Raw genomic sequence first — 45,736 nt, 5'->3', positions numbered from 1 at the left:
CCCCGTACAGCTTCGACGTGTCGGTGTGGGAGTTCTTCTGGCCGCTGATCACCGGCGCGACCCTGGTGGTCGCCCGTCCCGACGGTCATCGCGACCCGGCCTACCTCAGCCAGTTGATCCAGCAGGAACAGGTCACGACGTTGCACTTCGTACCGTCGATGCTGCGTGCCTTTGTCGAAGAACCGAGCCTGGTCAACTGCCACAGCCTGCGCCAGGTGTTCGCCAGTGGCGAAGCCCTGCCGGTGGACCTGGTGCGACGCTTCATGGGCCGACATCCGGCGGCGCTGGTCAACCTGTATGGCCCGACCGAAGCGGCCATCGACGTCTCGGTCTGGCGTTGCTCGGCGGACGATGTGATCGTGCCGATCGGCAAACCCATCGCCAACCTGCGCTTGTACATCCTCGACGAGGCCCTGCAACCGCTGCCGATTGGCAGCATCGGCGAGCTGTACATCGGCGGCGTCGGTGTCGCCCGGGGTTACCTGAAACGCCCGGACCTGACCGAGCAACGCTTCCTCGCCAGCCCGTTCGTGGCCGGTGATCGCCTGTACCGCACCGGCGACCGTTGCCGCTTCCTGGCCGATGGCAACATCGAATACCTGGGGCGTCTCGACCATCAGGTGAAGCTGCGCGGTCAACGCATCGAACTAGGGGAAATCGACTCTGCCCTGCTGAACCTGCCAGCCATCACCGGTGCCTGCACCCTGGTCATCGACAACCGCCTGGTGGCGTTCTACAGCAGTAGCACCGCGCAACCGGACCTCGACACCCAGCTCGCGGCCGAGCTGCCGGCCTACATGGTGCCGGCCGTGTGGGTGCAGATCCCGGCCCTGCCCCTGAGCACCAACGGCAAGATCGACCGCAAGGCCCTCGCCGCCCTGCCCCTGCCGAACCCCCAGAAGGACTACGCGGCACCGCGCAACGACCTGGAACGCCTGCTTTGCCAGTTGTTCGGCGAGCTGCTCGGCGAGACCTTGACCGGCGACCGTGAAGTCGGCACTTCGGACAGTTTCTTCGCCTTGGGCGGTGACTCGATCCTCGGCCTGAAACTGATCTCGCGCTTGCGTGAACAGGGCTATTCGCTCACCCCACGGGACTTGTTCCGTTCGCCGACCCCGGCGGCCCTGGCCCATGTGACCACCGCGCTGCTGACCCAGGCCGAACAAGGTGACGTGACCGGGCCGATGCCGCTGATGCCGTTGCACCAGTGGTTCTTCGACCAGCAGCAGGTCCAGGTCGCGCACTGGAACCAATCGGTGCTGGCCGACAGCGACCGTCGCCTGGAGCCGGCCATCGTGCAAGCCACGCTGGATCGGCTGGTGGCCCACCACGACGCCCTGCGCTTGCGTTTCACCGACGTCGACGGCCAATGGCAGGCGCACATCGCGCCAGTGGCTCCGGCCCAACTGACCCGCTGCGAGCACCCGGACCAATTGCTCCACGTCGCGCAAAGCCTGGACCTGCAAGACGGCCCGCTGTTTGCCGCGGCTCTGCTGGAGGGCACGCCGCAGCGCCTGTACCTGGTGGCCCATCACCTGGTGGTCGATGCGGTGTCCTGGACGCCGCTGCTGGAAGACTTCCAACACCTGTACCCGGCACTGGAGCGTGGCGAAAACCTGACGTTGCCAGCGAAAACCACCGCCTATCGTCAATGGGCCGAGCACCTGCAAGCCCATGCCGCCAAGGTCGCTGCCGAGCATCGCTACTGGAGTGCCCAGGTCGGCGCAAACCAGCCACCCATGGCCACGGTCGCCGAGCGCCAGACCCTATCGGCCCGCTGGGACGCCAGCCGCACGCACCAATGGCTGACCGAGTCCCAGACGGCTTATCGCACGCAACCGGAAGAACTGCTGATCGCCGCCCTCGCCGCGACCCTGGCCGAGGCCGAACAGCGCAGCGACATCGTGGTGGACCTGGAGCGCCACGGACGTGACGCACCGTTTGCCGGGCTGGACGCCGGCCGCACCGTCGGCTGGTTCACCACCCTCTACCCGCTGCGGGTGAATGCCAGCGGAGCCCCTGGCGATCAGGTGCGCAACACCAAGCAAGCCTTGCGTGACGTACCTGGCCAGGGCCTCGGCTACGGCTTGCTGCGCCAGCGCGGCGAGTTGCCGGCCAGCCACGGTGATGTGCTGTTCAACTACCTAGGGCATGAGCAAACGCCAGAGGGCTGGTTGCGCGCCAGCAGCCTGACCCCGCCGCCGGACGTGGCCCCGGTGAACCGAGTGACCCACGCCCGTGAAGTGGTGGCCTGGCTGGAGGACGGTGTGTTGCGCATTGAATGGCACAGCGTCACGCCGAACGCCGACAGCCGTTTGCCCGCTCGCCTGCTGGAACGTTTGCAGGCGCTGGTCGAACACTGCCTCGACCCGCAGGCCGGTTCGCTGATGCCCGCGGACTTCCCGCTGGCCAAAGCGCTGAACCAGAAGTCCCTGGACAAACTGCTGGGCAAGCTCAAGACCAAACCCAATTCCCAAAGCTAGCGAGCGACGCGGCGCCCGCGCAGGCCTCAGACCGGCGCGGCGCCTGGATCGACTCACTTGAGTTTTCAAGACTTTGAAATGGACCAAGCAAGCATGAACAACATCGAAGACATCTACTCCCTTTCGCCGACCCAGCACGGCCTGTTGTTCCACAGCGTCTATGAACCGGATTCGCGGGTTTATTACCAGCAATTGAGCCTGGACATGAACGGCCCGCTGCAACTGAGCGCGTTTCGCGGTGCCTGGCAGGCGCTGATGCAGCGCCACGCGGTGCTGCGCAGTGCGTTTCTCTGGGAAGAACTGGACGATGCCTATCAAGTGGTGCAACAAGAAGTGGCGCTGCCCCTGACCGAACTGGACTGGCAAGACCGCCCCGAGCCACAGGCCGCGCTGGGACAGTTGGCATTGGAGCAGCGGGCGCAACCCCTGGAGCTCAATGACTCGCCGCTGATGCGCGTGTGCCTGGTGCGCCTGGCCCCCGAGCGCTGGCACCTGATCTGGACCTTCCATCACATCCTCATGGACGGCTGGAGCGTCGGCATTGCCGTCCAGGAGTGGCTGGCGCTGTACTACGAACAAGCCCATGGCCGCCCCGCCGACCTGGCGCCGACCCGCCCTTATCGGGACTACATTGCCTGGCTGGCGGAACAGGACATGGCCGCCACCGAAGGGTTCTGGCGCGAGCAGTTGCAGGACGTCAGCGAGCCGACCCCGCTGCCCACCTTCGCCGAACGCCAGGCAGCACCGACAGGAGCGCCGTTCGCCGAGCGGGAAAGTCTGCTGGCGGCCAGCGAAACCAAGCAACTGGCCCACTTCGCCCGCCAGAACGACCTGACCATCAATACGCTGATCCAGGGCGCCTGGGCGCTGCTGCTGGGCCAACACGCCGGGCGTGACGACGTGGTCTATGGCGTCACCGTCGCCGGGCGTCCGGAGAACCTGGCGGCGGTGGACAGCACCGTCGGGCTGTTCATCAATACATTGCCGTTGCGCGTGCAATGGGCTGACGAACCGACGCTGGTGACCTGGCTGCAACACTTGCAGCAAGCCAACAGCGATCTGCGTCACCACGCCTACCTGCCGCTGGGCAAGCTCAAGTCGATGACGCGCATCGCCGCCGAACAAGCGCTGTTCGACTCGATCCTGGTGTTCGAGAACTTCCCCGTCACCGACGCGCTCAATCAGGACACTGGCGGCTTGAGCTTCAGTGCCCCGAGCAGTGACCAGCAGGTCGACGGCATCACCCTGACCCAAGGCCGCAACCACTTCCCGCTGTCGCTGATCGTGGTGCCGGACAAACAACTGCACTATCTGATCAGCTACGACCGCAGTCGCTTCAGCGATGCCGAGGTCGCGGTGTTGTCGGCACAATTGCGCGCTATCCTGTTGGCGATGACGGCGCAAGCGCAGTGCCGGGTCAGCGCGCTTGAATGGCTGAGCCCTGAAGAACGCCAGCAAGTGCTCGTGCAAGGTCGCGGCGTGCAACTGCCGGTGCCCCCTGAGTGTTTGCACCAGCGCTTCGAACAACAGGTGGCCGCTCACCCAGAACACCTGGCGGTCCGCGACCGTCAGGTCGCCCTGACCTACCGCGAACTGGACCAGCAGGCCAACCGCCTCAGCCAGTACTTGCGCGCCCAGGGCATTGGCCACGACAGCGTCGTGGCACTGGCCCTGGAACGCAGCGCCGAATTCGTGATTGCCCTGCTGGCCACCCTCAAGGCCGGCGCCGCCTATCTGCCGCTGGACCTCAAGCAGCCCGCCGGGCGCCTGGCCGATGTGCTGGTTGACAGCCGCGCCGCGCTGCTGATCGGCGCGGCTGCCTCGCCCCTGCTCAAGGGCTTGGCCGAGCACACGCCGACGCTGTGGCTGACGGAACAAGCCGACGCCATCGCCTCCCAGCCAGACACGCCACCGACCGTGGCCCACAACCCGACCGACGCCGCCTACGTGATCTACACCTCGGGTTCCACTGGCACCCCCAAGGGTGTGGTGGTCGAGCACCAGTCCATCGTCGATTACCTGACGGCGGTGCACGCCGTACTCAACCCACCGCTGGCGGCCCGTTACGGTTTGCTGTCGAGCATCGCCGCCGACCTCGGCCACACTCAACTGTTCGGCGCCCTGTGCAGCGGCGCCAGCCTGTTGCTGGTGGATGAAGACAGCGGTTTCAGCCCCCTGGCGCTGGCCGAACTCTTCGAGCAACACCCGGTGGATGTGCTGAAGATCACCCCAAGCCACCTGGTCGGCCTGTTGCAGGCGCTTCCCGATGCCCGCCTGTTGCCCCGCGCCCTGCTGGTCTTCGGTGGCGACGTCCTCAGCCCGGCGCTGCTGGACCAAGTCAACCGCCTGGCGCCAGGGCTCCGGGTGTTCAACCACTATGGGCCGAGCGAAGCGACGGTCGGGGCGATTGCCACCGAGTTGCCTGCTGGCCTGCGCAGCATTGCCCTCGGCCGGCCGCTGCCGAACCGTCAACTGCAAGTAGTCGATGCCAACGGTCGCCTGGTGCCCACCGGGGTGTCCGGTGAGCTGCTGATCAACGGCGCCCTGGCCCGGGGTTACCTGCACCGCCCGGACCTGACCGCCGAACGCTTCCACCTCGACGCGGATCAGCAACGCTGGTACCGCACCGGCGACCGCGTACGTTGGCAAGTGGACGGCCAATTGGCATTCCTTGGTCGGGTCGACAGCCAGGTCAAGATCCGTGGTAATCGCCTGGAGCTGGGCGAAGTCGAGGTGCAGCTCAAGCGCCTGTCGCCGCTGATCGAACAGGCGCTGGTCCGCGCCGTGGAACTGGACGGCAGCCTGCGCCTGGTGGCCTACCTGGTCGCCAGCCAGTCGCTGTCCGCCACGAAACTGCGTAACGACCTCGCGGCGCGCGTGCCGGACTACATGGTGCCGGCGCACTTCATCACCCTCGACGAACTGCCCCTGACCCGTAACGGCAAGGTCGATGTCCAGCGCTTGGCGCTCCCGCAAAAACCCACGGACGACAGCGCCACCCACGTTGCCCCACGCAATGAAGTCGAAGCGCAACTGGCCGCCATCTGGCAAGACGTCCTGAAGCTTGAACGTGTCGGCGTGCATGACAACTTCTTCGCCTTGGGCGGCGACTCGATCATCAACTTGCAGATCATCGCCCGCGCCAACCAACAAGGACTGAAACTCACGCCCCGCCAGCTCTTCGAAAATCGCACCATTGCCGATATCGCCCGGGTGCTGGGCGCCGATGCCAGCCAGGGCGAGGCACAAGACATTGCCGATGGCTATGAACTGCCGCTGGCCGCCGGGCAGCTGGCCCGCTTGCAACAAGGGCCATTGCACGCGACATGGCGTTGCGTGGCGCTGACCCAGGCAATCGATAGCGAGCTGCTGAGCCAGGCCATCGCCGCTTTGCAGCAACACCACCAGGCCTTGCGCCTGGCGCTCAAGGCCCTGCCGGAGGGCGAGTGGCAGCAACGGGTGCTGGTCGCGGCCAAGGCCCCAGTCATCACCACCGAGACACTTGAAGCCTGCGCCCCGGCGCAACTGCAAGCCCTGGCCCAGGCCGGTGTCGATGCGCTGGACTTGGACGTCGGCCAAACCCTGCACGCCAGCTTGCTGGAGGTAAACGGCAAACATTCGCTGCTGCTGGCCACTCATCCACTGTGCCTGGACGAAGCCTCCTGGTCGCTGCTGCTGACCGACCTCAACCTGGCCTTGGCGCAACTGCGCTATCAGCGACCGGTGCGCCTGTCCTACACCGGCGGCGACTTCACCCAGTGGACGCGGCACCAACAGGATCACGCACAGGGTGATGCCCTGGACGACGCCTGGGAACATTGGCTGCAATACGCAGGCCTGGAACCGCTGCAACTGCCTGGCAACCAGCAGCCGGCCAGCGTGATCGAACAGCCCCTGACGGCGGCCACCTCAGGTGAACTCAAGCGCCTGGGCGAAGTGCTGCAACTGGACTGGAACAGCCTGTTGGCCGCTGCCGTGGCCGAACAGTGCCGTGAACTGTGCGGCAACGGCCTGATCGCGCTGAGCGTGCACGGCGCCCGACCGAGTGTCGAGCGCTTGCCGGTCGCGGCACCCATTGCCGTGGCCGACCTCGACCCGGCACGCATCGTGGGGCCGTTGGCACTGGCGGTGCCGTATTTCCTCCAGCCCGAAGGCGACAGCCTGCTGCAACGCTTGCAGGCACTGGCCGCGCAGATGCGTGCCTACCCGCAACACGGCGTCGACTATGGCGCCTTGCGCTACCTGTCGGACAATACCTACCTGCAAGAACCGCTGCGCGACCTGCCGGCAGCCTCGGTCGCCATTCGCTGGCTGGGCAACCTCGACAGCCATCGCGAAGCGCGCGGCATTCTGGCCCAGGTCGAAGCCGCAAGCCCGTCGGCAGCTTCGTCTTGCCCTCTGACCCTGGACGCCTGGTGGCAGGATGATTGCCTGCACCTGCGCAGCCAGGGCAGCCTCGCCGCCGACTGGGCACCGCGCCTAGCACAACGCTTGAGCGAACTCGCCGGACTGACCGCCACACCGGACCTGCGCCCCGCCAGCCAAGCATTCGCGCTGTGCCACAAGCAAGCGGCGACCCTGGCGGCCGAGCCGCTGGACTGGCTGAACATAGAAGACGTCTATCCGCTGTCGTCGATGCAACAGGGCATGCTCCTGCACACCTTGTTGCAGCCCCACAGCGGCATCTACCTGATGCAACAACGCTACAGCTGGGACGGGGTATTGCAACGCCCGGCGATGGAAGCCGCATGGCAGCTGTTCCTCGAGCGCCATCCGATGATGCGGACCGCCTTCTGGTGGCAGGACGACCATGAACCGTTGCAATGCGTGTACCGCCAAACCCACCGGGCATTCGACTGGCAGGACCTGCGCCACCTCGACGAAGAACAGCAGCGCCTGGCCATGGACCAGGCCCTCGAAGCGCAACGCCTGCAAGGTTTCGACATGGCCGGTGCGCCACTGACGCACCTGCGGGTGTTCCAGCTCGACGAGCGACGCTTCGCCGTGGTGCGCAGCTTCCACCACATCCTGACCGACGCCTGGTGCTTCGGCCTGCTCATGGAAGACCTGCTGGCGATCTACCAGGCCATCGTGCGCCAGGAGCCGGTGGCCCGTCCGCGCTTGCGCTCGTTCCGCGCCTACATGAACTGGCTGGAACGCCATGACATGGCCGCCGCACACGCGTTCTGGCAGGCCGAAATGGCCGGTTTCAGCGAGCCGACGCCACTGCATGTGGACAGCCCCGTGGCCGGCCCGGAACAGGCACCGGAACAGGTCGGCGACTTCGACCAGACCCTGAGCATCGCCCAGACCCAACGTCTGCAGCAGCTGTGCCAGCAATACCAACTGACCCCCAACACCTGGATCCAGGGCGCCTGGGCGCTATTGCTGTCGCGCTACAGCGGCAACCGAGACGTGCTGTTCGGCGTGACCGTCGCCGGCCGCCCGACTGACCTCGCCGGTGTAGAAGAAATGGTCGGGCTGTTCATCAACAGCTTGCCACTGCGCATCGATGTCGACCCAGAAGCGCCAGTGGCCGACTGGCTGCAAGCGCTGCTGTCCCACAACGCGCAATTGCGCGAACACGAAAGCGCGTCGCTGGTGGACATTCAGCGTTGCAGCCAAGTGCCGCGCGGCCAGCAGCTGTTCGACAGCCTGGTGGTGTTCGAGAACGCGCCACTGGACATCAACAGCGTGCAACTGGATGCCTTCAGCATCGACATCTACGAAGACCGGGTCCACACCAACTTCCCGATGACGGTGGTGTTGTACCCCGGCGACCGCCTGGGCATTCGTCTGTCCTACGACAGCATGCGTTTGAGCACTGACACCGTGCAGCGCATGCTCGGGCATCTGGTGCAGCTGCTTTCGGGCATGCTGGAGACACCGCAGGCACCCCTGGGCAGCCTGCACATGCTGCCCGAGGCGGAACGCCGGCAATTGCAGATCGACTGCAACCACAGCGGCGCCGAGTTCCCACTGGAGCGCGGCTATGCGTCGTTGTTCGCCGAACAAGTGCGCAGCCGCCCGCAGCATCTGGCCGCCGTATGCCAGGGACAATCGCTGACCTACGCCGAACTGGATCGCCGCGCCAACAGCATCGCCCATGCGCTGCAAGCTGCCGGTGCCGGCCCGGAAACCCTCGTGGCGCTGTTTGCTGAGCGGGGCCTGGCCTTGCTGACGATGATGATCGCCACGCTCAAGGTCGGCGCCGCGTTCCAGGCGTTGGATATCCAACAGCCTCACGCACGCCTGGCGGAGCTGCTGGACCTGGGCGAAGCGCCGCTGTTGCTGGTGTGCGAGCACGCGACCTCAGCACTGGACAACGCCCTGCCGCAGATGCGCCAGCAACCCACCTGCCTGATCGCCCAGGCACTCTGGCAAGGCCGCGAACAGCCGCCGGTCAGCTATGCGCACAACCCGGATCAACTGGCCTACGTGATCTTCACCTCCGGTTCCACCGGCACACCCAAAGGCGTGATGGTCGAACAACGCGGGATGCTCAACAACATGTTCGGCAAAGTCCCGAGCCTGGGCCTGGGTGAGCACGACCGTATTGCCCAGACGGCTTCGGCGGCGTTCGATATCAGCGTGTGGCAGTTCCTCGCCGCACCGCTGTTCGGCGCCACCGTGCACATTCTTCCCGACGCCCAGGCCCACGACCCGGTGGCCTTGCTCGATGCGGTTCAAGAACAGCAACTGACACTGCTGGAAACCGTGCCGGCGCTGATTCGCGGCATGCTCCAGGAAAGCCAGGCGCACCACAGCCTGGCGAGCCTGCGCTGGCTCCTGCCCACCGGCGAAGCATTGCCACCGGCCCTGGCACGGGACTGGTTCACACGCTTCCCGGCCACCCCCTTGATGAACGCCTACGGACCCGCCGAATGCTCGGACGACGTCGCCTTCTACCCCATCACCCAAGCCCCGGCCGACGACTGCCTGCACATGCCCATCGGCAAGCCAACCGCCAATAACCAGCTGTTCGTCCTCGACTCGGCGCTGCGCATGGTCCCCATCGGCGTACCCGGCGAGTTGTGCATTGGCGGTGTCGGCGTAGGTCGCGGCTACCTGCGCGACCCGCAACGCACCCGCGAAGCCTTTGTCCCGCACCCGTTCCAGGCCGATGCGCGTCTGTATCGCAGCGGTGACATCGGCCGGATGCGCGCCGACGGCGTGATCGAATACCTCGGCCGTCGCGACCAGCAAGTGAAAATTCGTGGCCACCGCATCGAATTGGGCGAGATCGAAAACCGCCTGATGCACCACCCTGCGGTGGACAGCGCGGCGGTGCTGGCGCTGCCCGACGCCCGCGGTGCGTTGCAACTGGTGGCCTGGTATGTGCTCGACGACGCGGCCAACCTGGGCGGCGAGCCCGCGCAACAGGTGTTGGGCGCTTACCTGGGTCAGCAACTGGCCAGCTACATGGTGCCGGCCCGTTGGCTGGCCCTTGCGCAATTGCCGCTGAGCGCCAATGGCAAGGTCGACCGTCGTGCCCTCGCCGCCCAGGGTGTACCCCAGGACGAGACAGCGCAGGCGCAATGCATCGCACCGCGTACGCCAACCGAGAAAGTACTCGCCGAACTCTGGCAGGAAATCCTCGGCCTGGACGACGTCGGTGTGCATGACGACTTCTTCGCCATCGGCGGTCACTCGCTGCTGGCCACCCAGGTGTTGTCGCGGATTCGTCGACGGTTAAACGTGAACCTGCCACTGCGCACGCTGTTCGAGCGTGGCACCCTCGAACAATTGGCCGAAGCGGTCGATCAGCAACGCGATGCCCAGAGCGAAGCCGACGGCGACAGCGAGATGGCCCTGGCGCCGCGCAACCAGCCGTTGCCGCTGTCCTACAGCCAGCAACGGTTATGGTTCCTGGATCGCTTCGAAGGCCCCAGCGCCGCCTACAACATGACCACCACCGTCAGGCTGCGTGGCGCGCTGGACATCGCGGCGCTGCAAGCGGCGTTGCAGGCAGTCTTCGAACGCCATGAATCCTTGCGCACGGCGTTCCACCTCCACGGCGACCAGCCTTGCCAGGTCATCAGCCCGGCTCCTGTGGTGGACTTGACGCCGACCGAGCTGAGTCAACTCGACAGCGACGAACAGGCGCAAACCCTGCAACGCCTGATCGATGAACAGGCCGCACGCCCGTTCGATCTGCAACAGGCACCGATGCTGCGCGCCAACCTGCTGCGCCTGGGCACCGATGATCATGTGCTGCAACTGGTACTGCATCACATCGCCACCGACGCCTGGTCCATGGGCATCCTGATGCAGGAGCTGATTGTCGGGTACCAGGCCCGCACCAGCGGCTCGACACCGGTGCTGCCGGTGTTGCCGATCCAGTTCGCCGACTATGCCTACTGGCAACGCAGCCAAGCGCAACAACGCCTGCTGGCACGGGCCATCGACTACTGGCGCCGCCAGCTCGACGGCGCGCCCACGCTGATCCCGCTGCCGCTTGACCAGCCACGCCCGGCGCGCCCCAACTACCAGGGTGCGGCGCTGGAGCAACGCTTCAGCGCGGCCCAGACGCAGGTGCTCAAGGCCTATGCGCAACAGCAACGGGCGACGCTGTTCATGGTCCTGCTCAATGCCTTCAACAGCCTGTTGCAGCGGGCCACCGGGGCCAACGATTTTATCGTCGGCACCGACCTGGCCAACCGCGAGCATCCGGCCCTGGAACATCTCATCGGCTTCTTCGTCAACGTGTTGCCGATCCGTGCCCGCCTGAGCGACGGCGAAACCTTTGACGTGCGCCTGCAACGCTTGCGCGAGGATTGCCTGTCGGCGTTCCAGCACCAGCAAGTGCCGTTCGACAAACTGGTCGAGGAGTTGCAGCCGCCGCGTACGCCGGGGGTCAACCCACTGGTCCAGGTGCTGTTCGTCATGCAGAACACCCCCAGCGGTAATGCCAGCCTGCCGGACCTTGAAGTGGAACACTTGGTATCGCCCCAGGAGAGCAGCAAGTTCGACCTCGCCGTGTTTGTCGAAGAGGACGAAAAACAAGGCCTCAACGTGCGCTGGGTATATCGCACCAGCGTGTTGCAGGCGCAGACCATCCAGCGCCTCGAACAAGGCTTCGAGAGCCTGCTGGAGCAGATCGTCTCGGTAGCAGACCGGGCGCTGGAGCAGTGGTCGTGGCGCCTTGAGGGCGGCAACGCCAGCGCGCCGTCCCAGGCGGATTCGTCGCTCGACGAGGCCTCGGCCCGCAGCGCACGCAAACAGTCGAAACTGAGCAAGCTCAAGCAGACTCGTGCAACCGCCGTGAGCCAGGTGGCCCACGAGCAGGTCCGTACCCGCACCCTCAACGCCGGGCAAGCCTTGCCGTTGGTGATCGAGCCGCTGCTCGGCGACCTGGACCCGGTGCACTGGGCGCTGCAAGCCCGGGAATGGATCAATGCTCAGCTTCTGACCCACGGTGGCCTGCTGTTCCGGGGTTTCAACCTGCCAGACGCTGGCGCTTTCGAACACTTCGCCCAGGCCATCGAACCCGACCTCTACGGGACCTACGGTGACCTGCCGAAAAACACCTCGGGCAAGAACATCTACCACTCCACGCCGTACCCGGAACAGCACATGATTCTCTTCCACAACGAGAGCTCCCATCTGCCGCAGTGGCCACGCAAGCAATGGTTCTATTGCGAAACGCCAGCACCGCGCGGCGGCTGCACGCCCATCGTCGATTGCCGGCAGGTGTTGGCGCGCTTGCCCGAGGACATCGTCGCTCGCTTCAAGGCCCTGGGGCTGCTGTATGTGCGGCACTTCACCGACAAGCTGGATGTGCGCTGGCAGGACTTTTTCAAGACCGAACAGCGCGAGCAAGTCGAGCGCCAATGCCTGGCGTCGGGCATGCGCTGGGAATGGCTGGGGGCCGACAACCTGCGGATCGCCCAGCATTGCCCGGCCATCGTCGAGCATCCCGAGACCTTGGAGCTGTCGTTCTTCAACCAGGTGCAACTGCACCACACCGCCTGCCTGGATCCGGAAGTGCGCAGCAACCTGATCAGCCTGTTCGGCCCCGGGCACCTGCCCCGCAACGTGTACTACGGCGACGGCAGCGTGATCGAAGACGCGGTGATGCAGCTGATCGGCGAGGCATACGAAGACTGCGCGGTACGTTTCAGTTGGCAAAAGGGTGACATGGTGATGCTGGATAATATGTTAGTGGCCCACGCCCGGGACCCCTTCGAGGGCGAGCGCAAGATCTGTGTCGCCATGGGCCAGATGATGCGTCGCGAACAATTGACCGGGCTACTGCCCGAAGCACAGCCGGCGCTGGCTACGGAGGTGCAGGCATGAGCGCCTTCGAAAAACGTGAGGAAGCCTTCGCCCTCTCGCCCCAACAACGCAGCCAGTGGTTGGCGGGGTTGCCAGCGACGCGCCTGGAACTGGAAATAAATGGCCCGTTGGCCCTGGAGCGTCTGCACCAACGGCTCGTCGCCCTGAGCGCTTGCCACGAGGCCCTGCGCCTGCGGGTGCAGCCTGAGCCGGGCCTGCTGTTGCCGTTGCAGAAGGTTGAGTCCACCGTCATGGCCGCGGACGCCATCAGCGTCGAGGTGCAAGCGGTCGGCGCCAATCGCCACCGGGTGACACTGCAACTGCCGGCGCTGAGCGCCGATCGCGGGACCTTGCTGCGCCTGGTACAGGCATTGGGCTCGACGGATGCGCCATCGGTGGATGACGAGGCCATGACCTATACCCAGTACAGTGCCTGGCTCTACGAATTACAGGCCGATGAAGACGCCGAGCTGGGTCGGCGCTTCTGGGCCAGCCAGGCCCTGGACGAGCCCGCCGCCAGCGAATTGCTCTACCGTCAGGTACGCAGCGACCGCCCCGACACCTCGGTCACCACTCGCCTGAGTATCGCCCCGCAGTTGAGCACGACCCTGGACAGCTTTTGCCAGCGTCACGACGCATCGTCCGAGCAAGTCTTGATGGCGGCCTGGGGCGTGCTGTTGCAGCGCCTGAGTACCGGCGACAGTCCGGCACTGACCTTGAACTGGGTCCACGATTGCCGCGACGACTATGAAGAACTCGCCGACTGCTGGGGCTTGTTCGCCAAGCCCATGCCCCTGCGCTGGCAACCGGCGGCTGACAGCCATTTTGCCCAGGCGCTGGCGAACCTGCAGGAGCTCTGCGAGCAAGCCACGCAATGGCAGGAATACTGCGGCGTCAGCGCGGCACTGCCGGCCGACGCCTCGCAGTACGGTTTCCAGTGGGGTGGGCAGTTACCCGATCGGCTCGACACCTTGGGCAGCTTGGCCTCGACGCTCACCGTGCTGGACGCACAGGCCATCCCTGCGGGCATGGAGCTGCTGCTGGTGGCCGAAACCACCGCTGGCGGCTATCGCCTGAACCTCTGCCACCTGCCGAGCCGCTACAGCGAGCAAGCCGCCCAGGTCTTGCTGGAGCAGTTCCAATCACTGCTGCTCGATGCGCTCGCCAATCCCGGCAAGGCTCTGGCCGAGCTGTCATTGCAGTCGCCGAGTTTCAGCGCGACGCTGGCCGCCCTTCAGGCGCCAGTCGACGTCGCGGCGTTGCCATTTTCCAGCGTACCGGCGAGCTTCGATGCGTGTGCCGCGCAGTTCCCCGCGCACTTGGCCCTGCGCGACCACAGTGGGCAACTGAGCTACGCCCAATTGCAGGCCCGCAGCACCCAACTGGCGCGTTACCTGCGCGCTCAAGGCGTGGGTCGCGAAGACCGCGTGGCCTTGTACCTGGATCGCTCGTCGCAGATGATCCTGGCCATGCTCGCCGTGCTCAAGAGCGGCGCGGCGTTCGTCCCCCTGGACGTACATCAACCGGCACAGCGCTCCCTGGCCATCCTGCAACAGGCGCAGCCGGTCTTCGTCCTGAATGGTTCGGCCGGCAGCGCCCCCGCGTTGCCCGGCATCGGCAGCCTCGACCTGCGTGATGAAGCGACCTGGCAGCAAGCAACCGTCCCGGCAATCGACGTCGAGATCCAAGCTCAGGACGCGGCTTATGTGCTGTTCACTTCCGGCAGCACCGGCACGCCCAAAGGCGTCATCGTCGAGCATCGGCAGCTCGCCAGTTATGTCGCCAGCGTGTCCCGCCGCCTGGCGTTGGCGCCCGGCGAACGCAGCGCGGTGGTTACATCCCTGGCGGCCGACCTGGGCTACACGTTGCTGTTTCCGGCACTGCTCAGCGGCGGCGAATTGCACCTGCTGGACAAGGACACGGCCATGGACGCCCAGGCCTGGACTGCCCGGCAGGCGCAACACCCGGTCGACCACCTGAAGATCGTGCCATCGTTGCTCGACGCCTGGTTGATTCACGCCCAAAGCGCTGCCGTGCTGCCACGCAAGCAATTGATCCTCGGTGGCGAAAGCTGTTCGCGGCGCCTGTTGCAAAGCATTCGCGGCCTCGCACCGACGCTGGCGGTCTTCAACCATTACGGCCCGACCGAAACCACCGTTGGCGTGGTGATGCACAAAGCCGAGCCAGCCATGGATTATCGCCGCCTGCCCCTCAGCGACCGCCTCGACGGCATGCGCCTGTACCTGCTCGACGAGCAGCAAGCGCTGGCCGCCCCCGGACAAAGCGCCGAGCTGTACATCGCCGGCCCGCAACTGACCCGCGGTTACCTGGACCCGCAACAAAGCGCCGGGCGGTTTATCGAACTGGCGCAACTGCCTGGCGAACGCCTCTATCGCACCGGTGACCTGGCCCGCTATCGCCATGACGGCAGCCTGGAGATCACCGGACGCGCAGACCGTCAGGTGAAAATCCGTGGTTTCCGTGTGGAACTCGACGAGATCCAGGCGCAACTGAACGGCCTTCCGGGTGTCGCCCAGGCTGCAGTGGAATGCATCCCCCGCGGCGAGCTCGGCCAACAACTGTTCGCCTTCATGACCCTGGCGCCCGGGCATTCGACCACCGTCGCCAGGCTGCACGGCCAGGCCCAGGATTGCTTGCCGGACTACATGCTTCCCACCCTGCGGATCGTTGACGCACTGCCACTGATGGGCAACGGCAAGCTCGACCGCAAGACCCTGCAGCAATGGGCCGATAAAGTCCTCGACACGGTCGGCAGCGCCTTGCCGCGCACACCGCTGGAAGCGCTGCTCGCCGACGTCTGGGCACAGGTGCTGGGCCTGGAGCGGGTGGGCATCGACGATGACTTCTTCGAGCTGGGCGGGCACTCCCTGGCAGCAGTGACCCTTGCCAGTCGCTTACAGACCGCGCTGTCGGCACCGGTGACGGTCAATGCGGTGTTCAACGCCCCGAGCGTCTCGGCGTTTGCGGCGCTGGTACAGGCCGAGCTCAAGCTCTCGCCGCTGGTTCGGCTGTCGGCCCCCAACACCGTTGAAGCCGCCAACCTGTTCTGCTTCCACCCCTCCACCGGCCACGTGCAGGATTACCGCACGCTGCTGGCGCCGCTTTCGGGCTGGCATCTGTGGGGCTTGCAGGCGGCGTACCTGAGCGACGACAGCGCAGCGCTGGGCGGCGACATCGAGAGCCTCGGCGCGCTTTATGTCGAGCAACTGCGCCAGCAGCAACCACAGGGCCCTTATCACCTGCTGGGTTTCTCCCTCGGCGGCCTGCTCGCGATTGCCGCGGCCGCTCGCCTGGAAAGCCAGGGCGAAGAAGTGGCGTTTCTCGGTATCATTGACTCGCAATACCAGCATCAGGCGTCGGAAAACAGTGTCGAAGCACTGCTGGAATCGGCTTCCCAAGCACTGACACCGGACAGCCAGATTGTGTTGCGTCAGTTGCCGCCGCCGATCATGGCTGCGTTGCTGGCGCAACTGGAGGCCCTGCCCCCTGCAGCACGCCTGCCGGAACTGGTCCAGTGGGCACGGCAACAAGGCCTGCAACTCGATGGCGACAGTTGGGAGCATTTGCAAACACGGCTGCACTACCAGCAGCATACGCAGCATCTGCTGGCGACGTTCAAACCTGCCCGGCTAAACGGCCCGGTGCATGTCTGGTGGGCCAGCGACACCCTGGCCCAGGCTGACTTCGCCGACCCACATTGGGAACGCCTGAGCAGCGGGCCATTGACCCGCGAGGTCATTGCAGCACAACACCTCACCATCCTTGAGCAACGCGCCTTGCATGAACAACTGGCGGCGCGCCTCACGGCCATTGCTACACACGGAGCGGTTTGAAATGGATCTGTTGTTACTCATGGCTAAACGCTCATGGCGCGCACTGCTGGTGGCGACCTTGACGGGGCTGACCTGCGGCCTCGCAGCGGCCGGCCTGATCGCCAACATCAACCACAGCCTGGAGGTGTTCGATAAGCTGCGCCCGGTGGACGGCCTGCTCTTCGCCGGCCTGGTGGTGTTGGTCGCCGTGTCGCGGATAATCTCCGACATCAGCCTGCTGCGCCTGGGCCAGGCCGCGGTCAACGACATGCGCCTGCACCTGAGCGCCAAGCTGATCGACACGCCCTACGCGCAATTGCAGCGTCTGGGCAAACATCGCCTGTTGGCGATGCTCACCGACGATACGCAAACCATCAGCCAAGCGGTGGAGTTGGTGCCGATTCTGCTGGTCAACGTCGGGATCATCGTCGCGTGCCTTGGCTACCTGGGCTGGCTCAGCATGCCGCTGCTGGGCCTGACGCTGCTGCTGATCGCCCTGGGCAGCCTGAGCTTTCACTGGCCGCAACGGCGAGCACTGACCTCGATTTCCCGCGCTCGCGAGCTCAAGGACCAGTTGTTCAATCAATACCGCCTGCTCACCGATGGCAGCAAGGAACTGCAACTCAACCATCCGCGCCGGCAGCACTTCTTCACCCGTCTGCTAATACCGGTGAGCCAGCAATATCGCCGCGATTTTGTACGGGGCATGAGCATCTACGCCCTGGTCCTGAACTGGGGCAATGCGGTGTTCTACATGCTGATTGGCGTGGTGCTGTTCGCCGCGCCGCATTTCATCGAGCTGGGCGTAAGCCTGGTCACCGGCTATATCCTGGCGATCCTCTACATGATCACGCCGCTGTCGGAGCTGATGCACGCCTTGCCGACCCTCGGCCGGGCCAGCGTGGCCCTGAACAAGATCCGCGCCCTGGAAGGCCAGATGCAAACCGCCGACGAGGCCCTCGACACGATCTCGCCGACCCAGGTACGCAGCCTGGTGTGCCGCCAGGTCACCCACACCTATTACCGCGAGCGCGAGGACGGTCATTTCACCCTGGGCCCTATCGACCTCACCCTCAATGCCGGCGAAGTGGTGTTCATCACCGGTGGCAACGGCAGCGGCAAGACCACCCTGGCCTTGTTGCTGACCGGACTGTACCGGCCGGAAAGCGGCGACATCATGCTCGACGAGCAAGTGTCCTCGAGCAATGACAACCACCATTACCGGCAACACTTCTCGGCGATCTTCACCGACTTCTGCCTGTTCGAAAACCTGTTCGATGGCGACGATCCGTACCTGGTGAAACAGGCGCAGGACTACCTGGTGCACTTGCAACTGGACCACAAGGTGAACATCGAGGAAGGCAAGCTGACGACGCTGGCGCTGTCCACCGGGCAACGCAAGCGCCTGGCGCTGCTCAGTGCGTACCTGGATGACCGTCCCTGCTACTTGTTCGACGAATGGGCCGCCGACCAGGACCCGGTGTTCAAGCACTTTTTCTACACCCGGATCCTGCCGGACCTGCGCGAGCGCGGCAAACTGCTGATCGTCATCTCCCATGACGACGCCTACTTCGGTTTGGCCGACCGGTTGATCCGCATTGAACATGGCAAGCTTAGCGAAGTTGCCCCGCAGGCTGATACCGAGTCCCTGGCGCAAATGATGTCTTGAGGAAGACCTGGACATTGTGGGGAATGCTGTTCACTTACGGCGCTTCTTTCAGAAATGGAAAGCGTCGTTTTTTTGAAAAAGCTACTCACCTTTTTTCCGGACGGATGGTGTGTATATCCGTTGCTGCGGTAACGGATATGTACCCAATCCAGTCCAACCCACCCCAAAAGAAAACGACTCTCTCCCCCCTACTCATAGATGTAATGCAGATAGCTCACCTGCTCCGCCACCGGCAGGCGGTGCAGCTTGGGGCAGGATTCACAGAGCACGGGCGGTTGGCCCTCGACCGGCTCATGCAACTGGTAATGCAGGCAGCAATGCCGGCGCAGGGGCAAGCACGGGCAAATCTGCGGCGCCGGTGATTCAACCATGCGTTGCAGGCCCCGCAGCTTCAAGCGGCCGTTGTTCACCGTGACCTGTTCCAGCCACTGGTGCGCCTCGGCGAAGCCCTCCCTGGACAGGTCGGGGTCCATCCTGGCGAACGCGCCGTCCCAGATCGCGACGAAGTTGCCCCACAATATTTTCGGAGCCAGGCCACCGGCGGCGGCCAAGGTGCTGAACAGCGGCGCCAGGTGCTCGTGGATCAATCGCGACCAGTACTTGGCACGATCATCCGCGCCCAAAGCCGACAGCCCGGTGGCCAGGCCCAGCGCTGCAGGTTGACCGTCGTCATGCAACAGCAGCGCATCCTCGCCCCAGAACTCGATGGCGCAGCGACGCGTCAGCACACAGGCCAGGGTGGCCGGCAGGACAATGCTCATGTAGTTCATCGACCACTGCGATACCACCGCGGCACGGTTCACCCCCGGGTAACGCAGGGCAAACCGACTCAGCAAGGGTTGCAGTACAGCAGGGTCGGCAAGCTGGCTCAACGCAATGGCAGGCTGGTCGCCAGGCGCCTGCCGGATAACCCGCTGTATCGGCGGCCAGGCCTGGTTAAGCCATTCTGGAAATTCGATAACAGGGCTCCCTTGGCTTTCCCTAATTAATGCAAACGATTAGCATTGGCTGATCCTATCCTCCCGCCCCTGCAAACTCAACGTCGTTAGCGACCAGGCTTACCAAGACCACATGCACACACTTCGCAATTTCTGGCGTCTCGCGCGGCCTTTCTGGGCCTCCGAGGAAAAGTACCCGGCCCTGTTGCTGCTGTTGGCCACCGTGCTGATGACCTTGTGTCTGGTCGGCGTGAATATCCTCACCAATTTCTGGAACCTGCATTTCTATAACGCCTTGCAGGCCCTGGACTACCACGGCTTCCTGGTGGGCAGCCTGCAATTCATCCTGCTGCAGATCGGCACGGCCGCCTTTACCGTAGGCGCATTCCACTTCCAGCAGAAGTTGACCATCCGCTGGCGGCGCTGGGCGACCCGCAACATGCTCGATCAATGGCTGGGCAGCCAGCGCTACCAGAAGCTGAAGCTGACCGAGACCGACGTCGACAACCCCGATCAGCGGATCGCCGAAGACATCGACCTGTTTATCGTCAAGTCGCTCAAGTTGAGCCTGGGCCTATTGACGTCGGTGGTGTCGCTGTTTTCCTTCCTGCATATCCTCTGGCAGGCCTCCAGCCTCGTCAGCGTGCCGTTCAACGACCAATCGGTGGTCATTCCGGGGCTGCTGGTGTGGGTCGCCCTGGTGTATGCACTGCTGGGCACCGGCCTGGCCTTCTGGCTAGGACGCGCCCTGCCCAGCCTCAATTTCATGCAGCAGCGACGTGAGGCGGACTTTCGTTTCTCGCTCATCCGCCTGCGGGAGAACGCTGATTCGGTGGCGCAATACCGAGGCGAAGTCGTGGAGAACGAACGCTTCAACCATCGCCTGGAGGCGGCGCTGGAGAATTTCTGGGCGCTGGTGAAGAAACAGAAGCTGATCATGGGCTACTCAACCTTCTACTTGCGCAGCGCGACGGTCATCCCGATGTTCATCATGGCGCCGCAGTTCTTTGCCGGCGCCTTTCCCCTCGGCCGTCTGACCCAGATAAGCGCGGCATTCGGCGAAGTACACGCGGCCATCGCCTACCTGGTGAGCGTGTTCCCGGAGCTGTCGGAATGGAAGTCGGTGATCGACCGGCTGGTCGGCTTCCAGGAGCGCCTGGATAACGTCGAGGTCAAGTCCCAGGTCCGGCATGAACAGCAGGCCAGCGGCCTCGACATCAAGGACCTGGACATCTGGTTGCCGAACGGGCGGCCGTTGTTCAAAGGCTTCAACCTTTCTCTCAAGCCCGGCGATAGCCTGATGATCAGCGCGCCGTCCGGCTACGGCAAATCGACGCTGATCCGCACGATTACCGGGCTTTGGCAGCACGCTCGCGGCTCAAGTTGTTATGACCGTGAGCGCGCCCTGACACTTTCGCAAAAACCCTACCTGCCGTTGGGCAGCCTGCGCGAGGCGCTTTGGTACCCCACACCGCCCCGCCGCGAAGAAGATGCGGCGCTGCGCCAGATTATGGAGAAAGTCGGCCTGCAACACCTGGCCGATCAGTTGGAGCAGGAACGGGACTGGGCGCAGACCCTCAGCGTCGGCGAACAGCAACGCTGTGCATTCGTCAGGGCCCTGCTGGCCCGCCCTGCGGTGCTGTTTCTCGACGAGAGCAGCTCGGCGCTGGATGCAGCAAACGAAGCGCGCTGCTATCAACTGCTCAAGCAAACGCTGCCGGACACGATCCTGATCAGTGTCGGGCACAGCGCCTCCCTCGAGCACTTCCATTGGCAAGTCCTTGAATTGCAAGACGAGGCGCAGTGGGTGCATCGCAAGGTCAGGCAAGCGGTGTAAAAGCGTAAAAGCGAGGAGCGTAGGAGCTGTCGAGTGCAACGAGGCTGCGGTCTTTCCAAGGTCAATTGAGTCGAGAGCAAAAGACCAAGACCCAGACCAAAACCAAGATCGCACACTTCCCCAACGCCTACAGCCTCCAACGAGCACAAGCGCCTCCCTGCGCCACACAACCTCCCTGTTCACATAATGGCATACAGAGTTTGTGGTCTATAGTTCCTGACAGATCCAGAGTTTCGCTCGGGCCATAGGAGCAACACCCCCTCGAGCTGTAACCGAGTCGGATGCCCACCAGCCTTCGGTAGTGAACAATGCAGGGAGCACACCATGCCGATCCAGCGACCTGAGACACTGAGGTTGGCCCCTGGCCCTGCCCATCATGCAGAGATGGATGGCAATACCGAGGCCGGCGTGTTTCGGTTCGGCTTCGACCAGGCCAAGGAAGCCTACATTCTGTTCCCGCTGCTGGCCGCGCTGCTGTTGCTGGCCATCTGGACCGCTACCCTGTACCTGATCAAGGTTGAACATGTCCGCGCGCAGCAGAGCGCCGCGACGGCGAGCCTGGAGATGGGCGCCACCTACGAAGCGCAAATGTTGCGCGCCATTCACGAAATCGATCAAACCCTCAAGCTGGTCAAATACACCTACGAGGCCGAGGGCGAGCCCAATCCCCTGCGTCGGCTCCAGGAGCGGGCCTTGTTGCCGCCGGCCTTGGTGTTTGACGTCAGCGTGGTCAACCCGGACGGCAGGCTCGTGGCGAGCACGCGGGTCAACAACCGGGAAAACATCGCTGACCCGGATGAGCAGCAAACGCTGCGGCACAGCGACTCACTGTCCATCAGTCATCCGTGGAAAAGCCCAGTCGCTGGAGAATGGCGTCTGCGCTTCAGTCGGCGACTCGACGCGGCGGATGGCAGGCTTGCCGGGATCGCCAGGGTCGAGGTCGATGCTGCCTATTTCGTCAGCAGCTACGACGCTTCGAAACTCGGCGACCAGGGTGCGCTCGGACTCCTTGGCACCGACGGCATCTTCCGCGTACGGCGCACCGGGGAGACGGTACGGGCCGGCGACACGGTCGATTACAGCGCCGTAGTGCCGGACGCTGAAAACACCGAGGCCGTGCTCTCGGTCAATGGATGGGACGGGGTGAGGCGCTACACCAGTGCCCGTCAGCTTTACGACTTTCCGCTGGCGGTGATTGTCGGGTTGTCCGAGGAAGAACAACTGGCCGCGGTGAACCTGCAAGCGCGTACCTATCTCTGGCGGGCCGCGGGCGGCAGCCTGGTGCTGGTGTTGTTGGTGAGCCTGCTCGCCCGGATGAGCTGGCAACTGGCGCAAAGCCGTTTGCGCGCCGCCGAAGCCCAGACGCAACTGGCCGCGGCCGCGCGTCAGGCCGGCATGGCGGAAATCGCCACCAACGTCCTGCACAACGTGGGCAATGTGCTCAACAGCGTGAATATCTCCGCCGACCTGGTCACCCGCAAGCTGCGTACCAGCAAGGCCTTGGGGCTCGGCAAGGCGGTGCAAATGATGAACGAGCATGCCGAGGATCTCGGCGACTTCATCTCCTACGACGAAAAAGGCAAGCTGCTGCCCGGCTACCTGAACCAACTGGTGGACGCGCTTGCAGTCGAGCAACAGAGCATGACCGAAGAACTCGGCTTGCTGACTAAAAGCGTTGATCACATCAAGGAAATCGTCGCCGCCCAGCAATCGTATGCGGGCACCTCCAGCATTGCCGAAACCGTGCAGATAAAGGAACTGATCGAGGATGCCCTGCGCATGAACGCCGGCATCATCGCGGCGCGCCGGATAACCGTGGTGCGAAACTTTGCCGAAACGCCCTTGTTGCTACTGGACAAGCACCGGGTGCTGCTGATCCTGGTCAATTTGATAAAAAACGCCAGCAGGGCGATGGATGACAGACCGGAGCTTGCCCATCAAATCATCCTTCAGAGTGAGATGCACCAGGGAGACACACTGGAGATCAAGGTCATCGACAATGGCGAAGGCATCGCGCCCGAGAACCTGACGCGAATTTTTGCCCATGGCTTTACCACGCGCAAGGATGGCCATGGTTTTGGCCTGCACAGCTGCGTCCTGGCGGCCATGGAGATGGGTGGTTCGCTGGAGGCCCGCAGCGATGGCCCGGGAACGGGGGCGACCTTTACGCTCAAATTGGCGATCTAGACTACGCTTCGGTGCGTGGTAGCGCGCAGTTTCAGCCAACGTTACAAGGAACAGACGAATGGCGATCCATACAACGAGGTCTCGTTGACCCTATGGCGACAAGACCCAATACACTGGCCCTGGCCGTCGTAACGCTGTACGCCGGAGGGGCCAGCGCCGACACAGCCGATACGTCGATGTTCTCGTTGAGCAGCTTCGGCACGGTGGGGATCGTTCACTCCAGCCAGAAAAAAGCCGACTTCACCTCCAGTATCTTCAAACCCAACGGCGCAGGTCACTCACGCAACTGGAGCGCCGACGTCGACAGCCTGATCGGTGCCCAACTGACCGCCACGTTCACCCCGCAGCTGTCGGCCGTGGTGCAGGTCATTTCAGAGCAGCGCTACGACAACAGCTACCGCCCCTTTGTCGAGTGGGCCAACATCAAGTACCAGTTCACGCCGGACTTCAACGCCCGCATTGGCCGTACCGTATTGCCGACTTTCCTGGTCTCCGACACTCGAAAAGTGGGCTACACCCTACCCTGGGTGCGTGCGCCCATGGAGGTCTACAGCCTGATGCCGATTTCCAGCAGCGACGGCATCGATGGCAGCTACCGGTTTCGCGTCGATGAAATCACCAATACAGTGCAGGCGCACTACGGCCAGAACGACACCCGTCAGGCTGACGGCGCCGGCAAGGTACTGACGAGGAATTTCTGGGGGGTCACCAACACCACTGAGTTCGGCGTGCTGACCACGCGCATCACCTTCATGAAAGCCGACCTGACCCTGGAGCCGTTCAATTCACTCTTCGATACGTTCAGGGAGTTCGGTGCCGAAGGCATCGCCATCGCCGATCGCTACGACTCCGATGACACGCCCGTCGAATTCTTTGGAGTAGGCGCCAGCTATGATCCGGGCGATTGGTTCGTCATGAGCGAATGGGGGCGTCTAGATAGCCGTTCCGGCCTGGGCAGGACCAGTGGCTGGTACATCAGCGGCGGGTACCGCGTTGCAGCGTTCACCCCCTATGTCACCTACGCTCGGTCCAGGACCGAAACAGAAGTCTCCAGCCCGGGTTTGACGACATCGGCCTTGCCGCCCGCCCTGGCGGGGGTTGCCGAGCAGCTCAACGGTGCGCTCAACTCTGTCCTGGGCTCAAATGAAGGCCAACAGACCCTTTCCCTTGGCGTGCGCTGGGATTTCACCAAGAACATGGACGCCAAATTGCAATACGATCACACACGTTTCAAGGGCAACTCGGTCGGTCCGTTGATCAACCCCCAACCGGACTTCACGTCGGGGGGCTCGCTCAACGTCATCAGCCTAGCTGTCGATTTTGTATTCTGATGGAGCAGGCCATGGGGTTTGTGAGGCTCATCGGATTCGCCGTAGCGGGGCTCGCCCTGTGCGCAGCCAGCGCTGCCGTCAAGGCCGAGGTGGTCGTGGTCGTCGCTACGTCCAGCCCGGTGAAAGCGCTCGCGCCCAATCAGGTGGCGGATATTTTCCTGGGCAAGACCAGTCGTTTCCCCGACGGCGGACAGGCAATTCCCATCGACCTAACGGAAGATTCGCCGACCCGCGACGAGTTCTACATAACGTTCACAGGCAAGTCCGCATCCCAGCTCAAGGCGCACTGGTCGAAAATCATCTTTACCGGCAGAGGCCAACCGCCCCAGGCTGTTTCAAGCGGCGCGCAGGTCAAGAAGCGTGTTGCAGAGAACCCCGGCACCATTGGCTATATCGATGCCCGGGCGGTGGACGGCAGCGTCAGGGTGCTGCCGCTTGACCCGCAATAAGCACGGGCCTTTACGTATCAGGATCCGTGTCAGCCGCCTGGGCTTGCAGCAACACCTTGAACTGATCGGCAGGAACCGGTTTGTTGAAGTAAAAACCCTGGAATTCGTCGCAGGCATTGTCGCGCAGGAAATCGGCCTGCGCCTTGGTTTCCACGCCTTGGGCCACCACGGTCAGGCTGAGGGTCCTGCCCATGGCGATAATGGCCTCGGTCAAGGCTTTGTCTTCCGACCCACTGCTGGTATCGCAGATACACGAGCGGTCGATCTTGATGACGTCGAGCGGAAACTGCTCGAGGGCAGAGAGCGAAGAATAGCCAATGCCGAAATCATCGATGGCGATGCGGACCTTCAGGTGTTTGAGCCCGGTCAACACACTCAACGCTCTTTTGACGTCCTGCATGAGCAGGCTCTCGGCGATTTCCAGCTCCAGCAGACGCGCATCCATACCGGTTTCGGCCAATATCTCAGCCAGGTCCGTGAGCAGGTTCTCATCGGCAAACTGCCGTGCCGTGAGGTTCACGGCGACTCCCAGCCGCGACAACCCCTGTTGCTGCCAGGCCACGTTTTGCTGGCAGGCAGTCTTGAGTACCCACTTGCCGATCGGCACGATCAAACCGGTCTCTTCCGCGACGGGGATGAATTGCATCGGTGCCACGATACCCAGGTCCGGATGATTCCAGCGCAGGAGCGCTTCCATGCCAGTAATGCGGCCACTGCCGATATCTCGCTTGGCCTGGTAGTGAAGCTGGAACTCGTGGCGCTCCAGCGCGTGGCGCAAGCTCAGCTCCAGCGTCAACCGTTCCAGTGAGTCCGCGTTCAGCTTCGCGGAGTAGAACTGGAAGTTGTTCTTGCCGCATTGCTTGGCCTGGTACATCGCGATATCGGCGTTTTTCTTGAGTGTCTGCTCGTCCAGGCCATCCTGTGGAAACACACTGATGCCGACACTGGCGGTCACCCGGAACTCCTGGCCCTGGAGGTTGAAGGGCCGGGCAATGGCGCCAAGGATTTTCTGAGCAGTGGTTGCCACGTCCTTGTCATCGGACAGCTCCGGCAGCAGGATCACGAATTCGTCACCGCCCAATCGGGCCACCGTATCGCTGATGCGCAGACACGCCTTGAGTCGCAGCGCAACCTCCTTGAGCAACTGATCGCCGGCATCGTGCCCAAGCGTATCGTTGACTTGCTTGAAGCGGTCGAGGTCAAGGAACAGTACCGCCAGTTGCCGATGATAACGGCTTGCCTGGCTGATGCTCTGGCTCAACAGCTTGCTGAATTGGCTGCGATTGGGCAATGCCGTAAGGCCGTCGTGATAGGCCAGATACTCGACATTTTCAGCGTAGGCAATTTTCGCTTCGCCAGCGCGCAAGCGGCTTTGCACCAGTTGCCAGCTCATCCGGGCGAGCAGCCCCGCCAACAACACCAGCAACAGGCTCCCGCCCGCGGCCCGCCAGAGATAGGTACGCGCTTGCTGCTTCACCACGGCCAGTTGTTCTTCCTCGGATAAGCCAACAATCACCGCCAACGGAAAATCGTAGAGCTGACGGGCGCTAATGTAGCGCCGCACACCGTCCAATCCATTGATCGAGCGTACGGCTTCCGTGTTTTCGGTGTCCGGCACCACGGCGGCATAATTGACCTTGTCGCCGGCCGATATCGCCTCCCCACTGCGGCGTGCCCGAAAGACACCGTCGATGCCCAGCAGGCCGAGCAAGCCGTGATTGCCAAGCTTGGAGGCGTCATAACTGCTGACGAAATAGGCCGCGTCGACTTCGACCATGGCGATCCCGGCGAACGCGCCATCCCCGGCGTCAAGCCGCCGGCTGAAACGCAACTTCCACTCCCCCGTCACCGGGCTTTTCCACAGGCGGCTGATCGACAGTACAGTGTCACGCCCCACCGTTTGCAGCTCATCCTTGGCGATCCGGTTTCCGACCTCGCTCGACTGGGTGCTAGCGACGACCAGACCACTGGAATCGACCACGCTGACGTCAAACAAATAAGGTGAAGGCAGCAAGGCACGTGCCTTGAGCTTGGGCAGCGGGTTTGTCTCGCGTCCGGACTCGTAGGTGTACTTGACGAGCTTGAGGGTCTGGTCGATTTCACGCACCGCCCGCAGGATCTGCGCCTCGTAGGTGGCGCCGATTTCCAGGCTCACCTCGGCGATGCCCTGCTGCGCGCGGGCCTGTTCGACCTTGATCAGGTACAAGGTGCCCGCCCAGATGACCGACAGCAGGAGAACCGTCAGCAGCGGGAACAGAATGTAGGCTTCCTTGGCCTGGTCGAAGCGGCGCCGAAACAGATTGCTCGTCGCATCGGACAGGGTGTTTTCAGGCTGGGCGACATCCTGGGCCGACATCAAGACACTCGCCCGTTGGATCGCCATGGTGTGCTCCCTGCATTGTTCACTGCTGACGGCCTGCGGATATCCGACGCGGCAACGCTGCGAGGCGTCCGTGGTTCCTGATCGCCGCCACAGAAGGGTTCCGGACCTGCAGAAAACTATAGACCACAAACGCTGCCTGCCACTGCCAATCGACACGCCGACCGTGGCCTTGCGGCGGTTGTCATGACAAAGTGCAGTTGACGCCCCTGACTTATTGGTCCAGTTTTTAATACAACGGTACCCTGCTGGTCTCTCATGCAGGACGCAATGCCTGATAAATCCCGTTCGTTAATCAAAGGGCCCCTGCCAGCCTATGAATGATGTACCTAGGACCTCCCCTGCCATTGAACGCCAATGGATGCCCCTGTGTCGTTGATTCCCCTGGTTGTGTGTGACGACTCCAACATGGCGCGCAAACAGGTGTTGCGCGCGCTGCCGACAGACTGGCCGGTTTCGGTCACCGAGGCGGCCAACGGGCGCCAGGCCATGGACGCCATACGCCAAGGCCTGGGGCAAGTGGTGCTGCTCGACCTGACCATGCCGGAGATGGATGGCTACCAGGTGTTGAGCGCCTTGCACGCCGAGGGATTGAAGGCGCAAGTCATCGTGATTTCCGGTGACGTCCAGGACGAGGCGGTGCGCCGCGTGCTTGAGCTGGGCGCGCTGGCGTTCCTGAAAAAACCTTTCGACGAAAACGAACTGCGCCAGACCCTCATCCGAGTGGGGCTACTGGCCCAATCCGACCAGGTGCCACTGCAGAATCGTTCTGCCACGAACGCGGCCATCAGCTTTCATGATGTATTCCGCGAGACAGTCAACGTCGCCATCGGCCGGGCGGCGGCCCTGATCGCCAAGGTATTGGGGGTCTTTGTGCAGTTGCCGGTGCCGAACGTGAACATCCTCGAGGTCGGGGAGCTGCATATGACGCTCAACGACGTCGGCAGCTCCCAGCAGCTCACGGCGATTTGCCAGGGGTTCATCGGCAGCGGAATCGCCGGCGAGGCCCTGCTGATATTCCATGACTCGGAAATCGCCGACATCGCGCAATTGATGCAGCGCGAGAGCGCCGACTATTCGGACCTGGAAATGTTGCTGGACCTTTCCAGCGTCTTGATCGGTGCGTGCCTGAGCAGCATTGCCGAACAGATCGATGTGGTGTTTTCCCAGGGCCATCCGCAGATTCTCGGCCAACACGCGGCCATCGAAGAGCTGATCCAGGTCAACCGCAAGCATTGGAAAAAGACCCTCGCGGTGGAAATCAGCTACAGCCTGGAAGGACACGATATTCGCTTCGACCTGTTGCTGCTGTTCACGGAAGACTCCATCGAACGGTTGACCCACAAACTCGCCTACCTGATGAGCTGAGCCATGACCGACTCCATCGATCTGAACGAATTTCACTGGTTGCTGGCCATCGTTCAGAGCATCGACGTCGGTGTTGTGGTGCTCGACCGCGAGTACCGTGTGCAGGTCTGGAACACCTTCATGGAGAACCGCTCCGGGGTGCAGCCCAAGGATGCCCACAATCAGCATTTTTTCAGTCTGTTCCCTGAAATCGATCGCCAATGGTTCAGCCGCAAGGTGGAAAGTGTCGCGACCCTGGGCACGCCGGCGTTCACGGTCTGGGAACAGCGCCCGTACCTGATTCGGTTCAAGAGCTACCAGCCAATCACCGGCCAGGAAGCCTTCATGTACCAGAACACCACGCTGCTGCCACTGCGCTCGCCCGACAACACCATCAAGCATATCTGCCTGGTGATCTATGACGTCACCGATGTCGCCACCAACCGGCATCAGCTCCAGACCGCCAATGCACAGCTGCAACAACTCTCCAGCACCGATCGACTGACGGGGTTGTACAACCGCGGTCACTGGGAGGGCAACCTGAAAGCCGCCTATGCCCGGCATCAGCGCTACGGCAACGCGTTGAGTCTGGTGATGCTCGACATCGACCACTTCAAGCGGGTCAACGACACCTACGGTCACCAGGCCGGCGACAAGGTCATCGAACACGTCGCCCGACTGCTACGCGAGCATGCACGCGACTCCGATGTGGTCGGGCGGTATGGCGGTGAAGAGTTTGGCGTAGTGCTTTCGGATACCGACAGCAGCGGTGCGCTCACTTTTGCCGAACGCATGCGGCACTCCGTGGAGGCGCTGGAGGTGGTGTACAACGACCAGCACATCCGTTTTACCATCAGCCTGGGCGTGGCCGACCTGAGCCAACCCTCGAACAGCCACACCGATCTGATCGCCAGGGCGGACCAGGCGCTGTATACGTCGAAGAAGACCGGGCGCAACCGGGTGACGCTCCATGAATAGCGAGCCCACTTGGCTCTGAGGTGATGATGAGGCTTGATGCCAACCACACATCCCCTGTGGGAGTGTGCTTGCTCGCGATACCGGTGGTTCTGCAGCATTGAAGGTCGCGAGCAGGCTCGCTCCCACATTGGATCTGCCACTCACTCACCAACAAGCCTTGGGGAAGCTTCACCATATTTGCCCAGCAGCTTTAGCGTCACCCCGTTTGTCCAGCCGAAGCCATCCTGCAATTCATATTCGCCACCTCCCCCGCCGGCGCCGCGCCCGGACAGGTCGTATTTCTCCACCAGCTTGTTTTCCTTGCGGTAGAGGTTTTCGACTTGCTGCTGAAAGCGACTGCCAATTTGCTGGGCCAAGGCAGTGTGCCGGTAGCGGTCCAGCCCTTCCACCGCGATCCATTGCAACGGTGCCCAGCCATTGGGCTCATCCCACTGTTGGCCATTACTGACCTGGGTGGTGGCGATGCCCCCAGGACGCAACAGGCCGTCGCGTACCGCATCGGCAGTGCGATGGGCATGCTCGACGGAGGCCAAGCCCGTATACAGCGGGAAAAGCGTAGCGGCGGTAAGCTGCTGGCGTTGCTGGTTGCGTTGCCAATCGTAATCCACGTAGACCCCCCTGTCGGCATTCCACAAGCGTTGCTCGATGGCCCGCTGGCGCCGCTCCGCGCGCCGGCTGTAAGCCTGGACGCATGGCGTGTTCTCAATGGTCTCGCAGGCTTTGGCGATGGTTTGCTCGAGATGGTAAATCAGGCTGTTGAGGTCCACTGGCACAATGGATGTGGTGCGTATGGTCGCCAGGCTCTGGCTATCGTCCAACCAGCGAGAGCTAAAGTCCCAGCCGCTTTCGGCACCAGCGCGCAAGTCACGCCAAACGTCCTGCTTGGGTCGGTCTGGCGCCTGCTCGGCGGTCTTGACATCTTGCAGCCAGGACTCCTGTCGAGGCGTCGGACTGGCATCCCAATAGCGGTTCAGAACACTGCCATCGGCGAACTTGACCACGTGCCGGGCGGCCGTGCCGGGCTGGAGCGCCTGGGCGCCTTCCATCCAGTAGGCATATTCTTTCTGCAACTGTGGCAGGTATCGCCCATAAGCCTGATCACCTTCGATACGCGCCTGCAACGCCACCATATAAGCAAAGAACGGCGGCTGCGATCGGGTCAGGTAGTAGGTGCGATTGCCGTTGGGAATGTGACCGTAGGTGTCGATCATGTAGGCAAAGTTGTCGATCATCTGGCGGACCTGCGCCTTATCACCGCTTTTCTCGAGCCCCAGCATGGTGAAATACGAATCCCAGTAGTACATCTCGCGAAAGCGTCCGCCTGGTACTACGTAGGGCTGTGGCAAGGGCAACAAACTGCTGTAGGCCGGCACCTGGCGGTAGGATCGACTTAACACCGGCCAGAGGCTATCGATGTGTTCCTTGATCGGAACGCCGGGCTTGGGTGCCGGGCTTTCGGCTTCGCCGGAGTCGATGAAGTTGTCTTTCACGAAGGCCTTGATATCGAAGCCATCGCCGTTACGACGGGCCAGGTAATCAGCGCGGATCTGCGCTGGATCACGGTTGGGCAGTGCGTCCACGAAATGCTTCTGGTCAGTGAACACCTGCTTGCGTTGCACCGCTTCAAAGAGCTCGGGATAGGCCTGGTCGGGGGGGAGATTGGCCCGTCCTTGGGCGTCTGCGTAGCTCCATGTAGCGGGCGGTTGACTTGAACATGCCACGCACAGCAGCGTGGTAAAGGAGAGGCTGGCGAGGTCAATAGGTCGCATCAGAGGGTCCATCCTGTTTTCGTTCCTGACAAACGAGTGACCTGCCGGGATGGACCTGGGTTCATTAAATGAGCGTCGATAAGCCCAAGGGTTCGCGATGACGGCAGCGCATCCAACACCTATCCAGGCTGATCCACCGCTATCGCGAGCAAGCGCCCACAGGTTTCAACTGACTGGCATCAGAACCAGGTTTCCATCTGGATGCCGTACTGCCAGACACCGCCGGCGTTAAAGTCAGTCTTGCCGAAGGAGTCCGTGGTGCTGTACCTGTCCAAGTCCGATGACCAGTTCATGACGCTGGCGAACAGGCGTAGCTCAGGACGCGTGAGCAGATCGCCCAGGTCGGGCTTGAAGGTCGGGGCGACCGTGAACTTCCAGAAGTTACCGTCGACCGCATTGCGTTGCAGATAGCCCTTGGGGTCCAGCTGCATGGTTTGCCAGCTCATCTCGTAGGCCATCTCGAAATTGCTGTTGATTTCGTTGGCCAACCGCACGTTCAGGGTCATCCAACGGTAGTCGTCGCCCTTGACGTAGCGATCCTTGCTTTGCTCAGCCAGCAGGCTGGGGCCAATGCGCCAGCCGGACGCTATAGGGGTCTCGCCGTAGAGCGCCAGACGCAGGGCACGAGCCTCGTCGATCAGTTCGCCATCCGCGCCAATGTTCTTGACCTCAGCCCCCAACCCCTGACCATAAAGCAGCGCCGTCTTGAAGAAGCCTTCGCGGCCGAAAAAGGTCTTCTGGTGATTGGCAACCATGCTGTGCAAGCCGGAATCGGCCGGCGTCAGCCCCGCTTCATTGGAACGGGTGCTAAAGTCGTTTTTCTTCGAGCCGATGGCGTTGAACATCCACTGCCACTGGCCACCGTCGAAAAACTGGTTGGACGTCAGGATGTAGCTTTCCACATCGGCATTGACGCCACCCTCGCTGAAGTCCCCGTAGTTGCGACCGATCAGTGAGTAGTTCGAGCGCCAGTTCTTGTTCATCTGCACATCGTAGATGCCACCGCCGGTGCCGGCCAGATAGACGACGTCAGAGTCCAGCCAGTGGATGTCGAAATTGTCCCTGTCGAAGCGCTTGCCGGCCCACAGGGTAGAATTTTCGAACATCGGGTTGCCCTTGAATGCTGCCAGGTGATCGAGTTCGGTAAACACCTGGCGTACGTTCAGGTTGCTTTCATCGGCGGTCCAATCGTTGGTACTTTCCACACCATCGGCGATGGAAACCGTGAACTTGGAGCGCGTGCCGTTCTGCGCGTACATCTCTTTCGACAGGTCGATGCGCATGTAGGTGTCGTCCTCGTTGCCGAGTCGCCCGACAGCGCCCCCCACAGAACCCGCCGGTGTCGTGTACGGACCGCCACGACCACCGCCCAACCCATCATTGATCAGCAACCCGGAGCGGGCGTAGCCCTTGAAGCTGAAGCCGTCGGTAAGGTGTGCAACACTGCCCTGCTTCTCCGTGCTTTGCTGGCTGGCTTCGAGTTTTGCCAGGCGAGCATCGAGCGTGGGGACCGTAGCAGCGGACACCACCGGTTGCATGGCGGGCGTGGCGAGTTTGAGTTGCTGCAATTCCCTGGCGAGTGCCTGGGTTTGTTGTTCGGCGGCGGCGGCACGTTTCTCCGCTGCGCTGGCACGGGCCTCGAACGCGGCCATGCGCTCTTCCAGAGTTGCGGCCTGAGAAGTGGCCGCCGAGGCGCCGAGCACGCTTGCGAATAGCCAGCTTGATGCTTTTTGCATGTGATTTTTCCCTGTTTTGTTTTTATTGTTCTGTTGCCACGACCGGCCTTTTTCGCCCAAGTTCTGGATTGTCAAACCTAAGGAAAAAAAGGATGCCTCATCGCAAATACACTGCTACATTTGGCGATGTTAACGTTAACTTTTCTAAAAACAAAAATAAAGAGGGCTTTATGAAACAGCTAAAATCGCTCCTTCCAGCGGCACTGCTCGGCCTTTGCGTCGGGTTTCCGTCCCTCTCCACAGCCGCCAACCTGACGATTTCCTGCGGCGCCGTGGGCGCTGAGTTGCAGCTATGCAAGGAGGCCGTCGAGGCGTGGTCGAAGCAGACCGGCAACAGCGTCGAAGTGGTTTCCACGCCTAACTCGGCGACCGAGCGGCTGTCGTTCTACCAGCAGATCCTCAGTGCGCAATCCAGCGACATCGACATCATCCAGATCGATATGGTGTGGCCGGGAATGCTGGCCAGGCACTTGATGGACCTGCGCGAGGTACTTCCTGCCAACGCGACCCAGGGTTACTTCCAGGCCCAGGTGGACAACGCCACGGTGAACGGGCGCCTGGTGACCATGCCGTGGTTCACCGACTCGGGGTTGCTGTATTACCGCAAGGACCTGCTCGATAAGTACAACAAGCCCGTGCCCCAGACCTGGGAAGAAATGACCGCTACCGCCAGGACTGTCCAACAGGCCGAGCGCGATGCCGGGAACGCCAATGCTTGGGGTTATGTATTCCAGGGGCGCGCCTACGAAGGCCTGACGTGTAACGCACTGGAGTGGATCAGCAGCCAGCCGCAAGGCGGGCTGGTCAATGCGCAAGGTGACATCGTGGTCAACAGCCAGGCCTCAAGAACGGCGTTGACCTTGGCCAAAAGCTGGGTGGGAGACATCGCCCCCCGTGGCGTACTCAATTACACCGAGGAAGAAGGACGCGGCGTCTTCCAGTCAGGCAATGCGCTGTTCATGCGTAACTGGCCTTATGTCTGGGCCCTGGTGCAGAGCCAGGACAGCGCGGTGAAAGACAAGGTCGGCGTTGCGCCCCTGCCCCGCGGCGGCGCGACGGGCACCCATGCGTCCACTCTCGGCGGCTGGGGCCTGGCGGTGTCGCGCTACAGCGCCAACCCCAAGCTCGCCGCAGAACTGGTGAGCTACCTGAGCAGCGCTCAACAGCAGAAACACCGCGCCTTGGTTGGCGCCTATAACCCGGTGATCGAGTCGCTGTACCAGGATCCCGAGTTGCTCGCGGCCATGCCTTACTACAGCCAACTGCGCAGCATCCTCAACGATGGGGTCATGCGCCCCGCGTCAATCACCGCCGACCGCTATCCACGGGTCTCCAATGCGTTCTTCGATCAAGTGCATGGCGTGCTGGCGGGTGAACGGCCGGTCGATCAGGCGCTGGCCGAACTGGAAAGCGAACTCACGCGCATCAAACGCCGGAACTGGTAAGCCACAAGGAAGGAAATCACCATGTCTGTCTCCACTACGCTCGCCCCCGGCGACGACGAGCTCCTGCTCACCCGGGAAACGCCGGTACAACGCCGTCGCGTTCGCGCCGCGTGGCTGTTCCTGAGCCCGATGTTACTGTGCCTGGCCCTGGTGGCCGCCTGGCCGCTGCTGCGCACATTCTGGTTCAGCCTGACCGACGCCAGCCTGGCCGACACGGGCGATGCAACCTTTGTCGGCTTGAGCAACTATCTGTTCCACAGCAGCGCCGGCTGGTCGGGCATTCTGGTCGATCCACAGTGGTGGAATGCGGTACGCAACACCTTGCATTTCACCGTGGTGTCGGTCGGTTTGGAAATCGTACTGGGGCTGCTCGTGGCCTTGCTGCTGAACGTCAAGTTCACCGGACGCGCCTTGGTGCGGGCGTTGATCCTGATCCCATGGGCGATCCCGACCATCGTCTCGGCGAAAATCTGGTCATGGATGCTCAACGACCAGTTCGGCATCATCAATCACCTGATGCTGAGCCTCGGCCTGATCGATGCGCCCCTGGCCTGGACAGCCGATGCGGACCTGTCGATGTGGGCAGTGATCATCGTCGACGTCTGGAAGACCGTGCCTTTCGTCACGCTGCTGATGCTGGCGGCCTTGCAGATGTTGCCCAGCGACTGCTACGAAGCCGCCAGGGTCGATGGCATTCACCCAGTGAAAGTGTTCTGGTGGGTCACGCTGCCGCTGCTGATGCCGGCATTGCTGGTGGCGGCGATCTTTCGCATTCTCGATTCCTTGCGGGTGTTCGACGTCATCTATGTGTTGACCTCGAACTCATCCAGCACCATGAGCATGTCGGTCTATGCCCGCCAGCACCTGGTGGAATTCCAGGACGTCGGTTATGGCAGCGCTGCTTCGACCTTGCTGTTTCTGGTCGTGGCGGTAATCGCCATGGCTTACCTGTACCTCGGCCGCCGTCAACTGGAGGTCCGCTCATGAGCCCGCGCCTGCTGAAAAAAACCCTGCTGCGTCTCGGCTTCTGGTGCCTGATCGGGATCTTGCTGCTGTATGCGGTCTTCCCGTTCTACTACGCCATCGTAACGTCGCTGAAGCCGTCCAGCGCCTTGTTCCAGGTGAGCTACTGGATCGACAACCCCGACTTCTCCAACTATGCCGCTGTGCTGAGCCAGGCCTCGTTCCTGCGGGCCATCGGCAACTCGCTGGTGGTTGCGCTGAGCGTGGTCGCGCTGGCGTTGTTCCTCAGCCTGACCGCCGCCTATGCCCTGGGCCGCGTGAAGTTTCGCGGACGCGGCGTGGTGTTGATGATGGTCCTGGGCGTCTCGATGTTTCCACAAGTCGCGGTGCTGTCGGGATTGTTCGAAGTGATCCGTGCCCTGGGCCTGTACAACTCGTCTTGGGCGTTGATCCTGAGCTACACGATTTTCACCCTGCCCTTCACCGTCTGGGTGCTGACCACCTTTATGGGGCAACTGCCTCATGAGCTGGAAGAGGCCGCGATCATGGACGGTGCGTCACCCTGGGTCACGCTGACCCGCGTGCTGCTGCCGCTGCTCTGGCCGGCACTGGTCACCACGGGCCTTTTGGCCTTCATCGCCGCCTGGAACGAGTTCCTGTTTGCCCTGACCTTCACCCTGACCGACTCGCAACGCACGGTCCCGGTCGCCATCGCGCTGATTTCCGGCGGCAGCCCCCATGAACTGCCTTGGGGTTTGTTGATGGCGGCGTCGGTGCTGGTCACCGTCCCATTGGTGATTCTGGTGCTGATCTTCCAGCGCCGCATCGTTTCCGGCCTCACTGCCGGTGCGTTAAAGGGTTGAGGCCCAACACAAACAAGAAAGGAACAGCATCGTGATCAAGTTGAAGCTGGACAACGTGAACAAACAATTGGGCGGCGCACGCATTCTTCGCGACGTCAGCCTGGAGATCTCGGCAGGTGAATTCGTGGTTTTCGTCGGCCCTTCGGGTTGCGGAAAATCGACCTTGCTGCGGCTGATCGCCGGACTGGATTCGATCTGTGGCGGAGACCTGCTGATCGACGGACGCCGGGTCAATGACCTGGAACCACGTGAGCGTGGCGTTGGCATGGTGTTTCAGTCCTATGCGCTGTACCCGCACATGAGCGTCTACGACAACATCAGCTTCGGCCTCAAACTGGCCAAGACCGAAAAGACCAGCCTGCGCGAGCGGGTGCTGAAAACCGCGCAAATCCTGCAGCTGGATAAGCTGCTGCAGCGCAAGCCACGGGAACTGTCGGGTGGACAGCGCCAGCGGGTGGCCATGGGTCGGGCCATGGCGCGGGAACCGGACATCCTGTTGTTCGACGAGCCGCTGTCCAACCTCGACGCCTCACTGCGCGTGCAGATGCGCAACGAAATCGCCCGGCTGCATGGGCGACTGGGCTCGACCATGATCTACGTGACCCACGACCAGGTTGAAGCGATGACCCTGGCCGACAAGATTGTCGTGCTCAATGGCGGCCGCATCGAGCAGGTCGGCTCGCCGCGCGAACTCTATGAGCACCCGGCCAGCCGCTTTGTCGCCGGTTTCCTCGGCTCGCCCAAGATGAACTTTCTGCCGGCACGCCTGCATACCCCTGGCGAAACCAGCCAGATCGACAGCCCTTTATTGGGCATGACGCCCCTGCCCTTCGACAGCGCCCACCTGGCGGCGAACAGCCCACTGACCCTGGGGATTCGCCCGGAACACGTGTCGCTCAAAGCGGCGCAAGGCAGCGCTGGGGTCGTCGTGGTCGGGGTCGAATACCTGGGCAGCGAAACCTACGTGCACCTGGAATCAGGCGAGGATGAACCCTTGATCTGTCGCTGCGAGGTCAACGCCGGATGGCACGTGGGCGATCGGGTTGAACTGCAACTGGCGTTCGGCAGCCTGCACCTGTTCGATGCCGATGGCACGGCCTTGAGACGCCATCCTGCTGTTATTGAAGTCCTCCCGGAGGACGTCCCGCAGCGCTCGCCTAAAGCAGGCGCCCTATGACTGTGTCTGTGAATGCCATGAACGCCCCCATGCTCTCCCCCCTTGAACGTGCGCAACAGGCGCTGAGTGAAGGTCAGCCTCGCGTCATCGACGACTATCGACCTGACTATCACCTGGCACCTGTCGCGGGCTGGATGAACGACCCTAACGGGGTGGTGTTTTTCCGTGGCGAATATCACGTGTTCTACCAGCACCACCCTTTCGATGCCAAATGGGGGCCGATGTATTGGGGCCACGCCAAGAGCACCGACCTGGTCCATTGGCAGCATCTGCCCCTGGCCCTGGCGCCAGGCGATGACTTCGACCGTCACGGTTGTTTTTCCGGTAGCGCGGTGGTGTGTGGCGACACCCTGGCGCTGATCTACACCGGGCATACCTGGCTGGGAGAAGTGGGTGACGAGCGCTTTATCCGCCAGGTCCAATGCCTGGCCACCAGTGACGACGGCATCCGGTTCGTCAAGCATGGCGCCGTCATCGAGGACGCGCCGCAAGAAACGATCATGCACTTTCGCGACCCCAAGGTCTGGCAGGAGGACGGCTATTGGTACCTGATTGCCGGCGCCCGCCTGGGCGACAAACCGCTGCTGCCGCTTTACCGCTCCACCGACCTGCACACCTGGGAGTTCCTCAACTACGTGTCCAGCGGTAATGAGGGCGATGGCTACATGTGGGAATGCCCGGACCTGTTTCGCCTCAACGGGCGTGACGTGCTGCTGTACTCCCCCCAGGGCATGCAGCCCGAAGGTTACGAACGCCTCAACAAGTACCAGACCGGTTATCGCATTGGCCGGCTCGACAGCGAATGGCACTTCACCGGCGGGCCGTTCATCGAACTGGACAACGGTCACGATTTCTATGCCGCGCAAACGTTGGAGGCCGCCGATGGTCGGCGCCTGGTGTGGGCCTGGCTGGACATGTGGGAAAGCCCGATGCCGAGCCAGCCCCATCACTGGTGCGGCATGCTCGGCTTGCCCCGCGAGCTGCAACTGCAGGGCGATCGCCTGGGCGTGTTTCCGGCACGGGAACTGACCGCGCTGCGCCAGGCGCCGCTGCCGAGCATCGCACCGTGGGGCGAGTCGGGCAGCCGCTGGGTGCCGCAAGTGAATGGCGACAGGCTGGAAATTCATGTGCATCTGGATCTGCTCGGCTGCACCGAAGGCCACCTGGGCATCGCCTTGCGCTGCAGTGCCGATGAGCAGGAACAAACCCTGCTTTATTACGACGCGTCACTGCAACGCCTGGTACTCGATCGCAGCCGCTCGGGTGCGCAAGTGAGCGGTCAACGCAGCGTGTCGATCGAACCGACGCAAACGCAATTGCACCTGCGGGTATTTCTCGATCGCTCGTCCATCGAGGTGTTTGAGGAAAACGGCCGCTTCAGCTTCAGCAGCCGCCTCTATCCGCGGCCCGACAGCCTCGGGGTGAAGCTGTTGGCAAACGGCACTGGCGGGTGCGTCGCCATTCCCAAGGCGTGGCCGCTGGACTCGGGCTGGCTGTGAGTACCGTCATTCGAGTCGCGAGAAGCCCAGGGCCTGTGTCATGATTCTGCGTCAACCTGACTGGCCGCACTTCGCATGACTTCCGTGAAAGACGTTGCACAACTGGCCGGCGTATCCCTGATGACGGTTTCGCGCGCGCTCAACACGCCGGAAAAACTGAGCCCCGAAACCCTTCAGCGGGTACGTCACGCCATTGAGGAACTGCAATTCGTACCGAGCCTGTCGGCGCGCAGAATGCGCGGCGACAACCTGCAGGCGCGCACCATCGGTGTCTTCGCACTGGACACCGCGACCACGCCGTTCGCCGTCGAGTTGCTGCTGTCCATCGAACAGACCGCGCAGCAGGCAGGCTGGAACGTCTTCATCCTCAACCTGTTGAGCAACCCGCCCACCGACCAGAACATCGACCTGATGCTGTCGCACCGCCCCGACGGGCTGATCTTCAGTGCCATGGGATTGCGCCAGGTGAGCATTCCCGAGCGACTCAAGAGTAAACCGCTGGTGCTCGCCAACTGCCTGGCCGATGACAGCCGCCTGGTCAGTTATGTGCCGGATGATGAAGCCGGGCAGCATCGAGCCATGCAGCAGGCGTTGAGCCAAGGCTACCGACGCCCGCTGTGTATCAATTTGCCCAGGAAGAGTCTTGCCTGGAGCCTGCGCCAACAAGGCCTGAAACGCGCCTGTCAGGCCGTCGGGCTGGCACCTGAAGCACTGCTGCAGTACGACCTTTCCGATCACGACGCCTATAGCGAAACCGCCGCCATTCTCGACCGACACATCGTTGATGGCCGTCCGCAATTCGACATCCTGGTCTGCGGCAACGATCGCATCGCCTTTTGCGCCTATCAGCTGTTGTTGGGGCGCGGCCTGAAAATTCCCGGCGATGTCGCGGTGCTCGGCTATGACAATATGATCGGCATCGCCGAACTGTTCGTCCCTCCACTGACCACGGTACAACTGCCGTACTACGAGATCGGACGCCAGGCGGCCCGTCACCTGATCGAGAACCTCGAGGTATCGGGCACCCAGCCGGTGGATTGCCCGTTGGTGGTCAGGGCGTCGCTATAACGCCAATCGGCATCCGCCCCCCCGCCCTCAAGGCTGCTTGGCCGGCGGCAGCGCCGCGATGATCCGAGCGCGGCCAGCGTGTTTTCGATGAGCCGCGGTATACGCCGAAAGGCCCGCCGAAAAGGTGTCAGCTACGCCTTCGTGTTCATGCGTATCAGTGGTCCTCAACTGCGCGAGATCACCACGCTCGTCGAGTCCGGCAGCATCAAGCCGGTACTTGACCGATCCTTTCCCTTCGACGCCACGGCCGATGTCCTGGGCTACGTAGAACAAGGACGGTCCAAGGGCAAGGTCGTCATCAAGATTCACTCAGGAATGGCCGCTGGGTAAAACCGTTCATCACCACACAGCAATATGCGAATCCGCCCGGGGTTCGGTCCCACCGCACAGCACACCACTGACCGGGTCGCGCAGGATGATCTGGCCGCGGCCATAGTCGGTCAGGTCGCTGGCGATCTGAACCTCATGCCCCCGTCGCGCCAGGGCATTGGCCAGGTCCCGTGAGGCCCCGTGCTCGATCCCGACCTTCATCGCCCCCAGCCATTGCCAGCGCGGTGCATCCAGCGCCGCTTGCGGGTTCAGGCCGAAATCCACCAGGTTCATGACCATCTGCACATGCCCCTGGGGCTGCATGTAGCCGCCCATCACGCCGAACGGGCCAAGGGCCTCGCCATTGCGGGTGAGGAAACCGGGAATGATGGTATGGAAGGTCTTCTTGCCCGGGGCCAGGCCGTTGACGTGGGTCGGATCAAGGCTGAATTCCTGCCCACGATTCTGCAAAGCTATACCGCTGTCGGGCAGCACCACGCCGGAGCCAAACCCGTGGTAGTTGCTCTGGATGAACGAGACCATATTGCCCTCCCCATCCGCGGTCGCCAGGTACACCGTGCCGCTGGCGTGGGGGTTGCCGGGCGCAGGCGGTTGGGCCTGTTCGCCGATCTGCCGACGACGGTGGGCACTGTAGTCATCGCTGAGCAGGTCAGCCACCGCCACGCGCATGTGCAAAGGATCGGTGATGTAGTGCAGGCCGTCGCTGTAGGCCAACTTCATCGCTTCCAGTTGGCGATGCCAGGTCTGTTGGCTGTCACGGTGATCGAAGTCGAAGCCTTCCAATATCTTCAAAGCCATCAAGGCCACCAGGCCCTGCCCGCTCGGCGGGATTTCCCAGACATCCACGCCTCGGTAATTGACGTGGATGGGGTCCACCCACTGGGCGCGATAATCCTTGAGGTCCGAGGCCCGCAGATAGCCGCCGCTGGCCCGGGAGTGGGCGTCCAGGCGCTCGGCCAACGCACCGCGATACAGGCTCTCGCAGCGGGTGTCGGCCAACTCCTGGAGGGTGCGCGCCTGAGCCGGGTTGCGAAAAACCTCCCCGGCCCGTGGTGCCCGGCCGTCGATCAGAAAGGTAGCGAACCAGGCCTCCAGGACGGCATCACGATGGGGCGTGAACTCGTTCATCGCGCCCTGCCATTGATGGGCTACCACCGGCGACAGCGCAAAACCGTCCCGCGCCAGGCTGATGGCCGGTTGCAGCAGCTCGGCAAAGGGCAGCTTGCCAAAGCGTCGGGACAATTCGGCCCAGGCCGACGGGCAGCCCGGGACGGTCACCGGTGTCCAGCCATAGAGCGGCATCTGCTCGTGGCCGGCGGCCTTGACCGCCTCGATACTCAAGGCAGCCGGTGCATGGCCGTTGCCGTTGAGGCCGTGCAACTGGCCCTTGCACCAGACCAGCGCAAAGGCGTCACCGCCAATGCCACAGCCGGTGGGTTCGACCACGGTCAGTGCGGCTGCCGTGGCGATGGCGGCGTCGATGGCATTGCCACCCTTTTGCATGATCTCGATGCCCGCCTGGGCAGCCAGGGGCTGGGACGCGGCGACCATGCCTCGACGGGCGAAAACGCTTTGGCGTTGCGACGGATAAGGATATTCGTGGGCAGAAAATTTCAGCATGGTGAAGGCTCTTCGATACAGGAATTCAGTGGCCGGGAAAAGTCATAACACGCGACTGAGAAAAGCCCGGGTACGAGGATGAATGGGGTGACAGAAAATCTGCTCCGGCGGCCCTTGCTCGATGAGTTCGCCCTGGTCCAGGACCACCACACGGTCGGCCACTTCCCGGGCAAAGCCCATTTCATGGGTCACCACGACCATGGTCATCCCCTCCTCGGCCAACTCCTTCATCACTTGCAACACCTCGCCGACAGTCTCCGGGTCGAGGGCGCTGGTGGGTTCGTCGAACAGCATGGCCAGGGGTTTCATGGCCAGGGCCCGGGCAATCGCCACCCGCTGTTGCTGGCCGCCAGAGAGCATCGACGGGTAGTGATCGGCCTTGTCCGCCAGGCCGACCCGCTCCAGCAGGCCGCGGGCCTGCTCCAACGCTGCGGTGCGAGTCACGCCAAGCACCTGGATCGGCGCCTCGATGATGTTTTCCAGGGCCGTCATGTGGGGGAACAGGTTGAAACGCTGGAAGACCATGCCGATGTCCCGCCGCTGTCGGGCGATGTTGCGCTCGGACTCACGCACCAGGCTGCCATCGGCCCGCTCGCGATAGCCCATGGCCCGGCCATTGACGCGGATGCGCCCGCCCTGGATGTCCTCCAGCAAGTTGATGCAGCGGATGAAGGTGGTCTTGCCGGAGCCCGAAGCACCGATCAGCACCACCACTTCGCCGCGCCGCACTTGCAGGCAGATGCCTTTGAGGATCTGCAGCTCGCCGAAAGACTTGTGGACATCCAGTGCCTCGATAATCAGCTCTTCGCTTTTTTGCGCCATGGTTAACGTCCCCTCAGCAGGTTCAGGGTGCTACGACCGAACATCCGCGTCGAAGCCGGCGGCGGTGACGAGGGCCGGTCCGACTGACCGAAGCGAGCCTCCAGCCAGCGCTGGAAAAAGCCCCACAACGTGGTCAGCAACAGGAAGTAGATCGCCACCACCAGATACAGTTCGAACACCCGGAACGTCGCCGACGTGACCATCTGGGTACTGAGCAGCAATTCCTGTACGCCGATCACGCTGACCAGCGTGGTGTTCTTGAGCATCACGTTGAACTCGTTGCCCAGCGGCGGAACGATGACCCGGAACGCCTGGGGCAAGACAATGCGGCGCATCAGTTTGGCGAAGGTCATGCCCAGCGAGCGCCCGGCCTCGTATTGGCCCTTGTCCACCGCACCGATGCCCGCGCGGATGATCTCGGCCATGTAGGCACCCTCGTTGAGGCCCAGGGCAATGATCGCCGCCTGGATATTGCCGGGGATCACCAGACCGAACAGGTCGATGTCTTCGAAGCGGAAAATCCCGCCAGCGGCCAGTGCGGTGTAGAGAAAGACGATCTGCACCAGCAGCGGCGTACCGCGCATCAGCCACACGTAAAAACGCACCGGCACATGCAGCAAGGGGTTGCTCGACAACCGCAGCAGCGCGGCGGTCAGCCCGAGGACACAGCCCAGCAACATCGCCAGCACACTGATCAGGCAAGTCAGCCAGAGCCCGGTGAGGTACACCCCACTGGGCTGCAACAAGTACTGCCAGAACACATCCCAATTGAAACTCATCGACGGTTCACCTCAATCAAGCGTGTCACTGGCGACATGCCATTTGCCAAGCAGTTGGCTGTAGCTGCCATCGCTGCGCATATCGCCGATGACCTGCTGCACGGCAGCCGTCAGTTGCGGATCGTCCTTGCGAATGCCCAGGCCGGTGAGAATCCGGCTGAAGGCCGGCACGCCTTCCTCGAACAGATCGGGTGCCATGGCGGCGTAATAACCGGCGGTTTCCACGGTGGTGCCATAGGCATCGACCTGGCTGATGCGCAAGGCCTGGAAGGCATCGGTGTCGGTGTTATAGACCACCAGTTTCATAGGCGGCTTGCCGGCCTTGGCCAGGGTTTCGTTCTCGGTGTCGAGCAGGGTCTTGATGGTGGAACCGTTGAGCACCGCGACCTTGTGTCCGGAAAGGTCCGACAGCGTCTTGAGCCCCTTCGGATTGCCCTTGGGCACCACCACCGCCTGGCTGGAATACATGTAGTTGACGATGTCGATCACCTCGCGGCGCTCGGGCTTGTCAAACAGCTGGTCGACGATCATGTCGCATTGTCGGGCCAACAACGCGGGGAGCAATCCGGAAAAGGGAATGACCCGCCATTCCACCTTCTTGTCGCCCAGGCGCTTGGCGATCTCCAGGCCCAGGTCCACGGTCAGTCCCTTGGGTTTCTGCGCCTCATCAAAGGACACCAGCGGCGGCGAATCCATGCCCGAGCAGTAGACGAGTTTATCGACCTTGAGCAAACGCTCCGGGACAACGGGCGCGGCAACCGCCCACTGCGCACAGAAACCCAAGGATAAAGCGGCAACCAACAGGCGAGGCTTATGCATGACCAGACACTCCAGTTCAGTAAATGACGGCAGTACTCAAAGTCAAAACACGGGCAGGGTTCTAATCCCCTGCTCTCGTTATTTTTTCGATTGCAGGAACTCGATCAATTCAGGAACGGTGCCTTCGATGTGCGCACGCACCACCGCCTCGGCCTTGTCGGCATCGCCCGCACGCAGGGCGTCGAGAATCAGCATGTGCTCCTGGCGCGCACTCAGGGGCTTTTCCACGTGCTGCAACCACAGGCGCATGGGCGCTTCGATCAGGGAATAGAGCGCGCTGATCTGCTTGAGCAATCGCGGGCGACCGCTGAGGCTGCACAGGTATTCATGGAACGCGCGATGGCGGCTGACCCACTCGGCGCTTTCCTCGCGGTAATCGTCCATCTCGTCCAGCAGTCGCTCCAAGGCAGCCAGTTGGCGTTCGCCAATTCGTGCTGTCGCGACACGGACGGCCAGGCCTTCCAGGGCGCTGCGCATCTCGAAGACTTCGTGCAACTCATCGATGTCCAGGCCGCTGACAATCGCCCCGCGATTGGGTCGCAGGGTCACCAGGCCCTGGGCATCCAGACGGCGAAAGGCTTCGCGCACCGGCATCCGGCTCATGCCGATCTCGTTGGCGATGTCCTCGGCAATCAGCCGGTCGCCCTTGCGTAACCGACCGCCACAAATCGCATCGAGCAGGAAGTTGTAGGCCTCCTCCTCGGCAGTCATCGGTGGGCGTTCAACGTAAGTCGGGGCAAATTGCATGGCAGCACCTTCTGCATTTTTGTATCCAATTATCCATGAATTCAAAAAAGCAGAATGCGTGCCAGGCTCACGCATGATCGTGCAAGGGATTGATTTGAAGGAATTAATCGAGGAGAACGACTGCCAGGCTTAAGCCCTTAGCCGCCCTGGTGTGCTACCAAACAGCTCAGCGGCTGCCTTTTATGGGTGCGGGATGGCGCTTCGGTAACACCGCAATGCCGTTCACTTAAGGCTTGTTGGATTAATAGCGACATTTTTGCGTCGTGTGGGCCGTTTCCTAAGAAATTGCGCCCTTCCCCTATAGGAAGCGTCCCAAACGTCGCCGAACCCGATGCGAAAAGATGGAACCATCCTTTGAGCTGATTCACGCTGACCACCCTTGAAAAACC

The 45,736-nt window shown here is 62.6% G+C and carries 26 protein-coding genes and 1 pseudogene; 17 read left to right on the top strand and 10 right to left on the bottom strand.

From position 1 onward, the window contains the following. The 4 genes from AACY42_RS25195 to AACY42_RS25180 all read left to right on the top strand — a co-directional run. Positions 1 to 2,483 (top strand): condensation domain-containing protein (locus AACY42_RS25195; protein WP_339483048.1); only part of this gene is annotated, 2,483 nt, incomplete at its 5' end. A gap of 93 nt (positions 2,484 to 2,576) precedes the next feature. Continuing rightward, positions 2,577 to 12,782, top strand: coding sequence for a non-ribosomal peptide synthetase (locus AACY42_RS25190; protein WP_339483047.1), 10,206 nt, complete (start codon positions 2,577 to 2,579; stop codon positions 12,780 to 12,782). Continuing rightward, entirely contained in the window at positions 12,779 to 16,615 is a 3,837-nt protein-coding gene (locus tag AACY42_RS25185) for a non-ribosomal peptide synthetase (RefSeq protein ID WP_339483046.1), read from the top strand. The genes AACY42_RS25190 and AACY42_RS25185 overlap by 4 nt, the downstream gene beginning before the upstream one ends. Position 16,616: 1 nt before the next feature. Further along, the gene (locus AACY42_RS25180; protein WP_339483045.1) at positions 16,617 to 18,263 is read left to right on the top strand and encodes a cyclic peptide export ABC transporter; all 1,647 of its coding nucleotides are present in this window, start codon (positions 16,617 to 16,619) and stop codon (positions 18,261 to 18,263) included. 188 nt (positions 18,264 to 18,451) lie between these two features. On the opposite strand, the gene fhuF is transcribed toward AACY42_RS25180, so the two are convergent. Further along, entirely contained in the window at positions 18,452 to 19,135 is a 684-nt protein-coding gene (fhuF, locus tag AACY42_RS25175) for a siderophore-iron reductase FhuF (protein ID WP_339483044.1), read from the bottom strand. Positions 19,136 to 19,334: 199 nt separating this feature from the next. Between fhuF and AACY42_RS25170 the strand changes: the two genes are divergently transcribed. The 4 genes from AACY42_RS25170 (at position 19,335) to AACY42_RS25155 (ending at position 25,005) form a co-directional block, all read left to right on the top strand. Then, on the top strand, positions 19,335 to 21,038 hold the full coding sequence (locus AACY42_RS25170) for an ABC transporter ATP-binding protein/permease (RefSeq protein ID WP_339483043.1): 1,704 nt from the start codon (positions 19,335 to 19,337) through the stop codon (positions 21,036 to 21,038). Positions 21,039 to 21,362: 324 nt separating this feature from the next. Beyond that, on the top strand, positions 21,363 to 23,225 hold the full coding sequence (locus AACY42_RS25165) for an ATP-binding protein (RefSeq protein WP_339483042.1): 1,863 nt from the start codon (positions 21,363 to 21,365) through the stop codon (positions 23,223 to 23,225). Positions 23,226 to 23,317: 92 nt separating this feature from the next. Continuing rightward, positions 23,318 to 24,556, top strand: a complete 1,239-nt coding sequence (locus AACY42_RS25160; RefSeq protein WP_339483041.1) for a porin — start codon at positions 23,318 to 23,320, stop codon at positions 24,554 to 24,556. Positions 24,557 to 24,567: 11 nt separating this feature from the next. After that, positions 24,568 to 25,005: a phosphate ABC transporter substrate-binding protein gene (locus AACY42_RS25155; RefSeq protein WP_339483040.1), complete on the top strand. Its 438-nt coding sequence runs from the start codon at positions 24,568 to 24,570 to the stop codon at positions 25,003 to 25,005. Positions 25,006 to 25,015: 10 nt separating this feature from the next. Here AACY42_RS25155 and AACY42_RS25150 read toward each other — a convergent pair whose 3' ends face one another. Continuing rightward, complete coding sequence (locus AACY42_RS25150; protein WP_339483039.1) at positions 25,016 to 27,388, bottom strand: bifunctional diguanylate cyclase/phosphodiesterase; 2,373 nt, start codon at positions 27,386 to 27,388, stop codon at positions 25,016 to 25,018. 354 nt (positions 27,389 to 27,742) lie between these two features. Here AACY42_RS25150 and AACY42_RS25145 point away from each other — a divergent pair, with 354 nt between their 5' ends. Continuing rightward, a complete protein-coding gene (locus tag AACY42_RS25145; RefSeq protein WP_339483038.1) occupies positions 27,743 to 28,753 on the top strand; it encodes a response regulator in 1,011 nt (336 codons plus the stop codon). Positions 28,754 to 28,756: 3 nt separating this feature from the next. Then, a complete protein-coding gene (locus AACY42_RS25140) occupies positions 28,757 to 29,710 on the top strand; it encodes a GGDEF domain-containing protein (protein WP_339483037.1) in 954 nt (317 codons plus the stop codon). Between the two features lie 140 nt (positions 29,711 to 29,850). On the opposite strand, the gene treA is transcribed toward AACY42_RS25140, so the two are convergent. After that, a complete protein-coding gene (gene treA / locus AACY42_RS25135) occupies positions 29,851 to 31,479 on the bottom strand; it encodes an alpha,alpha-trehalase TreA (RefSeq protein ID WP_339483036.1) in 1,629 nt (542 codons plus the stop codon). Positions 31,480 to 31,658: 179 nt separating this feature from the next. Continuing rightward, complete coding sequence (locus tag AACY42_RS25130) at positions 31,659 to 33,215, bottom strand: carbohydrate porin (protein WP_339483035.1); 1,557 nt, start codon at positions 33,213 to 33,215, stop codon at positions 31,659 to 31,661. Positions 33,216 to 33,385: 170 nt separating this feature from the next. On the opposite strand from AACY42_RS25130, the gene AACY42_RS25125 reads away from it, so the two are divergent. The 7 genes and pseudogenes from AACY42_RS25125 to AACY42_RS25095 form a co-directional block, all read left to right on the top strand. Further along, a complete protein-coding gene (locus tag AACY42_RS25125; protein WP_339483034.1) occupies positions 33,386 to 34,660 on the top strand; it encodes an ABC transporter substrate-binding protein in 1,275 nt (424 codons plus the stop codon). 21 nt (positions 34,661 to 34,681) lie between these two features. After that, positions 34,682 to 35,647: a carbohydrate ABC transporter permease gene (locus AACY42_RS25120; RefSeq protein WP_339483033.1), complete on the top strand. Its 966-nt coding sequence runs from the start codon at positions 34,682 to 34,684 to the stop codon at positions 35,645 to 35,647. Beyond that, complete coding sequence (locus AACY42_RS25115) at positions 35,644 to 36,486, top strand: carbohydrate ABC transporter permease (RefSeq protein WP_339483032.1); 843 nt, start codon at positions 35,644 to 35,646, stop codon at positions 36,484 to 36,486. Before AACY42_RS25120 ends, AACY42_RS25115 begins: the two co-directional genes overlap by 4 nt. A 31-nt stretch (positions 36,487 to 36,517) precedes the next feature. Next, a complete protein-coding gene (locus tag AACY42_RS25110) occupies positions 36,518 to 37,663 on the top strand; it encodes an ABC transporter ATP-binding protein (RefSeq protein WP_339483031.1) in 1,146 nt (381 codons plus the stop codon). Continuing rightward, the gene (locus tag AACY42_RS25105; RefSeq protein ID WP_339483030.1) at positions 37,660 to 39,162 is read left to right on the top strand and encodes a glycoside hydrolase family 32 protein; all 1,503 of its coding nucleotides are present in this window, start codon (positions 37,660 to 37,662) and stop codon (positions 39,160 to 39,162) included. Before AACY42_RS25110 ends, AACY42_RS25105 begins: the two co-directional genes overlap by 4 nt. Before the next feature lie 75 nt (positions 39,163 to 39,237). Then, positions 39,238 to 40,230, top strand: coding sequence for a LacI family DNA-binding transcriptional regulator (locus AACY42_RS25100; RefSeq protein ID WP_339483029.1), 993 nt, complete (start codon positions 39,238 to 39,240; stop codon positions 40,228 to 40,230). 90 nt (positions 40,231 to 40,320) lie between these two features. Continuing rightward, positions 40,321 to 40,560 (top strand): annotated as a pseudogene (locus AACY42_RS25095) (zinc-binding dehydrogenase); the annotation flags it as partial. Positions 40,561 to 40,569: 9 nt separating this feature from the next. Here the strand turns inward: AACY42_RS25095 and AACY42_RS25090 are convergent. The 6 genes from AACY42_RS25090 to AACY42_RS25065 form a co-directional block, all read right to left on the bottom strand. Further along, positions 40,570 to 42,180 carry a gamma-glutamyltransferase family protein gene (locus AACY42_RS25090; protein WP_339483027.1) on the bottom strand — a complete coding sequence of 537 codons (1,611 nt, stop codon included), beginning with the start codon at positions 42,178 to 42,180 and terminating at the stop codon, positions 40,570 to 40,572. A gap of 42 nt (positions 42,181 to 42,222) precedes the next feature. Next, positions 42,223 to 43,002 (bottom strand): amino acid ABC transporter ATP-binding protein, encoded by a 780-nt coding sequence (locus AACY42_RS25085; RefSeq protein WP_339483025.1) that lies wholly within the window; start codon positions 43,000 to 43,002, stop codon positions 42,223 to 42,225. Between the two features lie 2 nt (positions 43,003 to 43,004). Further along, complete coding sequence (locus AACY42_RS25080) at positions 43,005 to 43,781, bottom strand: amino acid ABC transporter permease (protein WP_339483023.1); 777 nt, start codon at positions 43,779 to 43,781, stop codon at positions 43,005 to 43,007. A 12-nt stretch (positions 43,782 to 43,793) separates the two neighbouring features. Further along, a complete protein-coding gene (locus AACY42_RS25075) occupies positions 43,794 to 44,600 on the bottom strand; it encodes an ABC transporter substrate-binding protein (RefSeq protein WP_339483021.1) in 807 nt (268 codons plus the stop codon). Between the two features lie 78 nt (positions 44,601 to 44,678). Then, on the bottom strand, positions 44,679 to 45,347 hold the full coding sequence (locus tag AACY42_RS25070) for a GntR family transcriptional regulator (RefSeq protein ID WP_024616528.1): 669 nt from the start codon (positions 45,345 to 45,347) through the stop codon (positions 44,679 to 44,681). 137 nt (positions 45,348 to 45,484) lie between these two features. Further along, positions 45,485 to 45,736: hypothetical protein (locus AACY42_RS25065; RefSeq protein ID WP_339483019.1), on the bottom strand; the 252-nt coding region annotated here is incomplete at its 5' end.

It is taken from the genome of Pseudomonas sp. RL_5y_Pfl2_73 (assembly GCF_963970515.1).
Lineage (GTDB): Bacteria > Pseudomonadota > Gammaproteobacteria > Pseudomonadales > Pseudomonadaceae > Aquipseudomonas.
The sequence above is the reverse complement of the archived record's forward strand: the minus strand, read 5'-3'. Positions and strand labels throughout refer to the sequence as shown.

Excerpts from the sequence above, each read along its gene's own strand:
- AACY42_RS25150 (WP_339483039.1), bottom strand. The coding sequence starts at position 27,388 with ATGGCGATCCAACGGGCGAGTGTCTTGATGTCGGCCCAGGATGTCGCC.
- AACY42_RS25085 (WP_339483025.1), bottom strand. The coding sequence starts at position 43,002 with ATGGCGCAAAAAAGCGAAGAGCTGATTATCGAGGCACTGGATGTCCAC.
- AACY42_RS25145 (WP_339483038.1), top strand. The coding sequence starts at position 27,743 with ATGGATGCCCCTGTGTCGTTGATTCCCCTGGTTGTGTGTGACGACTCC.
- AACY42_RS25160 (WP_339483041.1), top strand. The coding sequence starts at position 23,318 with ATGGCGACAAGACCCAATACACTGGCCCTGGCCGTCGTAACGCTGTAC.
- AACY42_RS25185 (WP_339483046.1), top strand. The coding sequence starts at position 12,779 with ATGAGCGCCTTCGAAAAACGTGAGGAAGCCTTCGCCCTCTCGCCCCAA.
- AACY42_RS25140 (WP_339483037.1), top strand. The coding sequence starts at position 28,757 with ATGACCGACTCCATCGATCTGAACGAATTTCACTGGTTGCTGGCCATC.
- AACY42_RS25070 (WP_024616528.1), bottom strand. The coding sequence starts at position 45,347 with ATGCAATTTGCCCCGACTTACGTTGAACGCCCACCGATGACTGCCGAG.
- AACY42_RS25125 (WP_339483034.1), top strand. The coding sequence starts at position 33,386 with ATGAAACAGCTAAAATCGCTCCTTCCAGCGGCACTGCTCGGCCTTTGC.
- AACY42_RS25090 (WP_339483027.1), bottom strand. The coding sequence starts at position 42,180 with ATGCTGAAATTTTCTGCCCACGAATATCCTTATCCGTCGCAACGCCAA.
- AACY42_RS25080 (WP_339483023.1), bottom strand. The coding sequence starts at position 43,781 with ATGAGTTTCAATTGGGATGTGTTCTGGCAGTACTTGTTGCAGCCCAGT.
- AACY42_RS25100 (WP_339483029.1), top strand. The coding sequence starts at position 39,238 with ATGACTTCCGTGAAAGACGTTGCACAACTGGCCGGCGTATCCCTGATG.
- AACY42_RS25120 (WP_339483033.1), top strand. The coding sequence starts at position 34,682 with ATGTCTGTCTCCACTACGCTCGCCCCCGGCGACGACGAGCTCCTGCTC.
- AACY42_RS25165 (WP_339483042.1), top strand. The coding sequence starts at position 21,363 with ATGCCGATCCAGCGACCTGAGACACTGAGGTTGGCCCCTGGCCCTGCC.
- AACY42_RS25170 (WP_339483043.1), top strand. The coding sequence starts at position 19,335 with ATGCACACACTTCGCAATTTCTGGCGTCTCGCGCGGCCTTTCTGGGCC.
- treA (WP_339483036.1), bottom strand. The coding sequence starts at position 31,479 with ATGCGACCTATTGACCTCGCCAGCCTCTCCTTTACCACGCTGCTGTGC.
- AACY42_RS25075 (WP_339483021.1), bottom strand. The coding sequence starts at position 44,600 with ATGCATAAGCCTCGCCTGTTGGTTGCCGCTTTATCCTTGGGTTTCTGT.
- AACY42_RS25105 (WP_339483030.1), top strand. The coding sequence starts at position 37,660 with ATGACTGTGTCTGTGAATGCCATGAACGCCCCCATGCTCTCCCCCCTT.
- AACY42_RS25180 (WP_339483045.1), top strand. The coding sequence starts at position 16,617 with ATGGATCTGTTGTTACTCATGGCTAAACGCTCATGGCGCGCACTGCTG.
- AACY42_RS25130 (WP_339483035.1), bottom strand. The coding sequence starts at position 33,215 with ATGCAAAAAGCATCAAGCTGGCTATTCGCAAGCGTGCTCGGCGCCTCG.
- AACY42_RS25190 (WP_339483047.1), top strand. The coding sequence starts at position 2,577 with ATGAACAACATCGAAGACATCTACTCCCTTTCGCCGACCCAGCACGGC.
- AACY42_RS25155 (WP_339483040.1), top strand. The coding sequence starts at position 24,568 with ATGGGGTTTGTGAGGCTCATCGGATTCGCCGTAGCGGGGCTCGCCCTG.
- AACY42_RS25115 (WP_339483032.1), top strand. The coding sequence starts at position 35,644 with ATGAGCCCGCGCCTGCTGAAAAAAACCCTGCTGCGTCTCGGCTTCTGG.